The organism is Apibacter sp. B3935 (assembly GCF_009827705.1).
Taxonomy (GTDB): domain Bacteria; phylum Bacteroidota; class Bacteroidia; order Flavobacteriales; family Weeksellaceae; genus Apibacter.
Genome location: NZ_WINL01000004.1, coordinates 57,672 through 115,342, shown reverse-complemented (window position 1 = coordinate 115,342; position 57,671 = coordinate 57,672). Strand labels below are relative to the sequence as shown.

General features: G+C 29.4%; 56 protein-coding genes (2 of these 56 cut by a window edge). 28 read left to right on the top strand and 28 right to left on the bottom strand.

Annotated features, from left to right (window positions below; translation table 11 throughout):
• The 5 genes from GFV00_RS08740 to rnr all read left to right on the top strand — a co-directional run.
• Positions 1 to 939, top strand: the 3' portion of a protein-coding gene (locus tag GFV00_RS08740; protein ID WP_160557728.1) for a hypothetical protein. It extends 90 nt beyond the left edge of the window; the window shows 939 of its 1,029 coding nt (coding positions 91–1,029); its start codon lies off the left edge, out of view; it ends in the stop codon at positions 937 to 939.
• Positions 920 to 1,891: a Gfo/Idh/MocA family protein gene (locus GFV00_RS08735; protein ID WP_160557729.1), complete on the top strand. Its 972-nt coding sequence runs from the start codon at positions 920 to 922 to the stop codon at positions 1,889 to 1,891. The genes GFV00_RS08740 and GFV00_RS08735 overlap by 20 nt, the downstream gene beginning before the upstream one ends.
• Before the next feature lie 180 nt (positions 1,892 to 2,071).
• Positions 2,072 to 2,410: a CidA/LrgA family protein gene (locus GFV00_RS08730; RefSeq protein ID WP_160557730.1), complete on the top strand. Its 339-nt coding sequence runs from the start codon at positions 2,072 to 2,074 to the stop codon at positions 2,408 to 2,410.
• On the top strand, positions 2,407 to 3,120 hold the full coding sequence (locus tag GFV00_RS08725) for an LrgB family protein (protein ID WP_160542906.1): 714 nt from the start codon (positions 2,407 to 2,409) through the stop codon (positions 3,118 to 3,120). The genes GFV00_RS08730 and GFV00_RS08725 overlap by 4 nt, the downstream gene beginning before the upstream one ends.
• 112 nt (positions 3,121 to 3,232) lie before the next feature.
• Complete coding sequence (gene rnr / locus GFV00_RS08720; protein ID WP_160557731.1) at positions 3,233 to 5,386, top strand: ribonuclease R; 2,154 nt, start codon at positions 3,233 to 3,235, stop codon at positions 5,384 to 5,386.
• A 52-nt stretch (positions 5,387 to 5,438) separates the two neighbouring features.
• Here the strand turns inward: rnr and GFV00_RS09865 are convergent, their stop codons facing one another.
• From GFV00_RS09865 to GFV00_RS08665, 11 genes are all read right to left on the bottom strand, one after another.
• Positions 5,439 to 6,494, bottom strand: a complete 1,056-nt coding sequence (locus GFV00_RS09865; RefSeq protein WP_160557732.1) for a bifunctional transcriptional activator/DNA repair enzyme AdaA — start codon at positions 6,492 to 6,494, stop codon at positions 5,439 to 5,441.
• A gap of 214 nt (positions 6,495 to 6,708) precedes the next feature.
• Positions 6,709 to 7,482: a tryptophan synthase subunit alpha gene (trpA, locus tag GFV00_RS08710; RefSeq protein ID WP_160557733.1), complete on the bottom strand. Its 774-nt coding sequence runs from the start codon at positions 7,480 to 7,482 to the stop codon at positions 6,709 to 6,711.
• The gene (locus GFV00_RS08705) at positions 7,475 to 8,104 is read right to left on the bottom strand and encodes a phosphoribosylanthranilate isomerase (RefSeq protein WP_160557734.1); all 630 of its coding nucleotides are present in this window, start codon (positions 8,102 to 8,104) and stop codon (positions 7,475 to 7,477) included. The genes trpA and GFV00_RS08705 overlap by 8 nt, the downstream gene beginning before the upstream one ends.
• A gap of 16 nt (positions 8,105 to 8,120) precedes the next feature.
• Positions 8,121 to 8,945, bottom strand: a complete 825-nt coding sequence (gene trpC / locus GFV00_RS08700) for an indole-3-glycerol phosphate synthase TrpC (RefSeq protein ID WP_255448844.1) — start codon at positions 8,943 to 8,945, stop codon at positions 8,121 to 8,123.
• Complete coding sequence (locus GFV00_RS08695) at positions 8,914 to 9,345, bottom strand: hypothetical protein (protein WP_160557735.1); 432 nt, start codon at positions 9,343 to 9,345, stop codon at positions 8,914 to 8,916. Before GFV00_RS08695 ends, trpC begins: the two co-directional genes overlap by 32 nt.
• A 20-nt stretch (positions 9,346 to 9,365) precedes the next feature.
• Positions 9,366 to 10,364 carry an anthranilate phosphoribosyltransferase gene (trpD, locus tag GFV00_RS08690; protein WP_160557736.1) on the bottom strand — a complete coding sequence of 333 codons (999 nt, stop codon included), beginning with the start codon at positions 10,362 to 10,364 and terminating at the stop codon, positions 9,366 to 9,368.
• Between the two features lie 6 nt (positions 10,365 to 10,370).
• Positions 10,371 to 10,940 (bottom strand): aminodeoxychorismate/anthranilate synthase component II, encoded by a 570-nt coding sequence (locus tag GFV00_RS08685; protein ID WP_221411025.1) that lies wholly within the window; start codon positions 10,938 to 10,940, stop codon positions 10,371 to 10,373.
• A gap of 4 nt (positions 10,941 to 10,944) precedes the next feature.
• On the bottom strand, positions 10,945 to 11,496 hold the full coding sequence (locus tag GFV00_RS08680; RefSeq protein WP_160557737.1) for a cysteine hydrolase family protein: 552 nt from the start codon (positions 11,494 to 11,496) through the stop codon (positions 10,945 to 10,947).
• Between the two features lie 6 nt (positions 11,497 to 11,502).
• Positions 11,503 to 12,894: an anthranilate synthase component I family protein gene (locus GFV00_RS08675; protein WP_160557738.1), complete on the bottom strand. Its 1,392-nt coding sequence runs from the start codon at positions 12,892 to 12,894 to the stop codon at positions 11,503 to 11,505.
• Between the two features lie 3 nt (positions 12,895 to 12,897).
• The gene (gene trpB / locus GFV00_RS08670; RefSeq protein ID WP_160557739.1) at positions 12,898 to 14,094 is read right to left on the bottom strand and encodes a tryptophan synthase subunit beta; all 1,197 of its coding nucleotides are present in this window, start codon (positions 14,092 to 14,094) and stop codon (positions 12,898 to 12,900) included.
• A gap of 541 nt (positions 14,095 to 14,635) precedes the next feature.
• Complete coding sequence (locus tag GFV00_RS08665) at positions 14,636 to 15,952, bottom strand: OmpA family protein (RefSeq protein ID WP_160557740.1); 1,317 nt, start codon at positions 15,950 to 15,952, stop codon at positions 14,636 to 14,638.
• A gap of 207 nt (positions 15,953 to 16,159) precedes the next feature.
• Here GFV00_RS08665 and GFV00_RS08660 point away from each other — a divergent pair, with 207 nt between their 5' ends.
• Positions 16,160 to 16,579 (top strand): dCMP deaminase family protein, encoded by a 420-nt coding sequence (locus tag GFV00_RS08660; RefSeq protein ID WP_160557741.1) that lies wholly within the window; start codon positions 16,160 to 16,162, stop codon positions 16,577 to 16,579.
• On the opposite strand, the gene hisE is transcribed toward GFV00_RS08660, so the two are convergent.
• Positions 16,576 to 17,145, bottom strand: a complete 570-nt coding sequence (hisE, locus tag GFV00_RS08655; RefSeq protein WP_160557742.1) for a phosphoribosyl-ATP diphosphatase — start codon at positions 17,143 to 17,145, stop codon at positions 16,576 to 16,578. The two genes, GFV00_RS08660 and hisE, sit on opposite strands and share 4 nt — an antisense overlap.
• Positions 17,146 to 17,279: 134 nt before the next feature.
• Here hisE and GFV00_RS08650 point away from each other — a divergent pair, with 134 nt between their 5' ends.
• Genes GFV00_RS08650 through GFV00_RS08640 form a run of 3 tightly spaced genes read left to right on the top strand, consistent with a single transcriptional unit; the run spans position 17,280 to position 19,295 of the window.
• Positions 17,280 to 17,975, top strand: coding sequence for a MotA/TolQ/ExbB proton channel family protein (locus GFV00_RS08650; RefSeq protein ID WP_160542919.1), 696 nt, complete (start codon positions 17,280 to 17,282; stop codon positions 17,973 to 17,975).
• A 3-nt stretch (positions 17,976 to 17,978) separates the two neighbouring features.
• Positions 17,979 to 18,383: a biopolymer transporter ExbD gene (locus GFV00_RS08645; protein WP_160557743.1), complete on the top strand. Its 405-nt coding sequence runs from the start codon at positions 17,979 to 17,981 to the stop codon at positions 18,381 to 18,383.
• Between the two features lie 3 nt (positions 18,384 to 18,386).
• The gene (locus tag GFV00_RS08640; RefSeq protein WP_160557744.1) at positions 18,387 to 19,295 is read left to right on the top strand and encodes a hypothetical protein; all 909 of its coding nucleotides are present in this window, start codon (positions 18,387 to 18,389) and stop codon (positions 19,293 to 19,295) included.
• 86 nt (positions 19,296 to 19,381) lie between these two features.
• Here GFV00_RS08640 and sufB read toward each other — a convergent pair whose 3' ends face one another.
• Complete coding sequence (gene sufB, locus GFV00_RS08635; RefSeq protein WP_160557745.1) at positions 19,382 to 20,836, bottom strand: Fe-S cluster assembly protein SufB; 1,455 nt, start codon at positions 20,834 to 20,836, stop codon at positions 19,382 to 19,384.
• Positions 20,837 to 21,226: 390 nt separating this feature from the next.
• Here sufB and GFV00_RS08630 point away from each other — a divergent pair, with 390 nt between their 5' ends.
• The gene (locus tag GFV00_RS08630; protein WP_160557746.1) at positions 21,227 to 21,655 is read left to right on the top strand and encodes a hypothetical protein; all 429 of its coding nucleotides are present in this window, start codon (positions 21,227 to 21,229) and stop codon (positions 21,653 to 21,655) included.
• A gap of 73 nt (positions 21,656 to 21,728) precedes the next feature.
• Here GFV00_RS08630 and GFV00_RS08625 read toward each other — a convergent pair whose 3' ends face one another.
• Both GFV00_RS08625 and GFV00_RS08620 read right to left on the bottom strand, forming a co-directional pair.
• A complete protein-coding gene (locus GFV00_RS08625) occupies positions 21,729 to 22,058 on the bottom strand; it encodes an iron-sulfur cluster assembly accessory protein (protein ID WP_105296495.1) in 330 nt (109 codons plus the stop codon).
• Positions 22,059 to 22,154: 96 nt separating this feature from the next.
• Positions 22,155 to 22,922: an alpha/beta fold hydrolase gene (locus GFV00_RS08620; protein ID WP_160557747.1), complete on the bottom strand. Its 768-nt coding sequence runs from the start codon at positions 22,920 to 22,922 to the stop codon at positions 22,155 to 22,157.
• Between the two features lie 212 nt (positions 22,923 to 23,134).
• On the opposite strand from GFV00_RS08620, the gene GFV00_RS08615 reads away from it, so the two are divergent.
• From GFV00_RS08615 to ribH, 5 genes are all read left to right on the top strand, one after another.
• Positions 23,135 to 23,971: a flagellar motor protein MotB gene (locus tag GFV00_RS08615; RefSeq protein ID WP_160557748.1), complete on the top strand. Its 837-nt coding sequence runs from the start codon at positions 23,135 to 23,137 to the stop codon at positions 23,969 to 23,971.
• Positions 23,972 to 24,106: 135 nt separating this feature from the next.
• A complete protein-coding gene (locus GFV00_RS08610) occupies positions 24,107 to 24,496 on the top strand; it encodes a DUF3127 domain-containing protein (protein ID WP_160557749.1) in 390 nt (129 codons plus the stop codon).
• Between the two features lie 64 nt (positions 24,497 to 24,560).
• Positions 24,561 to 25,223 carry a leucyl/phenylalanyl-tRNA--protein transferase gene (gene aat, locus GFV00_RS08605; protein WP_160557750.1) on the top strand — a complete coding sequence of 221 codons (663 nt, stop codon included), beginning with the start codon at positions 24,561 to 24,563 and terminating at the stop codon, positions 25,221 to 25,223.
• A gap of 37 nt (positions 25,224 to 25,260) precedes the next feature.
• Entirely contained in the window at positions 25,261 to 25,968 is a 708-nt protein-coding gene (locus GFV00_RS08600) for a tetratricopeptide repeat protein (protein ID WP_160557751.1), read from the top strand.
• Entirely contained in the window at positions 25,968 to 26,447 is a 480-nt protein-coding gene (gene ribH / locus GFV00_RS08595; protein WP_105296489.1) for a 6,7-dimethyl-8-ribityllumazine synthase, read from the top strand. Before GFV00_RS08600 ends, ribH begins: the two co-directional genes overlap by 1 nt.
• Positions 26,448 to 26,456: 9 nt before the next feature.
• On the opposite strand, the gene hemC is transcribed toward ribH, so the two are convergent.
• Both hemC and hemA read right to left on the bottom strand, forming a co-directional pair.
• Complete coding sequence (gene hemC, locus GFV00_RS08590; protein WP_160557752.1) at positions 26,457 to 27,374, bottom strand: hydroxymethylbilane synthase; 918 nt, start codon at positions 27,372 to 27,374, stop codon at positions 26,457 to 26,459.
• Positions 27,375 to 27,381: 7 nt separating this feature from the next.
• Positions 27,382 to 28,635 carry a glutamyl-tRNA reductase gene (gene hemA, locus GFV00_RS08585; RefSeq protein WP_160557753.1) on the bottom strand — a complete coding sequence of 418 codons (1,254 nt, stop codon included), beginning with the start codon at positions 28,633 to 28,635 and terminating at the stop codon, positions 27,382 to 27,384.
• A gap of 171 nt (positions 28,636 to 28,806) precedes the next feature.
• On the opposite strand from hemA, the gene GFV00_RS08580 reads away from it, so the two are divergent.
• Positions 28,807 to 29,676 (top strand): AraC family transcriptional regulator, encoded by an 870-nt coding sequence (locus GFV00_RS08580; RefSeq protein WP_160557754.1) that lies wholly within the window; start codon positions 28,807 to 28,809, stop codon positions 29,674 to 29,676.
• A 32-nt stretch (positions 29,677 to 29,708) separates the two neighbouring features.
• Here the strand turns inward: GFV00_RS08580 and GFV00_RS08575 are convergent, their stop codons facing one another.
• On the bottom strand, positions 29,709 to 30,194 hold the full coding sequence (locus tag GFV00_RS08575) for a GyrI-like domain-containing protein (RefSeq protein ID WP_160557755.1): 486 nt from the start codon (positions 30,192 to 30,194) through the stop codon (positions 29,709 to 29,711).
• A gap of 201 nt (positions 30,195 to 30,395) precedes the next feature.
• Between GFV00_RS08575 and nth the strand changes: the two genes are divergently transcribed.
• Together nth and GFV00_RS08565 are read left to right on the top strand one after the other, a co-directional pair.
• Entirely contained in the window at positions 30,396 to 31,019 is a 624-nt protein-coding gene (nth, locus tag GFV00_RS08570) for an endonuclease III (protein ID WP_160557756.1), read from the top strand.
• Positions 31,020 to 31,031: 12 nt separating this feature from the next.
• Positions 31,032 to 31,415: a DUF423 domain-containing protein gene (locus GFV00_RS08565; protein ID WP_160557757.1), complete on the top strand. Its 384-nt coding sequence runs from the start codon at positions 31,032 to 31,034 to the stop codon at positions 31,413 to 31,415.
• On the opposite strand, the gene GFV00_RS08560 is transcribed toward GFV00_RS08565, so the two are convergent.
• From GFV00_RS08560 to truA, 4 genes are all read right to left on the bottom strand, one after another.
• Positions 31,389 to 32,471 (bottom strand): glycosyltransferase family 9 protein, encoded by a 1,083-nt coding sequence (locus GFV00_RS08560; protein ID WP_160557758.1) that lies wholly within the window; start codon positions 32,469 to 32,471, stop codon positions 31,389 to 31,391. The two genes, GFV00_RS08565 and GFV00_RS08560, sit on opposite strands and share 27 nt — an antisense overlap.
• Before the next feature lie 14 nt (positions 32,472 to 32,485).
• Entirely contained in the window at positions 32,486 to 33,304 is an 819-nt protein-coding gene (locus GFV00_RS08555; protein ID WP_160557759.1) for a 2,3,4,5-tetrahydropyridine-2,6-dicarboxylate N-succinyltransferase, read from the bottom strand.
• Between the two features lie 200 nt (positions 33,305 to 33,504).
• Positions 33,505 to 35,268 carry an ABC transporter ATP-binding protein gene (locus tag GFV00_RS08550; RefSeq protein WP_185150013.1) on the bottom strand — a complete coding sequence of 588 codons (1,764 nt, stop codon included), beginning with the start codon at positions 35,266 to 35,268 and terminating at the stop codon, positions 33,505 to 33,507.
• Positions 35,258 to 36,007 carry a tRNA pseudouridine(38-40) synthase TruA gene (gene truA / locus GFV00_RS08545; RefSeq protein ID WP_160557760.1) on the bottom strand — a complete coding sequence of 250 codons (750 nt, stop codon included), beginning with the start codon at positions 36,005 to 36,007 and terminating at the stop codon, positions 35,258 to 35,260. Before truA ends, GFV00_RS08550 begins: the two co-directional genes overlap by 11 nt.
• Before the next feature lie 27 nt (positions 36,008 to 36,034).
• Between truA and GFV00_RS08540 the strand changes: the two genes are divergently transcribed.
• Together GFV00_RS08540 and GFV00_RS08535 are read left to right on the top strand one after the other, a co-directional pair.
• Positions 36,035 to 36,529 carry a metallophosphoesterase family protein gene (locus GFV00_RS08540; RefSeq protein ID WP_160557761.1) on the top strand — a complete coding sequence of 165 codons (495 nt, stop codon included), beginning with the start codon at positions 36,035 to 36,037 and terminating at the stop codon, positions 36,527 to 36,529.
• A gap of 366 nt (positions 36,530 to 36,895) precedes the next feature.
• Positions 36,896 to 39,439: a TonB-dependent receptor domain-containing protein gene (locus GFV00_RS08535; RefSeq protein WP_160557762.1), complete on the top strand. Its 2,544-nt coding sequence runs from the start codon at positions 36,896 to 36,898 to the stop codon at positions 39,437 to 39,439.
• Between the two features lie 81 nt (positions 39,440 to 39,520).
• Here the strand turns inward: GFV00_RS08535 and GFV00_RS08530 are convergent, their stop codons facing one another.
• Positions 39,521 to 39,985, bottom strand: coding sequence for a GNAT family N-acetyltransferase (locus GFV00_RS08530; RefSeq protein WP_160557763.1), 465 nt, complete (start codon positions 39,983 to 39,985; stop codon positions 39,521 to 39,523).
• Positions 39,978 to 40,988 carry a class 1 fructose-bisphosphatase gene (fbp, locus tag GFV00_RS08525; protein ID WP_160557764.1) on the bottom strand — a complete coding sequence of 337 codons (1,011 nt, stop codon included), beginning with the start codon at positions 40,986 to 40,988 and terminating at the stop codon, positions 39,978 to 39,980. The genes GFV00_RS08530 and fbp overlap by 8 nt, the downstream gene beginning before the upstream one ends.
• A gap of 255 nt (positions 40,989 to 41,243) precedes the next feature.
• Between fbp and GFV00_RS08520 the strand changes: the two genes are divergently transcribed.
• The 3 genes from GFV00_RS08520 to pgk all read left to right on the top strand — a co-directional run bounded on the left by GFV00_RS08520 (position 41,244) and on the right by pgk (position 46,694).
• Complete coding sequence (locus tag GFV00_RS08520; protein WP_160557765.1) at positions 41,244 to 42,491, top strand: aspartate kinase; 1,248 nt, start codon at positions 41,244 to 41,246, stop codon at positions 42,489 to 42,491.
• A 4-nt stretch (positions 42,492 to 42,495) separates the two neighbouring features.
• Positions 42,496 to 44,322, top strand: coding sequence for a lysophospholipid acyltransferase family protein (locus GFV00_RS08515; protein ID WP_160557766.1), 1,827 nt, complete (start codon positions 42,496 to 42,498; stop codon positions 44,320 to 44,322).
• Between the two features lie 1,178 nt (positions 44,323 to 45,500).
• A complete protein-coding gene (gene pgk, locus GFV00_RS08510; RefSeq protein ID WP_160557767.1) occupies positions 45,501 to 46,694 on the top strand; it encodes a phosphoglycerate kinase in 1,194 nt (397 codons plus the stop codon).
• Positions 46,695 to 47,024: 330 nt separating this feature from the next.
• Here the strand turns inward: pgk and GFV00_RS08505 are convergent, their stop codons facing one another.
• From GFV00_RS08505 to GFV00_RS08490, 4 genes are all read right to left on the bottom strand, one after another.
• Positions 47,025 to 47,837, bottom strand: a complete 813-nt coding sequence (locus tag GFV00_RS08505; protein ID WP_160557768.1) for a class I SAM-dependent methyltransferase — start codon at positions 47,835 to 47,837, stop codon at positions 47,025 to 47,027.
• Between the two features lie 91 nt (positions 47,838 to 47,928).
• Positions 47,929 to 49,797 carry a tRNA uridine-5-carboxymethylaminomethyl(34) synthesis enzyme MnmG gene (mnmG, locus tag GFV00_RS08500; protein WP_160557769.1) on the bottom strand — a complete coding sequence of 623 codons (1,869 nt, stop codon included), beginning with the start codon at positions 49,795 to 49,797 and terminating at the stop codon, positions 47,929 to 47,931.
• Positions 49,798 to 49,843: 46 nt separating this feature from the next.
• Positions 49,844 to 50,260 (bottom strand): rRNA maturation RNase YbeY, encoded by a 417-nt coding sequence (gene ybeY / locus GFV00_RS08495; RefSeq protein WP_105296471.1) that lies wholly within the window; start codon positions 50,258 to 50,260, stop codon positions 49,844 to 49,846.
• 231 nt (positions 50,261 to 50,491) lie between these two features.
• Entirely contained in the window at positions 50,492 to 52,729 is a 2,238-nt protein-coding gene (locus GFV00_RS08490) for a patatin-like phospholipase family protein (protein WP_160557770.1), read from the bottom strand.
• A gap of 256 nt (positions 52,730 to 52,985) precedes the next feature.
• Between GFV00_RS08490 and GFV00_RS08485 the strand changes: the two genes are divergently transcribed.
• The 5 genes from GFV00_RS08485 to GFV00_RS08465 all read left to right on the top strand — a co-directional run.
• Positions 52,986 to 54,152 carry a glycosyltransferase gene (locus GFV00_RS08485; RefSeq protein ID WP_160557771.1) on the top strand — a complete coding sequence of 389 codons (1,167 nt, stop codon included), beginning with the start codon at positions 52,986 to 52,988 and terminating at the stop codon, positions 54,150 to 54,152.
• A gap of 12 nt (positions 54,153 to 54,164) precedes the next feature.
• Positions 54,165 to 55,100, top strand: coding sequence for a glycosyltransferase family A protein (locus tag GFV00_RS08480; protein ID WP_160557772.1), 936 nt, complete (start codon positions 54,165 to 54,167; stop codon positions 55,098 to 55,100).
• A gap of 2 nt (positions 55,101 to 55,102) precedes the next feature.
• Complete coding sequence (locus GFV00_RS08475; protein ID WP_160557773.1) at positions 55,103 to 56,236, top strand: glycosyltransferase; 1,134 nt, start codon at positions 55,103 to 55,105, stop codon at positions 56,234 to 56,236.
• A complete protein-coding gene (locus GFV00_RS08470; RefSeq protein WP_160557774.1) occupies positions 56,212 to 57,384 on the top strand; it encodes a glycosyltransferase in 1,173 nt (390 codons plus the stop codon). The genes GFV00_RS08475 and GFV00_RS08470 overlap by 25 nt, the downstream gene beginning before the upstream one ends.
• Before the next feature lie 148 nt (positions 57,385 to 57,532).
• Positions 57,533 to 57,671 carry the beginning of a glycosyltransferase gene (locus tag GFV00_RS08465; RefSeq protein WP_160557775.1) on the top strand. The gene runs 932 nt beyond the window's last position, so the window shows 139 of its 1,071 coding nt (coding positions 1–139); the start codon lies at positions 57,533 to 57,535; its stop codon lies beyond the right edge, outside the window.

The window sequence follows — 57,671 nt, the reverse complement described above, 5'->3', positions numbered from 1 at the left end:
TTTACGGGTGAAATATTTAAATATATTTTTAATACTATTTTAAGTTTTTTTGTCCTATTAAAAAGAAACATTATATTCATCGTCGTAACAGTTATTATTTTTGGAACAGTAGGATATTTTGATAAAGAAATATTACCAGCTTCTTATGATTATGAAATGATTGTAGAACCTAATTATAATAGTACGAATTCATTATATCAATTAATTAACTCATATAATGAACAAGCAGAAAGTAATGATGCTACTTTTTTTAAAGGTATTAAAAAAATTAATATATATCCTATAAAAACGTTTACTAATGATTTAGCTGTTTTTTATAGTACAGTAAAAAAATTAAGCAATAATTCTGAAAATGTTAATATAATTGATACTATTTTTACTAAAGAGTTAATTGAAAATTTTAGGAAGAATATTAATAATACAGATTATCCTTATCAAAAAATATATATAAATTCTTCAGTTGAGCTTTCATCTAAGGAACTTAAAGATAAAATTTTAGTTCCAATTGAGAATGATCCATATTTCAAACAATGTAGAAATGCTAAAATCACATCTATAGATTATAAAATTGAACAATCTAAGAAAGAATTAAAACTAATTGATACCCTATTATTATCTATAGCTAAAAGAAATATTTCAAATATTCCTACCTCTTCTTCATTATCTTTTAGTGCGGAAAATAAAAATAATGTTGAAACAGATCTCTTAAATAAATCAACGGATTTTATAAAAAAATTAGCCGATTTAGAACTAGAACGAGTGAAGTTATCTCAAGTAATTACATTAATTTCTGAGCCACAAAAAGTAATAAATAAAACATTAATTACAGAAGGAAGAATCTCTTCTTATTCTTTATATGGATTATTATTTGCTATATCAATTCTATTATTTATTCAGTTTGTAAAATATTTAAACAAATTTGAAAAAAGAAATTCTTAATACTGTAATAATTGGTCTTGGTAATATAGGAAAAATACACTTTGAAAATATATCACATAATGAAAATTTAAATGTAGTTGCTTTGATAGATACGGATAATTTTGTTTTGGAAAATAAAAATATCCCTATTTTTCAAAGTATATCAGAATGCCATAGTATTTTCCCTGATGTTGATTTGTATATAATTGCAACACCCAACGGTTATCATTATAAACAAACGAAAGAAATCCTGGAATTATCTAAAAATGTGTTGGTGGAAAAACCCATTACATTTCATAAATTCCAAATTGAAGAATTAATTACTATTGCAAAGAATAATAATGTTCGATTATTTACCTCTTTGCAACTACGTTTTTCACCTATAATAAATCATGTCAAAAATTTAATTGAAAATGATTATTTAGGTGAAATTTTTCTTCTAAATATTGAATGTTTTTGGAACAGAAATGATCGCTATTATAAAAAAGATTCATGGCGCGGAACAAAACAGTTAGATGGAGGAATACTGTTTACGCAATTTTCCCATTTCATAGACATAATACATTATTTATTGGGAAAAATTGAATTAATAAACAATTTAACTACCAATTATACGCATCAAAATGTAATTGAATTCCCCGATAGTGGAATTTTACAATTTAAATCGGGAAAGACCCTGGGAAGTATGTGTTACACCATCTCTACCTACGAAAAAAACTTTGAATCATCAATTACTATTATTGCAGAAAAAGGAACAATAAAAATTGGTGGCCAATATTTGGATCAACTAATACATTATAATGTAAAAGAGAGCTTGCTTGAAGGTATTAATTTGCCTCTGGAACCACTTCATAAATTGTTATATAAAGAAATAGTACACTCGCTAAAAAATTCAACCTCATCTCGTTTAGATGCTGAAAATTCAATTGAAACCATTGATTTTATTGATAAAGCGTCTAACTATTTAGCTTAAACAAATAGGCTTATTTATAAATTAGTGATGGAAGAATTATTTCCAATATATAAAATATTTAATTGTAATTTTATCAAAATACAAATCAAAATCTAAATTTTTACTTATAAATTATTTTTTTCATTAAATATCTTATGAAAAATAATATTTGATTTGTATTTAATATAGTAATTTTGCTATATGAAATTAATTTCACAATTAGGAATTATATTACTGTTGTATTTTATTGGTGAATTACTAGTTTTCATCCTGCAAATTAAGATACCGGGAAGCATAATAGGCATGCTGTTATTACTTGTGTCTTTACAATTGAATATCATAAAAGTGGAAGATATAAAAGAAGTAGCTACTTTCTTTTTAAATAATATGCTGATTTTATTTATACCTTTAGGGGTTGGATTAGCTTCCCAATGGGACTTAATCTCTAAGGAATGGTTAGCAATTTTAATATCCATTATACTTAGTACCTTTATCGTGTTATTAACTGTAAGTTTACTTATTAGAAAGAAAAAAGAATGAAGGAATTTTTAGATACTCCTCTTTTTCATATAACGTTAACCTTACTGGTTTTTTGGTTATGTAATTTGTTGTTTACTAAATTTAAATATAAAATACTTCATCCGGGTATAACCTCTATAATCTTATTGATTGTCTATTTAAAAGTGACACATACTTCGTATGAAGATTATAACAATAATACCTCTTTAATTTCTTTTTGGCTGGGACCATCCGTGGTAACTTTGGGTCTACCGCTTTATTTGTATATAAAACATTTAAAAGGCAGTTATATACGAGTTTTTATCGCTATGATAGCGGGAAGTCTTGCGGGAATTATTTCCGTGGTTGTTATAGCAAAAATTCTAGGCGCTTCAGACATTATAGCTTATTCTTTATCTCCAAAATCTGTAACAACGCCTATTGCAATGGAGGTATCTAAAGGACTGGGAGGTATTCCGTCTCTTACTATTGCGATAGTTTTTATTACCGGATTTGTCGGTGCCCTTTTCGGATGGGGATTCCTAACTAAATTAGGAATTAAAGATCACAAAGCAATCGGAATAGCTGTGGGTTCTGCTTCTCATGCTATAGGTACGGCGGAAATTGTTAAAAATGGCGAAAAATTTGGCGCTTACGGAGCACTTGGAATGGCTTTAAATGGTGTATTAACTGCTATATTTGCTCCTATACTAACTCCGTATTTAATCCAACTATTAAATTCGATTGGATAAATATTCGTTGTGGTTAACTTTTTGTAACAATAAATAATTACTTATTACTATAAATTTATCTGATAAGTTTTTATGAAATAGGCGAATATTTAAATAAATTTTAAAATATATTATGACTAAAAAAAAGAGAATAATTTCTACTAAACATAAAGAGAAACTACGAAATTTAAAAAGAAATATACTTAACATCTTTATAAAAAACCCGAATAAACAATATAATTATAAACAAATATCCACAATATTGGATTACAAAAATCCCAGACAAAGAGAATTTGTAATACAAGGACTTTTAAGTTTGGTTTCTGAAAAACAACTAACAGAAATAAAAACCGGAAAATATCAAATCAATTCCATAAAAGAATCCGTTACCGGAAAAATTGATTTCAGTCAGAATGGTAATGCCTATTTAATTGTTGACGGCCTTGAAAAAGATATTTTTATACCGAAAGGAAAAACAGGAAAAGCTTTACAAAATGACATTGTAAAAGCTATAGTCCATCAATTTAAAAACAGAAAACCGGAAGGAGAAGTTGTTGAAATCCTGGAACGTTACAAAACAAAATTTGTTGCAAAATTTGAATATTCTCCGAACAAAAACTTTGGATTTGCAGTAGTTAATAAACCTTCCGTTCACACTGATTTTTTTATACCAAAAGATAAATTCAACGGTGCAAAAAACGGTCAACTGGTAGTGGTTCAACTCCTCGATTGGCAAGATAAAGAAGACAGTCCTACGGGATCTATTGTTGAAGTATTAGGATATCCGGGAGAAAATGAAACCGAAATTCATGCTATTTTAAGTGAATATGGATTACCTTATGCATTTCCTTATGAAGTTGAAAAAGAAGCGGAAAAACTTGATATACGCATATCAGAGGATGAAATATCTAAAAGAAGAGATATGCGTACTGTCACTACATTTACCATTGACCCTGTTGATGCTAAAGATTTTGATGATGCACTCTCTATCGAAAAGTTAGACAACGGCAACTGGGAAATCGGAATTCATATCGCAGATGTTTCCCATTATGTAAAACCGGGAACCCTATTAGATAAAGAAGCCTATTTAAGAGGAACTTCCGTGTATTTAGTCGATAGGGTCGTTCCAATGCTTCCTGAAGTTTTAAGCAATAATGTTTGTTCCTTACGTCCTAAAGAAGATAAATATACTTTTTCCGCCGTATTTGAATTGGATGAGAAAGCACAAGTAAAAAAACAGTGGTTTGGACGAACGGTTATCCATTCAGACAGAAGATTCACTTATGAAGAAGCCCAAGAGATTATCGAGGGAAAAAAGGGCGATTTTGAAGAAGAAATACACACCCTAAATAATTTGGCAAAACTACTAAGAGAAGATCGAATGAACAAAGGAGCAATCTCTTTTGACAAAATAGAGGTAAAATTTAATTTAGATGAAAATAAAAATCCCGTAGGTGTATATTTTAAAATTGGAAAAGACAGCAATCATTTAATTGAAGAATTTATGCTCCTGGCCAATAAAAGAGTATCCGAATATGTTAGTACCAATAAAAAAGGAAATCCAACCGATCGAACTTTTATTTATAGAATTCATGACGACCCGGATCCGATAAAATTACTCTCTCTTAAACAATTTGTGAATACTTTGGGATATGATATAAATATAACCAATAAAAATAAAACCTATCAATCCATCAATAAATTACTTGCCGACGTAAAAGGGAAAGGCGAAGAAAATATGATTGAAACGCTAACCATCCGTACTATGTCAAAAGCAAAATATTCAACCGAAAATGTCGGTCACTATGGTTTAGCTTTCGATTATTACAGTCATTTTACCTCTCCCATACGCCGATATCCAGATGTAATTGCCCATCGTCTCTTACAAGATTTTCTAGACAAAAAACCGTCTGCAAACAAAGAAATCATCGAGAATATGGCAAAACATTGCAGCAATATGGAAAAATTAGCCGCCGATGCTGAAAGAGACAGTATTAAATATATGCAGGTTAAATTTATGGAAAAACACTTAGGTGAATCTTTTGAGGGAGTAATTACCGGAGTAACCGAATATGGTATTTATGTAGAAATTAAAGAATTCGGAACCGAAGGAATGATTAAAACAAGAGATATACGGGATGATGATTATCGCTATGATGAAAAGACCTATTCTATTATAGGACAAAGAACCGGCAATCAATATCAGTTGGGAGATACTGTATTTATTAAAGTTATAAAAGCTAATCTTGAAAAGAAACAATTAGATTTTGAGCTTATTGAGAATTGATAAAAATAAATTAGTAACTAATTGTACAATATAGTCAGTTATATTGCTAATATCAAAACAACTTTAATTGTAACGAACCTTTTGCTTCTAACTCTAATAATTTTTTCTTTCTCCACAGTCCTCCTCCATAACCTGTTAAAGATCCATCCGAACCAATGACCCTATGACAAGGAACCAATATAGAAATCATATTCATACCATTAGCATTTGCAACCGCTCGAACAGAAGAGGGCTTACCGATACGTTTTGCTTGAATGGCATAAGTTGAAGTCTTGCCGTAAGGTATTTGAAGAAGGACCTTCCATACCGATTTTTGAAAATCAGAACCAACCCAGTCTAATGGAACTGTAAATTCTTTTAAAGTACCTTCAAAGTATGAGTCTAATTGTTGCCTTAATTGTTTAAATAAACTATTTTCACTTGGCACAATAGAAGTATTAAAACGCTTTGATATTAATTGTAGTTCTCTTTCTAACATTTTACGATCCGAAAATTCCAATAAACATATGCCTTTCTCTGAGGCACAAGCAATCATAGTACCTAAAGGGGTTGCCAAGCGGGTAAGATTAATTAATTGTTTTTCTTTACTCATTCTAGGTGTAATTCCTGTTATTTTTTTAAAAGTTTCATTAAATCCGCTCAACGATTCAAATCCTGAGTCATAGGCAATATGTGTAATATTATTACCTTCTTTACTTTTTTTAAATGCCTCATTTATTCTATACATTCTTTGATACATATGAAAAGTAATTCCATGATTTTTAAGAAACCACCTTCTAACTTTTATTGGCTCAATTCCCATATTTCTTATATCAAAGTCTTTTAATTTAATATTGGGGTTGTCTTCCAAATGTTGTAATAATTTATGAATATATTCCGGCGTTTCACCATTCCTTTCCATAGGATGACATATTTTACATGCTCTATATCCTTTACTTAAAGCTTCTTTAGTTGAAGAAAAAAATTCAACATTCTCAAATTTAGGTTTTCGTGCTGAACAAGTAGGACGGCAAAATATACCGGTAGTTTTAACACCAACAATAAAAGTTCCTTCAAATGAACTATCCCTTTCTAATAAGGCTTTGTAAAATATTTTTTTTTGATCCATGGAAAAAGTATTTTTTAATCTACCCTCTTTCTCTGCAAATCCCTTTATTATAAGGATAAACAGAAATACACTGAATAGTTAAAAATATATTTTAAAATAATTTTTCGTTAAAATTAGTTCAGGCGAAGATGTACTGCAACCGAAAAATGAACATATATTTTTTCCATGAAAAGATAAAGGGTATTAATCAAACATTTAAAAACTAAAAAACCCATCAAGTTTTTAAAGTGTTTTTCAATTCTTGAACCGCTTTTTCTATTGTTTTATTATCTTTTAACAAGGTAATGAACTTACTTCCAATGATAGCGCCGTTAGCATAAGATTGTGCGACTTCTAAAGTAGCTTTATTAGAAATACCAAACCCTATTAAACGAGGATTACGCAATTTCATCGAATTAATTTTTTGAAAATATTCTACTTTTTTATCATCAAAACTTTTTTGCGCTCCCGTTGTTGAGGCAGATGAAACCATATATATAAATCCATCCGTATTTTCATCAATCAAGCGAATTCTTTCTTCTGATGTTTCGGGAGTTATAAGCATTATAACTTTTATATCATAAGTTTCAAAAATCGATTTATATTTTGTACTATAATCATTAAAAAGCAAATCAGGTATAATTGCTCCATCTACACCGACTTCTTTACATTTTTTACAAAAATTTTCAATTCCGTATTGCATAATAGGATTTAGATATCCCATTAATAGTAACGGCAATTCAACTTCTTTTCTCACTTCTTTAATTTGTTCGAAAAGCAATTTTAAATTCATTCCATTCTTCAAGGCCAACGTGCCGCTTTCCTGAATGGTCGGCCCATCTGCCATAGGGTCTGAAAAGGGTATACCCACTTCTATTAAATCTATGCCGTTTTTTTCAAGCTCTTTTATGATCTTACCTGTATCAGTAAGATTCGGATATCCGGCCGTAAAATAAATGGAAAGAATGTCTTTCTGTTTTTTATTAAATAATTGCTTTATTCTATTCATAGTTTATTTCTTCTATAAAATCTTTTATTAATTCAATATTTTTTCTTCCCGGTTCTAGTTCAAACTTACTGTTTAAGTCTAAACCATATAATTTCGGATGCTTTATTTCTTTAATTTTTCCTACATCTTCCATTGAAATACCTCCACTTAAAAAAAAAGGAAGTTCACCTGCATAAAAATCCATCAATGACCAATCGAACTTTTTCCCTGAGCCTCCATATTGCGTGCTTTTAGTATCAAACAGAAAGAAGTCACAAACTGAGTTATATTCTTTTGTACTATGCAAATCATTAGGGGATGATACATTAAAAGCCTTAATTATTTTTATATTAGGAAAACTTTTTATGAGATCTGAACAATATTTTGGATGTTCCAATCCATGAAGTTGGATAACATCCAACTTATATTTTTCAATCCTATGGAAAATCAATTCTATTTTTTCATTAACAAAGACCCCAACCTTCAAAATATCTTTAGTTTGTGAAAGAATGGTTTTGGGGAGTATCTTATCTATATAACGTAAGGATTTCGGGTAAAATATAAATCCCATATAATCTATAGGTACTAGAGAAAGATGCTCAATATTATCAGGATATTTCATCCCACAAACTTTAATTTTCATCTATTAATTGGTATGATTATGTAAGTTCTTCAATAAAATCTTGTAAAGCTTTACCGGGATTATTCGTTTTCATAAAATTTTCACCCATTAAAAATCCTTTATATCCGGCTAGCATTAAGTCTTTTACAGTTTGAGAAGAAGATATTCCACTTTCAGAAATTTTCAAAAACTCAGGGGGTATTTTATTAACCATGTCAAATGAAACTTGTACATCCGTAACGAAGGTTTTTAAATTACGATTATTAATTCCTACTACATCTACCCATTCGTTAATATAATCTAATTCCTTTTCATGATGCAATTCCAACAACACATCCAATCCAATATTTTTAGCTTGTTTTGCCAATTCTTTAGTTTTTTCAACAGTTAAAGCTGCGGCTATCAACAATATTGCACTTGCACCGTAAGCCTTAGCTTCAAAAAGTTGATATTCATCAATCATAAAATCTTTACGAAGAAGGGGAGTTTGTGTAATGGCTTCTGCATTAACCAAATCCTGCAAATTACCTCCAAAAAAATCAGTATCGGTGAGAATGGATATAGCACTTGCTCCGTTTTCAGAATAAAAAGGTATAATTTGTTCTATTTTTGCATTTTTAAATATCCAATCTTTCGAGGGAGATCGACGTTTAAATTCTGCAATTATACCGGTTGAAGATCTTTGTATGGATTCTTTAAACGATTGTCTTTTCTTTACATTTTGTATTTTATTTTCCATATCTTTAATTGAAAATTTCCTTTTTGATTTTTCAATTTCAATCCTTTTACAATCAATAATTTTATCTAAAATAGTAGGCATTTTTTTTCTTTTATGGTTCAATGAATGAGTGATTATCCTCATCAACTACTTTTTTTTCTACAAATTCATCATCTAAATCAACAGAATCTCCGTTTATTTGTCTTCTTCTAAACTGAACTTGTTGTTGATCAGGAAGATAATAAAAATAGGTATCAATTGTTTTACTAGTAAAATGAAGTTCATAATAATTACCTTTTTCCGTCCACCATTCCCCTTTATCTACAATTGCTCTTTCTTCAGTTCCTCCCAACAATTGAATTTTCAACAAAAGAAAAGTTCCGTCAATATTCCGTTGCTTAATCCAATAGTTACGTATTCCTCCTTCTCGAGTTCCTTTTTCTGTACCTTGCCAAAATCCAATTAAGTTTTGATCTCTTTCTTTTATTTGAGAATAGGATACTAGATTCCACAAGATAAATGTTATAAGTATTAATTTTTTCATCTTTTTTATTTTTATTAAACCTAATTATTCAGGCTTAAAAACTTTTGAAAGGTTTGTTTCGCTTTTCCGCTTTCCAACGATTCTCTCGCTTGATTGATGCATTCTTCAATAGTTAATTTGGGATTTATATTGTGTATGGCAAATGCTGAATTAGCTATCACAGCATTTTTTTGGGCTTTGGTTGCTTGATTATTTAATACATTATCAAAAATTTTTGAAGCTTCTTCAGGTGTTTTTCCTCCGTCCAACTCCGTTTGCGTACATCTTTCCAAACCGATATCTTCGGGAGAATAGATATGTTCCCCTAAATGGGTAACCACTTTAAAATTATCGGTTAAGGATATTTCATCATACCCGTCTAAACTATGTACGACCGTATAATTACAATCGGTATTTTGATAGATATAATAATATAAACGAGACATTTTAAGGTTAAAGACTCCTAATACATTCCTTTTAGGCTTTATTGGATTTACTACAGGTCCCAGCATATTAAAGAATGTACGAACTCCTAATGCTTTTCTTATGGGTGTTACCACCTTCATGGCATCATTGAATAAAGGAGCATGTAAAAAGGCAAGGTTGGATTGATCTAATGATCGTTCAAGTTTACTGATATCTGCAGTAAATTTAACTCCGTGTTGTTCCATCACATTGGAAGCTCCGCTAACAGAAGTTGCACCATAATTTCCATGCTTTGCAACTTTATATCCGGCACCGGCTACCACAAAACAAGAAAGAGTAGAAATATTAAACGTATTTTTATTATCCCCTCCCGTACCTACGATATCTATAGGATCATATGCGGCTAATGATGAAACATCCGTACATAAATCCATAAGGGCATCCCTAAAACCGAAAAATTCATCGATGCTAATATTTCTCATAAGAAAAACGCTTATAAAAGCGGCAATCTGAGATTCATTATATTCTTTCGCGGCCATTTTAGTCAATACTTCTTTCGCTTCTTCTCGGTTTAAATATTGATGCTCAAAGAGTCTGTTTAATAGTTGTTTCATATCAACTTAATTTTCTAAAAAATTTTTTAAAATGTTTTTGCCTTTCGGAGTAAGTATGGATTCAGGATGAAACTGAACTCCGTGGACATCATAATGCTTATGTTTTATAGCCATAATTTGATTATCATGATCGACGGCCGTAATTTGAAGTTCATCCGGAAAATTTTGATTATCTACAATCCACGAATGGTATCTCCCAACTTCCATTTCTTCAGAAATACCTTTGAATATATAGTCTTCATCTATTATTCTTATTTTCGTTGCTACTCCATGATACACATCTTCCAAATTGGTCAATTTAGCACCAAAAGCTTCTCCTATAGCTTGTTCTCCTAGGCACACCCCTAGAATCGAATGAGTTGGAGCATATCGTTTGATTAATGAGAGCAATATTCCTGATTCGGAAGGTATTCCCGGTCCCGGTGATAATATTATTTTATCATAGTCTGCTACTTCTGATACCATGATTTGATCGTTCCTAAATACATTTACTTCGGTATAATTCAATTCTTTGATTAAGTGAACCAAATTATAGGTAAATGAATCATAATTATCTAAAACCAATAGTTTCATCATATATTTACTTAGAACATGAATTTAAGAATTGGTTAGCCGTTTGTACATAGGCATAGTAATAACTTAAGGCTGCTAAAAATGAATTTTGAACTTCTTTAGCTTGTATTTTTTCTCCCTTAATTTCAAGATCTCGGGTTGCACAAGCATCGCCTATTAAAGTACATGTATAGCCTAAGTCTTTTGCTGCTCTAGTAGTTGCATCCACACACATATGGGTCATCATTCCGCAAATTACAAGTTCATCAACTTTAAGTTTCTTTAAAGTATCTTGAAGATCTGTATTTATAAAGCTATTTGGAAAATTCTTGATGATGACGGTTTCTTCGTCTTTCGGCTTGACATGGGAATGTATTTCTACCCCTTGAGTATGAGGAAGGAAAAAAGTAGCATCCGACCGTGAAGATACATGTTGTATATGGACTACCGGCCATTGTTCTTTTCTAAACTTTTCTAAAATGTTTTTTGCTTGTTCACAAGCTTGTATAGAATTATTTAGAGGATTTTTTCCTCCTTCAAAATAGTCATTTTGAATATCGATAATAAGTAAAGCTTTCATATATAATTAATTTTTTAAAATTTCTGCCAGATCAATTGCTTTTTTAAGCGCTCCTAACTTGTTATTTACTTCTTTTAACTCTTCTTCGGGATTTGACTTGGATACAACGCCCGCTCCTGCTTGATAATACAATACATTATTTTTGCTTAAAAATGACCGGATGGTAATTGCTTGATTTAAATTTCCGTCTAAACCAATATAACCGATACATCCTCCATATATTCCCCGCATATGTTTTTCTATATCGTGCAGCAATTGCATGGCTCTAACTTTGGGTGCTCCGGATAAGGTTCCTGCAGGAAATGTATCTGCAAATACAGAAATACTGTTTTTATTTTCATCCACAATTCCACTCACACGGGAAACTAAATGTATCACATGTGAAAAATACTGTACTCGTTTAAAAAACTCTAATTGGACCTCATGACAATTTCGGCTCAGATCATTTCTTGCTAAATCTACCAACATAACATGTTCTGCATTTTCTTTTTCATCTTGTAAGAGTTTTTCTGAAAGTTTTCTGTCTTTTTCATCATCTCCGGTTCTTTTATAAGTTCCGGCTATAGGATCAATATAAGCTCGTCCTTTATTTATTTTACAATGCGTTTCGGGGGATGATCCGAATATTCGAAAAGAACCAAAATCGAAATAAAAAAGATAGGGAGACGGATTAATGGATCGTAACGCTCGATATACTTTAAAATCATCGCCGGTAAATGCTTGTGAATAACACCGTGAAGGAACAATCTGAAAGACATCTCCTCTTTTACAATGTGCAATCCCTTTTTTTACAGACTCTATATATTCTTCATCGGAAATAAAACTTTTTTCATCTCCTTTGATCTTAAAATTATAGGAAGCAAAATTATTATTTTGCAATAAGGCTTCTAGTTGATGAATATCTGATTTTCCCCCTTCGGGAATATTTTCAACTATGGTTAATTCATTCTTTAAATGATTAATAACTAATATAAATCGGTAAAAAATGTAAAATAATTCAGGAATATCCGCATTTTCATATTTTTTATTTTTAGGATCAACCGATTCAAAATATTGAATACTATCATAGGAAGTATATCCAAAAAAACCATTAATTTTAGCAGGATTCTCTCCTTGTAATTGAAAGCTTTTAATAAAATCATCCAATTCGTTAACTAAAGGTTGTTCTAAATTTTTGATTTTTGTTTGCCCGTTTATTTCCGTTGTAATTTCATAGTCTTTAACTTTAAATTTAGCTAAAGGATCCATCGCAATAAAAGACGAGCTGTCTTCTCCACCATGAAAATCAGAACTTTCGAGTAAGGCAGATTCAGGAAAAGCATCCCTTATTTTTAAATATATTCCCACCGGAGTTTGTAAGTCTGCTAATAATTTCTTAGTTTTTACCTGTATTTTCATATTTTATTCGTTTCGATTTTCCTGAACTTTTATGTATGTTTCCATATCTTTATCTCCTCTTCCCGATAGACAGATCACAATAATATCTTCTTTTTTAAATTTCTTTTTCTTCAATACTCCTAAGGCATGTGCCGACTCAATGGCGGGAATTATACCTTCTAATCTTGTTAATTCAAAGGCTGCATCTAGAGCTTCCTCATCTGTGATTGCCAGAACTTCCGAACGTTTGGTTTTAGACAAATGGGCATGAAGGGGACCTACTCCCGGATAATCCAATCCGGCCGATATAGAATACGGTTCTTCTATTTGTCCATCTTCTGATTGCATGAGTAATGTTTTGCTTCCGTGAATGATTCCTAATCTTCCTAAATGGATCGTCGCAGCAGATTCTCCGGAGTTTAATCCTTTTCCTGCTGCTTCAGCTAAGACAATCTTTACCGAAGGTTCATTTAAAAAATGATAGATGGTTCCGGCAGCATTGCTTCCTCCTCCTACACATGCTATCAAATAGTCGGGGGTTTCTCTTTGTTCTTTTTCTAACAGTTGTTTGCGAATTTCTTCACTGATGACTGATTGTAAACGAGCTACCATATCCGGATAAGGATGAGGTCCTACGGTGGAACCTATAATATAATACGTGTCTTTCGGATTTGAACACCAATCGCGAATTGCTTCATTAGTAGCATCTTTTAAGGTCATATTTCCACTCGTCACGGGTAGTACTTCTGCTCCTAACATTTGCATTTTTTCAACATTCAACTTTTGTCTTTCCACATCCACTTTTCCCATGTAAATTACGCATTTCATATTCATTAGAGCACAAACTGTAGCCGTGGCAACTCCATGTTGACCCGCTCCGGTTTCAGCTATGATTCGGGTCTTACCCATTCTTTGCGCCAATAATATTTGACCTATTGTATTGTTGATTTTGTGCGCTCCGGTATGATTTAAATCTTCTCTTTTTAAGTAGATTTTACATCCGTATTTGTGAGACAGTCTTTTTGCCAAATATAAAGGTGAAGGTCTTCCTACATAATCTCTTAGTAAATCGTGGTAATCTTTTTGAAATTTTGGGTCATTTAATACTTTTAAATAATTGTTTTTTAGAATTTCCACATTTTCATAAAGGATTTCAGGAATATAAGCTCCTCCAAATTCTCCATAGTAACCTTCTTGGTTTACACTATATGTATGCTTCATTTTTTTTCATTTTATGTAATTAATCATTTCAAAAAACAAAAAAACCTACCGTGAACACGGTAGGTTTTTCTTATTCTTTTACTATTTTATTTAAAATAATATACCTTACTGCCCACGGCTATTGAAGCTGAGAGCACCACCACCAAGATATATTATTTAAAAATATTGCTTTCACTTTACTTAATTATTTTAACAAAAATACTAATTATCTTTTTATAATACAAAATATTTCAGCCGATTTTATGTTTTTCTTTAATTTATATTTAGATTATTATTTAATTATGAGCGTGATTTAATAGTGTACTTTACTTTATATATTTTGTTCTTGCTATGCATATAAATTGACTATTTAGCTATGTGCTGAATTTAAAAATACTAGATATTATTCTTAAATTAAAAGAAAAAACCCATTCATTTATATAAAATAAAGAATGGGTTACGAATAGAATTCTTAAGGTTTTACTCTTATTTATTAGATTCTTACATATTTATCCTATTGCTACAGTTATATAATAGTTTTTTTAAATTAATTGTCTAAATTTTATTTTTCAAAACGTAAAGAAATTCTTCTGTCTTTAGCTCTTTCTTCATCGGAAGCGTTTGCATCAACTGTAGCAAATTTGGAACCATATCCTTCAGCACCGTCAACTCGGTCTCCAAATCCATTTTTAATAAAAATTTCCTTTACAGTATTTGCTCTTTCTTGTGACAATTTTAAATTATCTTGGTCATTTCCTTTTTTATCGGTATAAGCTCCAATTTTAACTTTTGCATCAGGAAATTCTTTAAGTATAATTCCAATATTTTTTGCTTGTGTTTCAGATTCAGGCGTTAATTTTGTTCCGCTTCCAAATTCAAAATTGATGGCATCAAAATCAAACCATTTATTTTTTAAATCGTCGTTGGTGGCATTTTTATATTCATCGGATTGCAAAAAATTGACCATCTTGTCTTCAATTCCTCCGGGAAAAGCATTGATAACTGTTCCGCTTGGCAACGTAATCGGAAGTAATTCTTTTATTTTATGATCTGTTGAATTAGTACTATTAGCTGAAACTGTGTCTCTGTTATTTGCATTAGGCTCTACTTTTTGGATGGAATCATTTACCGGAGCTGTTGTACCTTTCCCTTTAGAACATCCATTTTTAGAAAATAACCAAATGATTAGAATACCCACAATTAACAACATTATTAACCATTTTAACCATCCTAAATTTGAATGATTATCCATTTTATCTTTATATTCATGATAAGTGTCTTCAACCTTATCTTTTATATTTTCCGCAGTTTCTTTAGTTTGAGATGAAACTTTATTGAAAAAAGAATCCCCTAATCCTGAAATTGAAGAAACTCCTAAAATTCCGGCTAAACCTGAAGGTATTGATGATAAAAAACCATTTTTTTCTGAATTTATCTGTCCTAATAAGCCTTTGAAATTTCCTCCTGCTAATAACTTTTGCCCTAAAAATCCTGCTACTAATGGTGATATAACTCCCATTAGTTTGGTGGTACTTTCACTTTTTAAGCCGGATGAAGAAGATATTAGAGAAGAAAAATTTCCTAATTTATCCCCAAAAAGATTATTTAAAAAGCCTGAACTTAATTTTTGTGTTTCAGCATCTGCTTGTCCGGAAAACAATCCTTTTACATTAGAAATGGAAGGAATATTTCCCGCTTGTTTCAATATATTTTCTAACTTATTATCATTACCTTTTTCTAGAACTGCACCGAATAAACTGGAAACGGCTGTTTTTATTGCTGATGTAACTTTTCCTGTATCTTCTCCCAATTCTGAAGATATATTAGAAACAGCTTCGGGTGTAATAATTTTCTTTAATGAATCTAATAGATTTTCCATAACAAAATTTTTCCGTGTTAAATGTATTATTATTTAATTATAACATATTTTATCTTTTGTTTATGACAATAATTATTCCAAATAATTTAAATTATTAATAAATACTTTTTTTATATACCTGTATTTCCCTTTTTAATAACTGTTAAAAAAATAAAAAAGTATCAATAAATTAGTTAAGTCTTTTAGTAAAAAATGTATTTTTAGCTTATGAAAACAAAATACGATATTGCTTATTTACGCATGGCTCAAGAATGGGGTAAATTATCTTATTGTGAAAGAAAGAAGGTGGGAGCTTTAATTGTTAAAAACCGTATGATTATTTCTGACGGATATAATGGTACTCCTACAGGTTTTGAAAATATATGCGAAGACGAAACGGGAACTACTAAATGGTATGTTTTGCATGCTGAAGCTAATGCCATCCTTAAAGTCGCTGCATCTACACAATCCTGCATAGGAGCTACTCTTTATGTTACACTTTCTCCTTGTCGCGAATGCAGCAAATTGATTCATCAGGCAGGTATTAAGCGTCTGGTATATATCAATGAATATTCTGATACGAGTGGCATTGATTTTTTAAAGGAGGCAGGAATCGAAATTGAACAGATTAAGGAGGAAGAACTTTAAATTTTTCTTCGTTGTAGCTTTAATTGCTTTAATATATCTTCTAGTAAAAATCCTCTTTCCTGCAGCAATATCAGATAATAATAAAAAACATCTGCGGCTTCATCTTTAAATAATTTATCGTTTTCCTTAGCTGCTTCAATTACCAACTCTACTGCTTCTTCTCCAAATTTTTGCGCAATTTTGGATTTACCTTTCTTTAAAACAGTAGTAATATGTGTATTTTGCTTTTCTCCTTTAATGCTTTTTCCAATTTTTTTTTCTAAAATACTTAAATAGGAATAGGAATTTCTATTTTCTTCCAAGAAATCCGTTGTTAGTAAATATTTATCTGAATCTTTGTTGGTTTTAACTTTGATTAATATCACAGTCTTATCTTTGTTCCATAAAAATTCTTCTGCTGTGTATAAATCATCAAAAGAATCACCAACTAAATAAATTTTTTTTTCTGCCTGAGTTTTTTTTAGCAAGGCATAGGTGCTTAAACCGGATGTTAAAACCTTGCCTGTTTTATTATCCTGAATGACAGCTATAAATTCTTTTCCTTTACTAGTATTAGTATCTCTCATTCATTTTAAGAATTAACAACGCGAAGATACCATTTTACTTCTAATCTTATATGATTATATTTAAGAAAAGACTAACAATAATTCCTACCTTTGCACAAATAATTTAAAAAACTTTTATACAAAAAAGGATTTATATGAATGATTCTTTAAAGACCGCAGAAAAAATACTTGCACAAAGTGGAGAAATTAATGAAAAACAATTTTCCCTTTTAGAAATGTTTACACATGGAGGGCCTATAGGTATATTTGTAATGATCTGCCTTTTCTTACTTTTCATGCTTTCTCTTTATATTTTCTTTGAACGTTTTCTAACCTTAAAAAAGTTTTCCAATAAAAATTCTTCCATTCTTAATGATATTAAAGATCTTATTCATCAAGGGAATATCAACGCAGCCTTAGATTTATGCAAAAGAACTCATACCCCTGAAGGAAGAATGCTTTATAAAGGATTAATGAGAATTGGTAAACCTACTCGGGATATTAGTGATGCTATAGAGAACACAGCTCAGTTGGAAATCTTTGAATTGGAAAAAAATGTAGGTGTTTTAGGTACTATTTCAGGAGCCGCTCCCATGTTAGGTTTTTTGGGTACGGTAATCGGAATGATCATTGCTTTCTTTGCTACCAGCGCACAAGATCAAGCCAGCGCACAAATGTTAGCCGGTGGTATTTATTCTGCCATGGCAAATACTGCTGCGGGATTAATTGTTGGTTTATTGGCGTATTTATTCTATAACATTTTGGTTATTCGTATTGATAGAAGTGTACATGCTTTACAGCTTACCGCTATTGATTTTCTGGATATATTAAACAAACCTGTTACTCATTAATTTATGAAATTACGAAGTAGAAATAGAGTTACTCCTGAATTCAGCATGGCATCCATAACAGATGTAATATTTTTATTACTTACATTTTTTATGCTTACTGCATCTGCAAATCAGTCTGCTTTAAATATAAAATTGCCAACTGCCAAAGGTCAGGAAATGCCTGCTGAAAGAGTTTATATAGGGGTTTCTATGGATGGAAAATATTTTTTAAATAAAAAATTAATAGCTAAAAACGAAATCGAGCCCACCTTAAAAACGATATTTAACGCCAATCCATCTCCTACTTTTGTTATTGCAGCTGATGAAGAGGCTTTACACAAAGATGTTGTTTTTTTAATGGATATTGCCAATAGAAATAAATACAAAGTTTTAATTGCTACTAATCCGCATGCCCAAGAGGAAAAATAAGCTATGAGTGATAGTTATAAAATTAAGTATTATGATAATAAAAAGGAGAAGCTAATTAGCGGTATTATTACTCTAGTAATTTCAGCCGCCATATTATCATTTATTTTAACTTATAAAACCGTTTTTTTAACTATGACTCCTCCTGCTTATATTGATATAAACTTTGATATGGATGATATGGGTGCTAATTTTGGTACTGATGAAGTGGGTTTAGGGGATGAAGAGCCTATTGATCAAGATGTTTTATCGGGTGAAGGTGGAGAAGTACAATCAGCAACAAATCTTGAAGATAAATCTTCCCAAGATTCAAAACAAGAAGAAGAAAACAAACCTATTTTAGCCAATCAGAACGAGATCAAAGATATTGTTCCCGAACCTGCTAAAAAAACAGTAACTAAGAAAAAGGATAAAACCAAACCTGTAACTAAAATTAACTCAAAAACTATCCCAAATAAAACTAAATCCAAAACAGTAGCAGGTGTAGGAAATAAGAGTTCTACAGGAGGTAATCCCAAAGGAAATGCCGCTCTAGGAAATTTAATAAAAGGTAAAGGAACAGGAACATTTTCCACCGGTGAAGGGACCGGAGGAAGACCGGGTCAAAACCAAGGAGTAGAAACAGGAGGCAACGGAATCGGTGGCGAGGGTATTGGAAACGGAAGAAAATTAGTCAGCTTCATTCCGGGTACTATGGGAAGAGGCGGAAAAGTTCCCGAACATAATTGCAATGGTTCCGGAACTATTATTTTTTCCTATACTCTTGATAAAAATGGAAACGTTATTTCAGTTAGTCGAAAGTCAGGGATAAATAATACTTGTTTATTGAATACAGGCATTAAATGGATTAAACAATACGTAAAAGGTAATGCAGGTACTCGATCGGTAACCGGCACGTATAAAATCAATTTTTAAAAATAGTTGAAAAAATAACCAAATAAAAAAAACTTTCTATGGTATAGAAAGTTTTTTTTACTGAACAATATATTTATCCAACGCTTTTATCCAACACTACCTTCTAACGAAATTTCCAGTAATTTTTTTGCTTCTACTGCAAATTCCATAGGAAGCTTATCAAGTACTTCTCTACTAAATCCATTAACAATTAAAGCTATTGCAGTTTCCGTATCAATACCTCGCTGGTTGCAATAAAAAATCTGATCTTCACCTATTTTGGAGGTTGTGGCTTCATGTTCCATTTGGGCAGATTTATTTTTTATTTCAATATAGGGAAAGGTATGAGCTCCACAATTATTACCCATCAGCAAAGAATCACATTGAGAGAAATTTCTTGCATTATCTGCTTGAGGTAAAACTTTAACTAATCCTCGATAGCTGTTTTGTGATTTACCTGCAGAAATTCCTTTTGATATAATTGTTGATCGTGTATTTTTTCCAATATGGATCATTTTTGTTCCTGTATCTGCCTGTTGAAAATTATTAGTTACTGCTATTGAATAAAATTCTCCAATTGAATTATCTCCTTTTAAAATACAGGATGGATATTTCCATGTAACAGCAGAACCCGTTTCAACTTGCGTCCAAGAAATTTTAGCATTTTTTTCGCAAAGAGCTCTTTTGGTTACGAAGTTATAAATACCTCCTTTACCTTCCTTATCTCCCGGATACCAATTTTGTACGGTTGAATATTTTATTTCTGCTCCGTCTAAAGCGATTAATTCAACCACGGCTGCATGTAATTGATTTTCGTCTCTTTGAGGTGCTGTACATCCTTCCAAATAGGAAACATAGCTTCCTTCATCGGCTATTAGAAGTGTTCTTTCAAATTGACCGGTTCCGGATAGATTAATTCTAAAATAGGTAGAAAGTTCCATCGGACATTTCACTCCTTTTGGTATATAGCAAAACGAACCATCTGAAAAAACTGCCGAATTTAAAGCAGAATAAAAATTATCGCTTTTAGGCACTACTTTTCCTAAATATTTTCTAACTAAATCCGGATGATTTTGAATGGCTTCGCTAATAGAACAAAAAATAATTCCTTTTTCAGCCAATGTTTCTGTGAAGGTTGTTTTAACTGAAACACTATCTATTACCGCATCTACTGCTACTCCTGTTAATCTTTTTTGTTCTTCTAACGGAATGCCTAGTTTGTCAAAAGTATTCAATAATTCCGGGTCTACTTCTTCTAAACTCGTTAATTCTTTTTTCTGTTTAGGTGCCGCATAATATTTTATACTATTGAAATCAGGCTCTTTAAAAGTAACATTAGCCCAATGAGGAGCTTTCATTTCTTTCCATAATTTAAAAGAGTCTAATCTCCATTCCAACATCCATTCCGGTTCATTCTTTCTTTTGGAAATTTCACGAACTATATCTTCATTTAATCCGGTAGGGAAATCTTCATATTCCAAATCCGTGGTCCAACCATACTCATAATCTTTTTGTTCAAGGTCTAACCGTAATTCTTCTTCTGTATATTTTGCTTTGCTCATTTTATCAATTGATTTGATTCGAAGACAGCTCAGCCATCTTTATTAAACTTAGATTGGTTCTATGTGCAAAAATACTGAGTTTATCAAACATTATAAATACACATTGATAGATTTTTTAAATAATGGAATTTCAATTTTTGTTTTAGTAAATATTATTAATTGAATAAAGTTTAGTGTTATCTTTCTTTCATGAATTAAAATAATTATTATATATAGTTATATAGATAATTTATTTTAAAATTATAAATTAGCTAAATTCTATATTAAATTAGATATTACAATATAAATATTTTTATTAAATACAACAACAAAACATAAAAAACTTATAAAATATCTTCATATAATTTTTAAATCATTTTTTTTATACATTAGCTTAAAATAAATTTTTATATGAAGAAAATAGTTTTACCCTTTATTATTTTTAATTTAATTACTTTACAATCTTGTAAAAACAATCAAAAAACCTCAATTACTCAAGAAGTTACTCAGCCAAACACTCCAGCATTGAATGAAGATTTAGAAATAAAAGTCCCAGAAGATAAAGCTAGGGAAATTTTAAATCAAGATATTCCAAAATTTTCTGATGCTATTATTCAAAATTTTTTAATTGAATATAAATCTTATATAGATCAATATATTAATGCTGCTGATGTGAAAGATTTGAACAAACTCACAGAGCTTACCAAGAAAAATCAAAAATTAATTATTACTAGAAAAATTATAACTGAAGAATTGTCTTCAAACCCTAAAGAATTAAATAAATTTAATGATTATGTAAGAAAGCTTGATAGTATGGCTGCTGAAGTAATGAATAAATAAGTGTAAGTAATTAATAGTTTTATAAAAAACCCTTCTTTAAAAAAGAAGGGTTTTTTTATACTTTTTTAATCTTTTAAACAGCAAAACTTTCTCCGCACCCACAGGTTCTTTGAGCATTGGGATTGTTAAAAACAAAACCTTTTCCATTTAAACCTCCGGAATATTCTAAGGTGGTTCCTACTAAATAAAGAAAGGATTTTTTATCAACCAATATCTTAATTCCTTTATCTTCAAAGACTTTATCTTCAGGGTTTTGATTGTGATCGAAATTCAGCTTATATGACAATCCCGAACACCCCCCGCTTGCTACTCCTACTCTTACGAAATCTTTAGTACTGTCAAAACCACTTTCTTTCATTAATTCAATGATTTTCTTTTCTGCTTCTTGCGATACCTTTATCATACTATTAAACAAATATATAGGATTACACTAATACAAAATTACAAATAATAATTCTTACTCATTTTACACTACATATAAGATATTATAATAATGATATCAATTAAAATTTTGATTTAACCAGAATTCCATAATTTCTAAGCATTCTTCAGGTGCTTCTAATGCTCCCATATGTCCAGTAGAAATCTCAAATATAGAAAGATGTTCTGTACCTTCTAATTTATTTATTAGTTCGGAATTTTTAATTGCAGTATCATATTTACCTAAAATGAGTAAGATGGGTTTGTCTAAATTCCTTAAAACATCCGTTCTATCTTTACGTAATCTCATGCCTTTTAAAGCTGCTGATATCCCTGTTAAAGAAGCATGTTTAGCCCAAGAAATTGCTGTTTTTATTTCTGATTGCATAAGGGGCACATTTTCAGGAGCAAATAAATTAGGAATTGATAAACGGAAAAATTCTTTAGGATTTTTAACCACTACTTCGGCAGCTTTTAATCTTTGTTCCTTTTTTATTTCATCATCCGGTAATGTGGTAGAATAAAATAATCCCAATCCGGAAACTTTATACTTATATAAATCTGCAAAGGCTAATGCTACATATCCTCCCATCGAATGGCCTATAATTATTACATCATCTATTTTCAAATGCTCCAAAACATTGTTTACTTTTTTGGCCATATCTTCCATTCTGTTGACTTCATTTGTTTTTTTAGAAGATCTTCCATGGCCCGGTAAATCAATGGTTATAACTCTGTATTTCTTGGATAAATTATTTTGAAAAAACCTCCACATTCTTGAATTTTCTAAGAAACCGTGTAAAAAAACTATAACTTTACCTTTTCCTTTATCTCTGTAGTATAGCATACTGTTATAAGCAATTAATTAATACAAAAGTACAATTTTTTACAAAGCGACTTAAGAATCCTTTGTTTTCAATTTTTTATATCAGTTTTTATACCATTTTTAATTTTAATTTACTATTTTTACCATTAAAATTTATCTGAGTAGGATACTGACTTACTTTTAACTGATGGTTTAAACTGATTTTTAAATAAAATATATATAATATAAAAAATATGAAAATTATTAAATTAGCATTGCTATCTTCAGTTGGCTTTTTAGCAATGTCTTGTGTAAGTAGAAAAGAATTTGAACAGGCAAAAGCTAATTATGAATCTTGTCTTGAAAGAAATGTTGAAAAAGATCGTTCGATCACTTCTTTAAAAGAGAGAAACAAATCACTGGAAGAACAAATGAATTTGATACGTAAACAAAATGACGTATTACAACAAAATTTAGCCGACTGTATGGCTACTGGAAAAGCCGGAACTGTTAATATAGACAAATTAATTAGTCAAATTAATGAATCTAATGCGTATATTAAACGTTTGACAGAAGCTCGTGCAAAAAATGATTCTTTAAATCTTGCTTTATCTAATAAATTAAAACGTTCTTTAGATAATTTAAATGACAGTGATGTAGACGTTCAAGTTCAAAAAGGAGTAGTATTCATCTCATTATCAGATAAAATGCTTTATAAATCCGGTAGTTATGATGTGCTTCCAACTGCAGAAAATGTTTTGGAAAAGGTGGCTAAAATTATCAATGATTACAAAGATTATGATGTTCAAGTTCAGGGATATACTGACAATGATCAATTTAAAAATTCTGCTGCAGGTTGTATAAGAGATAACTGGGATTTGAGTGCCATGAGAGCAACCTCAGTTGTTAAAATGTTACAAACTAAATTCGGAGTGGATCCTGCCAGATTACTTGCCGGAGGTCACGGAGAATATCAACCAAAAGTTCCTAATACAAATCCTGAAAATAAAGCAGTTAACAGAAGAACTGAAATTGTAATTCTTCCTAAACTAGATCAATTTATGCAATTAATGGATCAAAAAGTAAAATAAAATACTTTTCTTTGATTTACAATATACGAGGATCCTTTTTGGGATCCTTTTCTTTTTATTAAAAACCCGGTAATATCTTTTTTTTTCGCTGAAAATTATTTTTTAATTTTGTATTCTAAACTAAAAACAGTAGATATGGAAATAGCAGGAAGAATAAAATTAATATCTGATATTCAAACATTTGATAGCGGATTCAGAAAAAGAGAAGTAGTGTTAACTACGGAAGAACAATATCCTCAGCATATTTTAATTGAGCTTTTAGGAGATCGGGTAGATATCATTAATTCTTTTAATGTAGGAGATGATGTAAGAGTATCAATTAATATCAGAGGTCGTGAATGGGTTAATCCACAAGGTGAAACTAAATATTTCAACAGCATAACCGGCTGGAGAATTGAAAAATTAATGCCTGTTTCTTCCGGAATGGGACAAGATAATCCTATGGTTCCTCCTTCCGCACATATATCTCCTGCAACGTCTGCTCCAAGTATGCAAGAAGAAGAGGATGATGATTTACCGTTTTAAATAAAATACTCATATATTTAAAAATTATTCAAGCACCGCTAAAAAAGGTGCTTTTTTTATACGTATGTACCGGTTAACACAAAAATTAGAATTTCCCGATATCTCTTTGGCTGATGAAAGCGGACTTCTTGCCATAGGTGGAGATTTAACATCGGAAAGATTACTTCTGGCATACAAATCTGGGATTTTTCCTTGGTATAATCCTAAGGAAATTATACAATGGTGGTCTCCTGATCCCAGATTTGTACTCTATCCAAAAAATTTAAAAATTTCTAAATCAACTAAGAAATTACTGAATCAAGAGTATTTTGAATTTACGGAAAACCAATGTTTTCCGGAAGTAATTAAACAATGTGCTTCCATTAAAAGAACAGGTCAAGCAGGAACTTGGATTACCGAAGAAATGTTCCATGCTTATTGTAACTTGCATGAAAGGGGATTGGCAAAAAGTGTTGAGGTTTGGAAAAACCATGTTTTGGTGGGAGGATTTTACGGTATAGATTTACATACCGTATTTTGTGGAGAAAGTATGTTTTCAAAAATCAGTAATGCTTCAAAATGCGGATTTTCCTATTTTACCCAGAAATATTCTAATCAATATAAAATTATTGATTGTCAAATTTATTCTTCTTATCTGGAACAACTTGGAGCCGTTGAAATCTCACGGGAAAAATTCAAAACCTACTTAGAATGCGAGGCCATTAAAAATTTGGATTTCAATTTATAAATGCCTATTTTAGCGCACTAAAAACATATTCAGACACATGTCAAAACATAAAGGAAAGCACAATTACGCAACTAAAGAAATTTTAGATTCTTTAAATACTTCTGCCTTAGATGGTGAAAAATTCTTACAAAAGTATGCAAAACCGATAGGTATTTTTTTTGCTATTGTAATTATCGCAGTTTTAGGATATGTTATTTATGATAATTATGTAGTAACTCCAAAAAATATTGAGGCTTCCGATTTACTGGTAGACGCTCAAAATTTATATGATGAAGGAAAAACAGATCAGGCATTAGGTGGAAAATCCAGCGGAGTTTCCGGTTTTATTGACATCGCTGAAGAATATGGATCTACAAAAACAGGAAAATTTGCGCATTTATATGCCGGAATAGCCGAATTTAAAAAAGGAAACTATCAAAATGCTTTGGACCATTTTAACCAATTTGATACTTCTGACAAAGATTTAAAAGCCGTTAAATATGGCGCTATTGCTGATACTTATGCCGAACTTAATAACACAGATGAAGCACTAAATTATATGACTAAAGCTGCTAATGAAAGTTCAAATGCAGCCACTGTTTATCAATTCAGTAAAAAAGCCGGTATATTGGCTATGTCTTTAAACCAAAACGAAAAAGCCTTAGAATTTTTTCAAAATATTAAAGATAAATTTCCGGATGTTGATGCTTCAGGTGAAGTAGACGCATATATCGAAAGACTTAAATACGCAACAGGAAAACAATAATGGCAACAACAAACTTATCTATCTATAATAAAGAAAATTTACCCAATGCCGGAGCCTATCGTTTCGGTATTGTTATTTCAGATTGGAATTCTGAAGTTACTTATAATTTACACAAAGGAGCAGTTGATACATTACTTGATTTAGGTGCTAAAGAATCTGATATTGATTCTATATTCGTACCCGGATCTGTTGAATTAGTATACGGTGCAACCAAACTATGTAACACAAAGCTTTATGATGCAGTTATTGTAATAGGATGCGTTATACGAGGCGAAACGGCTCATTTTGATTATGTATGTAAAACTGTTACGGATGGTGTTACGTATTTAAATACACACATGGATACACCGGTAGTATTTTGCGTACTTACGGATGATCATGTACAACAGTCTTTAGATCGTAGTGGTGGAAAATTAGGAAATAAAGGGGTAGAAGCCGGAGTAGTTGCAGTACGAATGGCTGAGTTAAAGAATAAGTAATTTTATTACTTATTCTCTATAGGCTTTAATTTCGTTTATTATCTCTTCAGCGCCCATTTTTTTAGATTTTAAGGCAAGTATTCTTCCTTTTTCAAATGATTCTGAAATTGGAAAACTTTCATCTAGAAGTACTTTTTTAGTCCCGTCTAAAGAAACTATTCCTGCCTTAAAATATACTTGGTTATTTTTAATTTTGGCTAAAGCTCCTATGGGCGCTGTACAGCCTCCTTCAATGCTATTTAAAAAATCCCTTTCAATATTTATACAGATTTGAGTGTCCTTATGATTTATTTTTCTTATCAAGTCTGTTAATTCTCTGTTTTTTTCTAAAGAGGTAATGCCAACTACACCTTGTGCAGGAGCCGGAATAATAAATTCCAATACTTCATAATCCAAAGGTAAACCCAGTCTCTTTATTCCTGCAAGTGAAAAAATAGTCCCATCAAAACCTTCTGAATCTAATTTTGATAATCTGGTTTGTACATTTCCGCGTATATTTCCAAATGTTACTTCTGGATATTTTGCTTTCCAAAAGGCTCTCCTTCTTAAACTGCCTGTTCCTAAATATAAATTTTCATAAGAACTTAGTTTGTCTATTTTATTCGGATTTCTAACTAAAACATCTGCTTCATAATCCCTTTCTAGAACTGCTGATAAATGTATTCCTTCCGGTAATAAGGTGGGTACATCCTTGAGACTGTGAACTGCAACATCTATCTTATCATTTAAAAGTGCAATATCCAAATCTCTTGTGAAAACACCTATAATATCCATTTGATACAAAGGTTGTGTGAGATTCTTATCACCATGTGAAGTAATGGGTACAATTACAGCTTGAAAACCTAATTCCTTAATTTTCTTTTGCACTTTTAACGCTTGCCACATTGCTAATGGGCTGTTTCGTGTTCCAATACGAATAGGGCTCATAAATATTTTATACTTTATATTCTTGCAGTTGAAACATTTCCGTAAATAAATTTATGGTGTCATCTGCTTTTTCAGGGTTAGTAATAAGATAGTTAGCTAGTCTGTTGGTAATTTTTTGTACTAAACGATTTGATAATTCTGTTTCTTCTTCAGAAACTACCATCTGATCTTTTTTTAATGTTTTCAATTGATGTTCTTTAATTCTCTCTAAATCTGATTTGAAAGCGTGAATGATCGGCGCATATTTTCTATTTTCAGACCAAATTATAAATTCATTTATCATTTCGTCTATAATCCCTTCAGCTATAGGAATTTCTTTATTTCTTAGTTCCAGTGTTTCGTTGATTTTTTGGGACAAATCATCAACATTTAGTAAAGTTATATGATTATATTCTTTTACAGATAAACAAACATTGGAAGGGATGGATAAATCAATTAAAGTTATGGGTTGATTAGAGTGTAAATCTTTTTTTGTAATTATGGGTTTCGATGCCCCGGTTGCTACAATAACAATATCTGAATTAATAACCTGTTCTTGCATTTGCTCATAGTTTGCCACCTTTAGATTGAATGTTTGGGCTACTTCTTGCGCTTTAGAAAAGGTTCTGTTAAGTACTGTTATGTTAGGATTATTGATATGTTTTATTAAATTTTCACAAGTGTTTTTACCAATTTTTCCTGTACCAATTAAGGTAATTTTTTTATCTGATAGTTGCGTGAAATGAGTTAAAATATAATGTACTGCTGCATAAGACATAGACGTAACTCCTGTACTTATTGCAGTTGTATACTTAATTTTTTTTGATGTTTGAATGCCTGTGTTTAGTAATCTTTCCAAAAAAGCATTAGTGCAATTATGTTTTTTAAATTTTTTAAACCATATTTTTATTTGAGATATGATTTCAAAATCACCTATAATTTGACTTTCTAAACCTGCTGAAACTCTTAAAAAATGTTTAATGGCTTCTTCTCTTCTATAAACGGTTATATACTTTCTAAATTCAGCAGAATCTACTTTTATTTGCTTGCAAAATATATCAATTACATAATCCGGGTTTTCTGTTTGAAAATATAATTCTGTACGGTTACATGTGGATAGTATGAAAATATGAGTATCCGACAGGGAGTTAATTTTGTTGGAAAACTCTTCCACAAATTCAGGAAAAAAACTAAATTTTCCTCTAATTTCTGTATCTGCCTTTACAAAGCTCAAACTTATTGCATAAAAGTTTTTAATATTATTAGGCTGAAGCTTTTTCATATATTTTGTTGAAGCAAATTTATGAGTCCATGTATGGAGAAAATACCTATATTTATAAAAAAATACCTCTAAAAGTAAATTTTTACAATTTTAGAACTAATCTAAATAGTTAATTAACATGATAAATATCATGATTTTGTGGTTGTAAATTGATAGATAAAGAATTTGGTAATGGATTTAAAAAATACCTTTAAAAGTAGAATTAGAGAAAACAAAATTGGATCGGATATTTATATGGCTCAGATAGATAATTATACTATTCTGACTGATACCATTTCCAAACCTGTTGGCAAACGGTTTGTGCAATTTTATCTTTGTACTAAAGGAAGAGCCACTTTTCATTTTAAAAATGAATCTTTACGTGTTATGAATGAAGGGAATTCCTTACTTCTTTTTCATCCTGAAATAGATATTCCCATTAATATCAGTTTATCGAAAAAATCAAAGCTGGTCATTTTCGTAATAGCTATTCAAAAACTGGAAGATATTTTTTCCAAACATAAAGATAAACTTCCTTTATTCATTCAAAACAATTACACTAAATTTTATCATGAAAAGCCTTTAAGCATCCAAGAAAAGTTAATTATTTCACAACTTGAAGATTTTACCTTAGATCAAGAATTTGAAAATCATTATTTGACATTGAAATTACATGAATTCTTACTTTATTATTTTTCTTCAAATTCCTCTACTTCTTCATACCATTTACCTATAAAAGATGAAAAATTCATTCGTAAGATTTATGAAATAAAAGAGGTCTTAATGGAGAATATAGCTTCTCCACCTACTTTAAAAGAACTTTCAGAAACGACTAATTTAAGTGAATATAAAATAAAAGAAGGTTTTAAAAAAATATACGGGAAATCTATTTCTCATTTTATACTGGATACAAAATTAGAAATCGGAAAAGAAAAATTAAACTTGAAAGTTAAACAGGTGCAGGAAATCGCTTATGATTTAGGATATGAAAATCCCAGTCATTTTATAGAGGCTTTTAAGAAAAAATATGGAATTACGCCCAAGCAATGGATGATGAAATAACAATATTTTCATAACTGATATACACGTTTATTTTAAATTTTTTTTCTCTTTATTGGGATATAAATATCTTCTTCCGAATCGGGATCATTATTTTTATATTTTTTTCCTAATACCTCAAAATGAGGTCGGGTATTATCAACATTATACTCTGAATGAGGAAGCCACTTTGTGAATATATATCTAAAAATAGTATCGTCTTCACTAAAACCTTTATAATGAAAAATTGCATATAGCCCTCCTGAAAGAATTAAACTTTCCATATCTTTTGGAATATTCTCAATCTGTGATACTTCAACAACAGCCCATTTTTTGAATTTAATTGTAGGATTAAAATCAAATGAAACGGGATATAGTTGCATGGAAATTAATTCATCAGTATGAATATTTTTTATTTCTTTTTTTCTTAGGATAAAATCTTTCCATAATTCATTGGTTAAATTATTAGACAAAGACATATACTGACAAATGCCTATTAATTTTTTTTCTGCTATTTCTTTAATATTCGGTATAAAATCCATATAGTAAAGATAAAATATTTTAATATAAGTACGAAAATTTAATTCTATCATAACTAATTTAATCCAAATACATAATAAATTATTAAATACTTATAAGATATATATTTCTTTGCATTTTCAAAGCAAATAGAAATTTTATTTCTCTATAACATCAACCTAATTTAAAATTTAGTATTTTTAGATTATAATTTATATGCTTTAATGAAACAAAAGGAAAAAGTAGAGTACATAATAACGGAGTTAAACAAGCTCTATCCAAACCCTATTGCTCCGTTAGTCTATCAAGATGTATTTACTTTATTAATTTCCGTATTACTTTCTGCTCAAACAACGGATAAAAAGGTTAATGAAGTTACACCTGCTCTCTACAAAGTTGCTCCCAATGCTTTTAAAATGGCTGAATTGCCTGAGTGGGAAATCAAAGAATATATAAAAGAAATAGGCTTATCGAATACTAAATCCAAAAATATCCATAAACTTTCTACTATTTTGGCAGAAAAATATAACGGTGAAGTTCCGGAAAGTTTTGAGGAATTAGAAGCCTTACCCGGCGTGGGTCATAAAACGGCTTCCGTTGTCATGAGTCAAGGTTTTGGACACCCGGCATTTCCTGTTGATACACATATTCACAGACTTATGAAATTATGGAAATTAACCAACGGAAAAAATGTTGAACAAACAGAAAAAGATGCTAAACGGTTATTTCCTAAAGAATTATGGAATATCTTACACATTCAAATTATTTTTTACGGTCGGGAATATTCTCCGGCTAGAGGCTGGAATCTAGAAAAAGATTATATAACCAAATATTTATTAGAAAATTAGTTAATTAAAATTATGAAAAATATTGTTCTTGTTGCAGGGGCTTTATATGGTTTAATTTCCATTATTTTAGGAGCATTCGGTGCTCATGCTTTTAAAAAAATACTTTCAGCTGAAAAATTAGTAAGCTTTGATACGGGTGTTAAATATCAAATGTATCATGCATTGGCTCTTTTAATTATTGGATTTTCTCTTTCGTTTAGTTCGGGTTTGGAAAAATGGGCCGGATGGGGAATGATTATAGGTACATTTCTATTTTCTTTTAGTATTTATCTATTAGCTTTTTCTGATTATTGGGATATCAATTTACGTTTTTTAGGCCCTGTAACTCCCATTGGAGGAACATTTATGATCATAGGATGGGCTTGTTTATTATTTTATTTTATTAAAAGTAATTAAATGCTCTTTTAAAAACGTTCTAACTTTTACTATTACAAATTCATACGACAACATCAAGTAAAATTTAGACGAATCATTTTTTAATTCATTTTGATAAAAGTCTTCGTATAGCCTGGGAGAAAAGTCGTGTAAATGGACACTTTGGTGTAAGTTAGTATTTTCATAACAGGCAATATCTTTTCTACTGATATAAGGAGGATAAATGGTGAAAGTAGGTTTTTGCAGAGCTTTTGCCGTAATTACAAATCTACTGCTATTTCCAATAAATAAAGTGCAATTTTGCATAAAAGCGGCATACTCACGTATCGTTTTTCCTACCGGCTGAACAAATACTTTGGTATTGGAATTTAGTAAAGATAGCAGTTCGTTTACTTGTTTATACTGCGAAGGCAAATAGGTAAATAATAAATCGGCTCTATAATTTGCCCATATAAAATCTATAAGTTTTGCCATATTACCCATCGTCCAAGTATTATGTATGTTTGAACCCAAAACACCCAACATAATAACCGGTCGTTTAAAATGTATGCCCGCATTTATCATTTTTTCTTTAGCGTCCTCAATTTCATCTTCAGCTAGATATATTTTAGCTAATGGATCGATAGGTATAGGGTTATCTTTTAGAAATTCTTGTAAGATTACTAAACGATCTTCCAATAAGGTACACGTTTGAGTAATTGGTTCTTCTACTTTAGAGACGGTTTTATCATAAAATTTATCCAATAAAGGATTGGAAAAACTGTATTTTTTCTTTGCTTTTGAAAATAAGGTTAGCAAGATACTGTTAAAATTCTGCGACATATCAATAAGTATGTCGTATTTTTCACTTCTTACTAACTGGATATATTTATATACGAAAAGTACGGAACGTATATGCTCCGTATCTATAGCTATTATACGGTCAATATTAGGATTTCTCTGTATAACTCCAATATATTTTTTATAACAAAGAAAATCTATCTTAATATCCGGATAGATTTTCTTTAGATTATTAGGAATTACACTCGAGAGTAATACTTCTCCCACATTGTTATATTGTATTAATAGCGCTTTCACTATATGATTAATATCTAAACAGATACGTTATGCTCTCTAAGAGCATCATTTAACGATGTTTTCTTGTCTGTACTTTCTTTTCTAGTTCCTATAATTAAGGCACAGTTTACGTTATATTCTCCTGCAGGGAATTTTTTAATTATAGACCCGGGAATTACTACTGAACGTGGAGGCACATATCCTCTGTATTCTTTAGGTTCGCTTCCTGAAACATCAATTATTTTAGTAGAAGAAGTTAAGGTAACGTTTGCTCCTAAAACCGCTTCATCATCAACATGTACACCCTCTACAACAATACAACGTGAACCAATAAAGCAATTATTTCCAATAATAACCGGTGCCGCTTGTAAAGGTTCTAAAACACCGCCAATACCAACACCTCCGCTTAAATGTACATTTTTACCAATCTGTGCACAACTTCCTACGGTTGCCCATGTATCTACCATGGTACCTTCATCTACATAAGCACCTATATTAACATAAGAAGGCATTAAGATCGCTCCGCTGGAAATATATGCTCCTTTTCTTGCAACTGCATGAGGTACTACACGAACTCCTTTTTCTGCATATCCTGTTTTTAAAGGAATTTTATCATGATACTCAAAAATACCTACTTCATAGGTTTCCATTTTTTGTATAGGGAAATATAATACTACCGCTTTTTTAACCCACTCATTTACTTGCCATTTTCCATCTTCCAACGGCTGTGCTACTCTTAGTTTTCCTGAGTCTAACAATTCAATTACTTCTCGAATTGCTTTTTGATATTCTTTATCCGATAATAATGCACGGTCATTCCAAACTTTTTCAATAGTTTGTTGTAAATCTTTCATATTTTTTGTTTATACAACAAATTTAACAATTTTTATAATTGTTTTTTACGTTTATTTACATGTATACACACATATTTTAGAAATATACTAAGAGTAAAATTTATTATTAGATAAATTTTTATTCATTTTTAATAAAATAAATAGTAATGTATAAATATAATTAGTCGGTAAATATTAAAAATTTATAATGGATATTGATTTTAAGTTTGGGAAAATTGGGCTTCGTAAAGTTTTCTATAGTACCCTTTTCGTTGTAACAAGGAATTATGGTTTCCCATTTCAACTATTTTTCCATGATCTAATACGATAATTTTGTCCGCATTCTGTATGGTAGCTAAACGATGAGCAATAATAATGGAAGTTCGATTTTTAGTAATCTTATCGGTAGCTTTTTGTATTAATTCCTCTGATTTAGTGTCTATAGAAGAAGTTGCTTCATCTAACACCAGAATAGAAGGGTTATATAAATAAGCCCGTAAAAAGGAAATCAATTGTCGTTGACCTAAAGAGATGGAAGCTCCCCGTTCATTTACTTCATAGCCGTAACCATTGGGAAGGCTCATTATAAAATCATCTATTTGAATTTCTTTTGCAGCTTTCCGTACTTCTTCTAAGGTTATATCTTTATTTCCAAAAGTGATATTTTCTAAAATGGTATCATTAAACAAAAATACATCTTGTAATACGACAGCGATGTGCGACCGTAAATTGTGCAATTCATATGATTTTATATCCGTTCCGTCTATATATATATGTCCTCCCGAAATTTCATAAAAACGGCTTAATAAATTTATAATAGTTGATTTTCCTGCTCCGGTAGCTCCAACAATTGCTACTTTTTCTCCACTGGAAACCGTAAATGAAAGATCTTTAAGAACACTTTCTCCTTTTACGTATGAAAATGATACATGGTCAAAAATGATATCTCCTTTAATGTTGTCTTTTTTTACAGTTCCTTTATTTGATATTTCATGATTGGAATCCAAAACGGTAAAAACTCGTTCCGCTCCAACAATACCTCTTTGAATGGTATTAAAGCGATCTGCTATTTGCCTCATGGGCCTCACCAGCATGTTCACATAGGAAGTAGTAAAAGCTATAACTACTCCCGGTGATATATTGTGTGCCGTTAATGCGTTATAACCTGCATACCATATCATGACACCAATGGCAATACCGGTAATAATATCTACAGCAGGAAAAAAAAGTGAAAAATAGAAAACTGTTTTAAGATAGGCTTTTTCTAATTTTTGATTGATTTGAAAAAACTTTTTATATTCTTTTTTCTGTTGATTAAATACTTGAACGATGGTCATTCCTGACAGCCTTTCTTGAACAAAGCTGTTTTGATTGGCTGTTTGATTTCTTTCTTCAGAAAAAGCTTTTTTTATGGCTTTTTGAAATATTCGGGTTATAATAGTCATTATCGGGAAGATGAACAATGCTATGGTTGCTAATTCCCAATTAATCCAATACATCGTTACTACCACAAAAATTATACGAAGAATATCTCCTAAAACCATTAAAATTCCATCGGTATATATAGTTGAAATAGTTTCGATATCGGATACAGAGCGAGTGACTAACACTCCTAAAGGCGTTTTATCGAAAAAAGAAGATTTAAAATAAATGAGCTTTTTGTATAACTTTATTCGTAAACTACGAATTACATTTTGAGCAACAAAGTTAGAAGCATAAACTAAAAAAAATTGTAAAACAACTTCAGTCAACATTAATAAAAAAATAAGCAAAAGGGAATGATATAAATTTGAAAAATTTTTATTTTTAATAATATCAACATCTATTGCATGACTAATTACAACCGGACGGAAAGAGGAAACATATGCTAACGCCAATGCTATAAAAATTGTAGAATAAAACCATACAGGATATTTACTTCCCAATTCCATTAATCGAGAAAGTGCTTGACCTGCTTTTACGTTTTTTTCTTTTTTATGTTTCATAATATATATCCTGAGGATAGTTAACTTTCACTAAAGTAAGACCTTTAGCAGGTGCTGAAGTGGAAGCAAATTTACGGTCTTTTTTTTCAATTATGTTTCTAAATTCCTTTTCGTCAATTTTTCCTCTGCCAACATCCATGAGAGTTCCTGCAATTGCTCTAACCATATTTCTCAAAAATCTATTAGCAGCGATGGTAAATACTAATTCATCTTCATATTGTTTCCATTCTGCTTGGTAAATATAGCAATCATTCGTTTTATTATCCGAATGTAGTTTTGAAAAACTGGTAAAGTCTTTATATTCAAATAATACTTTTGCAGCTTTGTTCATTTTATCTACATCAAACTGATAGAAAAGAAATTGTGCATGGAATTGTTGTTTAAAAGGATTTTTCAGGGTAGAAATTCTATATTTATAAATTCTTTCCATTGCATCGAAACGTGCATGTGCGGAGTCTTTAACTCGGAATATTGCTTTTATGGAAATATCCGAAGGCAATAAAGAATTTAATTTTCTAACCAATTGATCCGGCAATTCTTCTTCCCAATCAAAATGAGCATACATTTCAGCTGCATGAACTCCCGTATCGGTTCTTCCTGCACCTATTGTTTTTATCTCTTTTCTAAGTAATCGACTTAATGCCGATTCTAATTTTTCTTGTACTGATATATGTTTTGGCTGTCTCTGATACCCGTAATACTGAGTACCATCGTATGAAAATTGAATGAAATAACGCAATTTTATTGTAAATTTACTACAAAAATAGTGAGAAAAATATTATTGCTTTCCGATACCCATTCTTATATTGATGATCGTATATTGGAATATGCTTCCCAAGCAGACGAGGTTTGGCATGCAGGTGATATTGGTGATATAAAGGTTTCCGAAACTTTAAAAAAAACGGTTCCGGTATTTAAAGCGGTCTATGGAAATATTGATGGAACAGAAATTCGTAAAGAATTCCCTCTTAATCTACGTTTTTTTTGTGAAAATGTGGATGTATGGATGACCCATATTGGCGGTTATCCGGGTAAATACGCACCAATCATACGTGAAGAAATAAAATTGAATCCTCCTAAACTTTTTATTTGCGGTCATTCACATATTTTAAAAGTTATGAATGATAAAAAACTTCATTTACTTCATATGAATCCGGGTGCTATAGGAATCTATGGATTTCATAAGGTGAGGACTATGTTACGATTTGAAATAAATCAGGAAACTATACAGAATTTAGAAGTTATTGAATTTACTAGATGATTTTTTTTTTATGTTTTCCTTTAAGTACTAATTTATCGACTTAGCGTCCCTTTTAAACAGTAAAATTCAAAAAATTTTAAAATTTAATCTTTAGCAATTCTAATAATACTCACCTGAATATTTCTTCAATTTAATTTATTTTTTTCCTAAATAATTATTAAATTTATAAATATTAACTAATATTAATATTATTATTTAAATCATAATATATTAATGATACTCTATATACTGATTTAAAATAACGAATTTTGTTGTTACATTTAGGCAAATTTTTTGATTATGATTAAATATTTTACAGTATTTAACGTAACATAATTAATATCAAATGATACTAATGTTTAAAAATTATTCTGCCAAATTCAGTTTATGATAAGATCTGTTATTCGTTTATCTTTAATAATGCTCCCTTTAATAGGTGTTGCTCAATCAAAAGTTGTAGTAGCTTTTAAAGTTATAGATAAAGAAAAAAATTCCTGTGTTGATGTTAACGTAAAGAAAAATTTTACATTCCAATATGAAAATAGTTCCGGTTATAAAGACCTAAAAAGTTTAGTTTCTACAAAGTGTTTTAATAGTTATGCAATAACTAAAATTTCTGGTAATTTTCGAATTTATATTTCAGTACCTGAATATGAATCACAATATCTTGATTTCACTATTACCAAACAAAGTAAAGATACCCTATATTTAGGTGAGGTTTATCTAACACGTACGTATCCCGAAATTAGTGAAGAAATTCAGAAACCTTCCAAATCTGCTGAAAAAGAAATTGAGGGGGTAACAGTGACCGGAGCACGTAAGAAATTTATTAAATTAGAAGCTAACAAGACTACTTATACGATAAAGGATAATGATTTACTTTCCGGCGGAAGTGCACAAGAAACTTTAACAAAACTTCCGGGAGTAATCAAGGGATATGGTGGAAATCTTACCGTAAATGGTAAGTCCATGACTATTTATATTGATGATATCCCGACAGGTCTTTCGGGTGGAGACTTAGAAAATTTATTACAAAGTTTACCATCAAATGCTATTGAAAAAATTGAAATTATATCTAACCCGGGAGCTTCTTACGATGCTAAAACAGGGGGTGGTATAATAAATATTATTACTAATGGTCGTGCATTGCGAGGAATAAACGGGTCTGCTTCTTTAAATTACCAATTTAACAAGAACAACCGCGTATCTCCTTCTATTAGTTTAAATAGTCGTTTAAAAAGTGTATCCTTACAATTAAATAGTGGTTATAATTATAGGGAAAACGATAAAACTACCTATTATAAAAGGGAATTTACTTCTTTCACTCCTTCCATTATTTTTGATCAAAAGAATATTGAAAATAAATATAATCGTTTTTATTATTTCAGACCTTCTTCAAATATTCGCCTTAACAAAAACAGTAATTTATTGATCAATTATAACTTAAGTTATACTGATAACAGTAATCATTATACAGGTGAATCTTTAAGCTCTAATGATATTGAACCAATTAATCTTTTAAATAATTCAAAATATTCGGAAGATAACACCAATCATGAATTAACCACAAAATATAAGGTTAAATTAGATACGTTAGGAAACTTGTTTGATATAACGGCATCTTATAAACACTTTAACAAAAATTCAACAAATAACAGTATTCAAAATAATGAGGGTGTTTATAAATATTCTGTAAATGATATTGATTATAAATCCGATTATTTTCAAGTGAATCCTAATTTTGAATTTTCTTTTAATAAGGTAGGAATAAAAATGAATACCGGTGGAAAGTATTCTCATACTAAATATACTAGTAACGGAAAATATAATCTTTTAAATACCTCTTCTTCTATACTGGAAAATCCGGATTATAATTCATTCAGGGATTTTATATACGATGAAAATCAATATGCTTTATATGGAGAATTAAGCAAAAAATTTGAAAAGTTGGATTTGACTGCAGGAGTTCGTTATGAAAATTTAGAATTTAAAAATAAAGTAAAAACTACGGATCAAAGTATTAAATATACGTTTGAAAAGTTTTTCCCATCTTTTAGTTTACTATATAAATTTAATCCTACGCTGGATTTTAATGCTACCTACAGAAAGAGTATGATGCCTCCTTCCTATTCTAATATGGATCCGAATTTAACCAACTATTTTGACGAATTCAATACTTCGGAAGGAAACTTACATCTTAAACCGGATTATTACGATAACTATGAAGTTTCTTTAAGTGCATGGAGATATTTGAAAATCTCTTTCAACTATACGTATTCTAAAAATATAAATATGCTGTATTACGAGACTGAAGACAATTCATTAACCGTAAATCAAACTACTCGTACATTTCACGGCATGAAAAACTATAACGTATGGGTTGGTATTCCTATTCCATTTAAATTGGTTACCATGGGTAAAAAATTCTTTGACGAGCCTATGAATATGGATAAAATGAATTTCATTTACCTTTACGGGATGTATAATTACTACAAAGTAAACGATTATCCATATTTAGATAAAGTAAAACCTATGTGGTTTTATGTAATATATGCTCAATTAATCCTTCCAAAAGATTTTAAATTAACCACTTTCTTTTTATCTAGTACAGATAAGGGATATTTTGAAATTTACAAATCCTATAAACCTTTCCGTTATTCTAATATAGAACTTTCAAGATCCTTTAGTAACAAAACTATTAAGGCTTCTTTAGGTATTCAAAATATATTGGGTCCTACTAAGTTTAATTCTGATATTAATAACTTTAATTTAAGAACCAATTATTACAGTAGAGACAGCGATCAATTGTTCTATATTAAACTATCTTACAGTTTTGATAAAAACCGTAATATTAAAAAGGAAAATACAATTATTGAAGAGGATACTAATTCAAATTCTAACAAATTGTTACCTTCCGGTCCGTTAAAATAAATACTCAATTTTATATAAATCAATAAAGGCTGATAATTTAAATATTATCAGCCTTTAATTTTTACTTTTTTTATATGAATATTAGTCTTCTTTCTTTACCATCTCAATATGCTCAATATGATCTTCAAAATAAATTTCTCCTTCAGTTTCAAAACCAAATTTTTTATAAAATGGAACTGCATAATATTGAGCACCGATTCTTATCGGTTGTTTACCATGAAGTGTAAATAAAGACTCTATGGATTTTTCCATTAAAATTTTTCCTAAACCGGTAGAACGATATTCCTTACAAACTATAATTCTTCCAATGGAAGCTTCATTAAAGGAAACTTTTTCAGGAAAAATCCTGGAATAAGCAACTAATTGTTCCCCTTTATACAGTAATAAATGATGCGCTTTATAATCTTTATAGTCCAAATCCTGGTATGAACATTTTTGCTCGACTATAAATACTTCATTTCTTAATCGTAATAAGTTATACAATTCGTCTAAAGTAAGTTGATCAAATTTTTTTAAAACATAATCATAGGGATGAGTGCTACTCATGGGCATCTTTCATAAATTTTTCTACTTTTTCAACCATTTTTTTTGATCCACAAACAAATGGTGTTCTTTCATGCAATTCAACAGGATTTAAATCCAATATTCGTGTAAAACCATCACTGGCACTTCCTCCTGCTTGTTCCGCAAGGAATGCCATAGGATTACATTCATATAACAATCGTAATTTGCCTTTAGGGGCTTGTGAATAGGAAGGATATAGGTAAATGCCTCCTTTCAACATATTTCTATGAAAATCGGAAACTAATGATCCGATATAACGGGAAGTATACGGTCTATTTTCTTTTTCTTCTTGACAATATTTTATATAATTCTTAATTCCTTGAGGAAATTTAAGATAATTTCCTTCATTTACGGAATATATTTTCCCATCTTCAGGTATTTTAATATTAGGATGTGAAAGATAAAACACTCCCAAAGCCGGATCTAAAGTAAAACCATTTACACCGTTACCTGTTGTATATACTAACATTGTTGATGAACCGTACACTATATATCCGGCTGCTACCTGTTTATTTCCGGGTTGTAAAAAATCTTCCAATGTTACCGGTCCATCTTCCGATATTCTTCTATAAATAGAAAAAATAGTTCCTACATTAACATTTACATCGATATTGGAAGATCCGTCTAAAGGATCAATTAATACCACATATTTACTGTTATGTGAATTATCTTTAGAATTTATACTGATGAAGTCTTCATTTTCTTCGGAAGCAATTCCACAAACGACCTCTCTATTTTTTAAGGCACCAATAAATACATCATTGGCAAACACATCTAATTTTTGTTGCTCTTCACCTTGTATATTCTGATTTCCAATTGCTCCAATAATATCAACGAGCCCAGCTTTATTAACTTGCTGATTAACAACTTTACTGGCTAATCTTATTGCTCCTAAAAGGCGTGACAACTCTCCTGAAGAATATTTAAAATCTGCCTGTTTATCAATTATAAATTCGCCTAAAGTCTGTGAGCTCTTCGATTTCATATTTTATATATTTAGTTTTTTGAATGTTCCAAATATATTGATTTTTGGTTGTACTTTATAAGTAATATGCAGATTTGTCATATATTTGCTGAAGGTCTTTTAATATTTAAAATACTTATTGTACTGTTTATCATTATAATATAAATTTTAAGTCTATTAATACGTGAATTCCCGCTGTGTAAAAATTCTTTTTTCACAAGATTTATTTATGGGAAAATGTGTTTTTTATATATTGAAAATATATAACTATCATTTATGAAAGTTTATAAATTTGGAGGTGTTTCAGTACAAAATGAAAAAAATGTACGTGCTATTTTAAAAGTTTTAAACCAAACCGGATACAAATCAACCATTATTGTTGTCTCGGCCATGGGTAAAACGACTAACGCATTAGAAGATGTTATTCAAGCATACTTTCAAAACAATGATACTTATAAAATATTAATAGACAGAATAGAGGAGGAGCATTTAGAAATAGTTAAAAAATTATTTTCTAATTATACGGAAGTTTATAACGATATTAAGAATATTTTTAAAAATTTGCGATCTTTACTAACTAACAATACATCTGATAATTTTAATTTCTTATACGATCAAACGGTAAGTTTTGGTGAAATTATTTCATCTAGAATTTTAAGCTCTTTTTTAAATTATTCAGGAATTACCAATACTTGGATTGATAGTAGAAATTATTTAAAAACTGATGATAATTATAGAGAAGGGACTATAGATTGGGAACGTACGCAAAAACAATTTGAAAATTTTGATACTTCTCAAACATATGTTACTCAAGGTTTTATAGCTTCGAATTCCGGCAATTTTACTGTAACTCTGGGAAGGGAAGGTTCAGATTATTCTGCTGCCATAATTGCCTATTGTTTACATGCTGAAGGTGTTACCATTTGGAAAGATGTTCCGGGAATTATGACCGGAGATCCTGACTACTATGAAAATGCTCAATTATTAAAAACTCTTTCCTATGAAAAGGCTATGGATATGTCATTTTTTGGAGCATCCATCCTTCATCCGAAAACCATTTTTCCTTTGTATAAAGGTGAGATTCCATTGAACATTCGTTCTTTTTTAGAACTTGAAAATCATGGCACTTATATTACGAAAGGAGTTAAGGGAGATCCCAGCGTCTCTTGTTTCATACGAAAATTAAATGTACATTTGCTTACTATTTCTTCTATTTATTTTACTTATAATCTGGAAGATACTCTTTGTATACTCTTCAAACGACTTACTGAACTGAATATTAAAACTAACATGATCAAGGTTTCTGCTTGTTCAGTTTCACTGGTTATTGAAGACAAATTTAATTCAATTAACATTTTACTGAATATACTCGCAGATTCTTTTAATGTAACATTAGAAGAAAATGTGCGTCTATTTACGATAACGAATAGTTCACAAAAAATACGAAATAATTTTAAAAAAGGAAAAACAGTTTTATTAGAACAATTGGTAAAACAAACTTACCAAGCAATTGTAAAAGAATAACAATATGAGTTTAGTCACCTTAGAGGATATACAAAATACTTTAAACCTAAAGAAATTTGGTTTTATTGGAAAGGGTATAGCATGGACCCTTATGAATGTTTCAAAACTTGGTCATATAAATAAATTCTGTACTGAAAATAAAGATTTACCTACCAATGAATTTCTTACTGCAGTTTTAGAACATTTAAAAATTAACTACGAAATTCATGAAGAAGATTTAAAAAGAATTCCTGAAAAAGGACCTTTTATAATCGTTTCCAATCACCCTCTAGGAGGATTAGATGGCATAATTTTAATGAAAATTGTTTCAGAAATTCGTCCGGATTTTAAAATAATGACTAATTTTTTATTGCAAAAAATTGAACCTTTAAAAAAAGTTATTATTCCTGTTAATCCTTTTGAAACCAGAAAAGATACTTTTGACAGTAAAAAAGGTTTTATTGAAACCTTGCGTATCTTGAAAGATAATCATTGTGTTATCATTTTCCCGGCCGGTGAAGTTTCTCATTATTACCCGGATACCAAAGAATATCAAGACAGAGAATGGGTAGAAAGTGCCTTAAAACTTTTGAAAAAAGCTAAAGTACCCGTAATTCCTGTATATTTTCATGCGAGAAACAGTAAGTTGTTTTACAAAATGTCTAATATTCATCCGGATTTACAGACTGCGATGCTGCCTAGAGAATTGGTTAGAAAAAGAAAAGCGCCTATTAAAATACGAATCGGTAAACCTATTTCAGTTAAACAGCAAGATGAATATACAGATATTAAGTCTTACGGTAATTTTTTAAGGAATAAGGTATATATGCTTAAATCATTCTATACTACGGTTAAGAATCCATTTAAAAATATAAAGTTCCTTTCAGTATCAGCAATGACTAAGTCTGCTAATTCCAATGAAGTTAAGCCTATTATTAAAGAGACACCTCATGAATTAATCTTAAAAGAAGTTGAGCTTTTAAAAGAAATTGATTGTGAACTATTTTCCAATTCTCAATATGAAGTCTATTTAGCTAAACCTGAAAAAATACCTAATATCTTACGTGAAATTGGCCGATTAAGAGAAATTTGTTTTCGCGAAGTGGGAGAGGGAACCAATGAACCTTTTGATCTGGATGAATTTGACCAAATTTATCATCACTTATTTTTATGGGATAAAGAAAATAAACTTATCGCGGGTGCTTATCGAATGGGAATGGGAAAAGAGATTTATGAAAAATACGGAATAAAAGGTTTTTATACTGCTTCTCTTTTCGAATATGATTCGGAAGTACATCCTTTCTTTAAAAAAATCATTGAAATGGGTAGGGCATTTATTTCCAGTGAATATCAAAAAAAACCTATGCCCTTATTACTTTTATGGAGAGGGATTGTACATGTTTGCTTAAGAAATCCCCATTATAAATACCTGGTGGGAGGTGTAAGTATAAGCAATCAATTTTCCAACTTTTCAAAATCGATAATGGTTGAATTTATGCGTTCTCATTATTTTGATTCTTATGTTGCTCAATATGTACATTCAAAAAATGAATTTAAAGTTCATCTGAAATCCAATGAAAAAGATTTATTCTTTGATGCTGCGGATAATGATCTTAATAAATTTGACAAGTTAATCGATGAACTTGAACCCGATTTAAGACTTCCCGTATTGATCAAAAAATATTTAAAACAAAACGCACGTGTTATTGCTTTTAACGTCGATCCTAAGTTTAATGATGCCATTGACGGATTGATGTATATTAGAATAAGTGATATTCCGGATAGTACTATTAATCCGGTATTAGAGGAGTTAGATTCTATGGACAAAAAAAACCAAAAGGAAGAAAAATAAACAATTGTTAACAAGTTTATAACTATTCAATTGAAACAAGATTACTAATTGCTTTTATTAAAGTACTCTATACTTAGATTTTCAACACCTTACTAATGTTGAACTTTTTATAAAAATTTAATCTACTATTTTAAAAAGGTAAATAACTATTATTTACCTTTTTTTATTTCTATACTTGGATTATTTCACATTCTTCAATCCTTTACTAATATTGAGCCTATCTACAAGCTTATTTAAAGGCTTTTTCTATGTTTTCTTTTTTAATAATTATCCCAATAGATAACTGTTCATAAATTAAAAAATACCATAAATTAAAATTAAAATAATTATATCTTATTATCATAAAATAAAAATTAATTATATGCATAATTATGCATTAGTAATGTAAAAATTTATATTTTGATTTTATTTAAATAAATAAATATAATTAATGTTATAGATAGTTATAGTTTATAATTTTAAAATATGTTTTTGTAAGTACAGAAATCTTTTAAACTTCTAAACTATACTTATAAATTTTAACCTAATATAATATATTAACTATCAATAGTTTACAAAATAATACATATATAAGTAATTAATTAATAAATATGTTAATAACTTAATTTATTTCAAAAATTCCTTCAATTATATAATTGTCTGTAAATCAATAAAATTATATAATTATTATTAAAAATTATTTTTATTAACTCATAAATTTTCAATAAGTTAAAACAATATTAACAATTTAAATAAATTATTGTTAACATTTTTAAACAAAAAATTTTGCTTCAAGAGTTACAATTTCCATTTATAAAGATTTAAGATTTTTCCAAATATTTATACAAATTTTTAAAAATAAATTTTACCTTCCTTTTGATAAGTTTAGTAACAGTTACTTTTTAAACAGTCACTTTATTAATAACTTCTAAAAATTGTTGATAAGTGATTTAGTTTATTGATTTATACTTATTTATTTTCAATAAATTTTGTTAATATCATATTTAGAAATATTAATAACTCACTATTTCAAAGTTATTAACATATTAACAGGTCTATTATTACTATTACTTTAAATTTTATTTAATTAATTAAAAAAAGATATATAAATAATAATTAATTGTGGAAAAAATTCAGGTTTCAAAATTTCTCTTTTCGTTTTTATGAAGGTATATTTGTAAGAAAAATAAGTAAAAATTATGAAAACAGTTAATGATTTCAATTTCAATGGAAAAAAAGCATTAATTAGAGTTGATTTTAATGTTCCTCAAGATGAAAATCTTAAGGTTACTGATAATACAAGAATTGTTTCTGCTAAGCCAACTATAGATAAAATATTGAAAGATGGAGGTTCTGTAATATTAATGACGCATTTAGGCAGACCTAAAGGTCAGGTTACAGATAAATATTCTTTAAAACACATTGTTGATGAGGTATCCAAAGTTTTAGGTGTTCCTGTTAAGTTCGTTGATGAATGTGTAGGGCCTAAAGCCGAAAAAGCTGCAGCAGATTTAAAACCCGGTGAAGTTTTATTGTTAGAAAATTTACGTTTTCACAATGAAGAGGAGAAAGGAGATGAAGGATTTGCTAAAGAATTAGCCAAGTTAGGTGATATTTATGTAAACGATGCATTCGGAACTGCACATCGCGCTCATGCATCTACTGCTATTATTGCTAAATTCTTCCCTTCTAACAAATGTTTTGGTCTTTTGATGGCCAAAGAGCTTGATGCTATTCAAAAAGTCCTTAAAACCGGCGAAAAACCTGTAACAGCTATATTAGGAGGTTCTAAAGTTTCATCAAAAATTACTATTATAGAAAACATCCTTCCGGTGGTTGATAACTTAATAATCGGAGGAGGAATGACCTATACTTTTATTAAAGCTCAAGGAGGTAAGATCGGAAACTCTATCTGTGAAGATGATAAACAAGAATTGGCATTAGATATACTTAAAAAAGCAAAAGAAAAAGGTGTAAAAGTATATCTTCCGGAAGATTCTGTTATAGGTGATGACTTTTCAAATGATGCAAATAGAAAGGTAGTCGATACTAATAATATTCCTGACGGATGGGAAGGTTTGGATGTTGGACCTAAAACTATTAAAACATTTTCTGATGTTATTTTAGCTTCAAAAACTATATTATGGAATGGACCTTTAGGAGTATTTGAAATGCCAAATTTTGCCGTTGGTACCAAAGCTATTGGAGATGCTATTGGTGAAGCCACTAAGAATGGAGCTTTCTCTTTAGTTGGAGGAGGTGACAGTGTAGCATTTGTTAAACAAAATAATTATACTGACAAAGTTAGTTACGTTTCTACCGGGGGAGGAGCAATGCTTGAATCATTAGAAGGTAGAGAATTACCCGGAGTAGCAGCTATTTTAAACGATTAGTATTAAAATCTAGCATTATACATACATATTAAGAAGCTTGATATTTCAAGCTTCTTTTTTTATATGTTCGTAACTATTTAAAGTAACTTTAATTTTATTATTTCTCTAATAAATTTTAATATATAATATCTTTTTTTAATATATCTTTTGTATAAATAATTATATATTTTTATTAATATAAAATTTAATATATAGTTATTTATATCAAAAATATTATTTTTATAGATTTATTTAATAAATATTTAAACTTTTAAATATCTACTATTACAAATTATCCTCTTTTAAACTTAACTTACTTGTTAATTTAATAATAAAAATTTTGTGAAAATTTTATTTTTTCAAGATATAAATAACAGATGAATAATTACCGTCATTCATTCCTTTTAAGTTTGATAAGGCAGCAATGAATGGAAATCTAAAAATTCCAAAAGGATTATTCATATAATTTTCACTGATTAAAGAAATATAGAAACTATCAAAGGGTAGGGGATAGGTATGAATTACTTTAAACTTATGATTATTAAAAAAATCGATAGCTCCTTTTTTAGAATAATGAAATATATGTCGAGGTACATCCCAGGCAGCCCAAAATTCTCTATAAAATTTGGCATCAAAAGATTTGTAATTTGGAACTGCTATTATTATATATCCATCATTTTTTAATTTTAATCTTAATTTTGACAGGATTTCTTCCGGTTTAGAGATGTGTTCTAATACATGCCAAAGTGTAATGATATCTAAAGAATTATTTTCAACAGAATCTAAAGAAGTAGTTATATGATTTTCACCAATTTTAGATTTAGCTGTTTCAACTGCTTTTATATTTGGTTCAAAACCTAGAATTGAAAAATTTTTATCTTTTATGAATTTTAAGAACGTTCCATCTCCACAACCATAGTCTAATAATGTTCCGGACGTTTTGTATTTATTAATAATCTTTAATTTATATTTTTCATTCAATTTTTGAATTAATAAATATATTTTTGATTTTAAAGACTGATCTTTCGAATGGGATAAATATTTTTCACTTTCATAATATTTTGAAAGATCTTCAGGTATTTGGGTAGTTTTTAAAATATCGGTATATTCAGATTTTTGAATTTCAAAAATTTCATTAGATAAGAAGTGATCTTTAATTTTCATTTTCAATTTTGTATATATATAATATCATATAGTAAAATATTTAGGTTTATAAATAAATGTTCCACGTGGAACATTTATTTATAACTTTATATTATCTACCCATGTAAATTAATAAAACATTTATATCGGATGGAGATACGCCACTTATTCTACTGGCTTGACCTATAGTCTCAGGTTTGAATTTCATTAATTTTTGTTTCGCTTCAGTAGAAATACTATTTAATTTTGAATAGTCAAAATTTGAAGGAATTTTTATATTTTCTAATCTATTTAATTTTTCAACATTTTCAAGTTCTTTGTCAATATATCCCTTATATTTAATTTTAATTTCTACTTGTTCAAGTACCTCATCCGAAAAATGATTTGATTTGATATAATCATTTATAGAGGATATGTTTTCCAAGTCTTTTAAGTATATATTAGGTCTAACCAATATACTATCAGCTTTTACAGTTTGAGAAATAGGTGTTGAATTTTTTTGTAGTAAAATTGGATTAGTTTCTTCTTTGGTTATGGATGTTGATTTTATAAATTCTATACAATTATTCGTTTGCTTGATTTTCTTATCTAAATTTTGCATTCTTTCAGATGATGCTAATCCAAGTGTATAACTTAATGGCGTTAATCGTTCATCGGCATTATCCTGTCTTAAACTCATTCTATATTCTGCACGTGAGGTAAACATTCGATAAGGTTCTTCGGTTCCTTTGGTAATAAGATCATCAATTAATACCCCAATATACGCTTCATTCCTCTTAAGTACCAACGGCTCTTTATTTTGAATTTTAAGTGATGCATTAATACCGGCCATCAATCCTTGAGCTGCTGCCTCTTCATAACCCGTTGTACCATTAATTTGTCCCGCAAAATATAAATGATTAATATTTTTTGTTTCTAATGTATTTTTTAATTGAGTAGGAGGGAAGTAGTCATATTCAATAGCGTAACCCGGTCTGAAAAATTTAGCTTTTTCAAATCCGGGGATTAGTTGTAAAGCTTTAATTTGAATATCATCCGGTAAAGATGTACTAAATCCGTTGATGTAAAATTCAACAGTTTGCCAACCTTCCGGTTCAGCAAATATTTGATGTCTTTCTCTATCTGCAAATCTGTTAATTTTGTCTTCAATTGAAGGACAATATCTTGGACCTGTACTTTTAATTGTTCCATTGAATAAAGGAGATCTTTCAAATCCTTCACGTAAAACTTCATGAACTTTTACATTAGTATAGGTAATATAACAACTTCTTTGTTTGTCGAGTTTAGGTGTATTAGTATAGGAAAATTTTTGTGGATTAGTATCTCCTTTTTGTTCTTCCATTTTTGAGAAATCTATGCTTCTACCATCTACCCTGGGAGGTGTTCCTGTTTTCATTCTACCGGCCTCAAATCCTAATTTAACTAGATTTTCAGTGATTCCAAATGCTGCTTTTTCACCCATTCTACCTCCGCCGAACTGTTTGTTTCCAATATGGATTAAACCATTTAGAAAAGTTCCATTAGTTAATATTAGAGCTTTTGAATAAATAACAGCTCCCATATAGGTTTTAACACCAATAATTTGATCATTTTCTGTTAATAACTCAACAACCATGTCTTGAAAGAAATCAAGATTTGGGATGCTTTCTAATTGTAATCGCCATTCTTCCGAAAATCTCATTCGATCGGATTGTGCTCTTGGACTCCACATGGCAGGACCTTTAGATAAATTAAGCATTTTAAATTGAATCATAGTTTTATCAGTAACGATACCTGATAATCCGCCCAAAGCATCGATTTCTCTAACTATTTGTCCTTTTGCAATACCTCCCATAGCCGGATTGCAAGACATTTGACCAATAGTTTGAAGATTCATGGTAATTAGTAGTGTTTTTGAACCTAAATTGGCAGCAGCAGCGGCAGCTTCTGAACCTGCATGTCCACCACCTACAACAATAACATCGTATTTTTCTAATATCATTTTAACAGATGTTTCACGTGAAACAAAATTTTTTTATAATTAATTTTTAATAATTTTTATATAAGTCTATATAAGTATTTTCCTTTTTTCTCATAAGTTCAATATCCTTTTCCAATTTATCTTTGTACCCGATGATATGCAGAACTCCATGAACTAAAACACGGTTTAATTCATGATCAAAATCTTCATTATTAATTACTGCATTTTCTTTAACTCTGTCTGTGGAAATGAATATATCACCCGAAATTAATTGGTTTTCTTTATAATCAAACGTAATTATATCCGTGTAATAATCATGATTTAAATATTGAATATTAATCTCTAATAATTGTTCATCAGAGCAAAAAATATAATTTATATCTCCTACACGGCAGGCTTCTTGTTCTATAACTTCTTTTAACCACTTTTTTCTTTTTAATTTATTTTTTAAAATAAAATCATTATTTGAAAAATAATTTATCATTTTTTGTTAATTTGTACTTAGCTAAATTAATATTTAAATTCTGAAATTTTAATATAATAAAATTCTTCATACTATTTACTAATACTATTAAATTTTATAATAACTTTTACATTTAATACCAAGTATACTTTCTGTATAAATTAAGAGAAAATGTTTATAATGAATAAAAATTTTTTAAATAAAGTAATTTTACATAAATAGGATTGAAAAAAATGGTAGTTAACTATTTTGTTAAAACCAATATCCTAAACCAACACTAAATACACCTTTGTTTTGATTGGTAGAAAATGTGTATAATAAGTTAATAGGTCCAAAAGGACTGTCATATCCATATCCCACTCCATAACTAAAATATTTGTATTTAAAATATCTTAAATCGTTAAATTCATCTTCAACATTAGCCATGTCTGCATAAATTTTCACATAATGATTTTTTAAGATTTTATAGTTTAAAGAAGAATATAATGAGAATAGTTGATCCCCGGATTTATAGGCAAATGGTAATCCTAAAAATTTACTGAAATTTAAGAAATCTTGTTCAAAATAACCACCGTTAAAATATTTGTATTGTAAAGAAGGCGTATTAAAAGATACTCCTAAAAAATGTTGATTTTCTAAAGCCAATCGATTACCGAAAGGGATTGAATAACTTAATTGAGTTTTAATTGTGGAAAATTTTTCAAAATTAGGAGCATTAGAATAAAATATATATTTAGCAGAGGCATCAAGTTTAAAACCTTTAAAAGGAAAGTTGGAGTTATCTCTCGTATCGGCCTTTATATAAAAATAAGGATTATAAAAAAAACTCTCGTTCTTATTAAAATTTTTGTGATCTACTTCATTAATTCGATCGTAGGAAAAGGGTGAGATGCGCATATAACTATATTCTATACCGGTACCAACGGCATATTTTTCATTTAAGGTAGACTGTAGATAAAGTTGTTGATTAAAGTATCGAATACGATTAAATGAATATTCACTTCTTTTTATATCGGAATAATTAAAATTAAAAGAATTAAAAGTTGTATTAGATCCAATACTTGGTAATATTCCATTATCAATATAATAATTTATATTAGTTCTGAAATTATTCCCAAAAATTACATCAATGGATAAATTGGAATTATTTAATATGAGTTTGTTTAAAGTAACATTAGCTAAAAGAGAAGTTTTATATACATCATCGTAATGAATTCCAAATTTTATGGAATTATTATCTTTTTTATCCAGATATAAGTTAACTTGTTGATTTTCATCAAAGTTTTCAGAAGTTAGCTCATAAAAAACCCGATTATAATTTCCCGTAGAATATAAGGCAGAAATTCCTTTATCTAATTTAGTAATAGAGGTATTTTGAGGTAATTTCAAACCTAATTTTCTTTTTATATAAACAGAATCTTTAGAAGAATTACCAATAATTGAAAGTTTAGTAATAAATAAATTTTTTTCGGAAGGTAGTTCCTGTATTCTCGGTCTATTGATAGTATCAAACCCTTGTAATTTTGCAATTTTTAATAGTTCAGGAAACGCCTTTTCTCCGGCTAGTTTTCCTTTATACAAAATGGAATCCTTTTTATCAAAATCGGTTACCTCATAATCCTTTACATCAGGTCGAATTAATAAATCTACATAACTTCGTTCGAAATCCGTTTTAATATTGATACGATAGCTAATAATTTGACTGATAATATTTAATATTGATTTGATTTCATTCGCTTTTTGTAAGCCATTACCTAAGTCAACTCCAATTATGATATCCATTCCTTTATCTCGTAATGCTCGGGAAGGAAAATTATTTACAATTCCACCATCAATTAAGGTTTTATCATCAATTTTAACCGGTTCGATAAGAGAAGGATAAGCACCACTTGCCAAAACACTGAGAGGAAGAAAACCTTTTTCCATTTGCTCTTCGTCACCGGTTTCTAAATTAGTTGCTATGCATAAGAAAGGTATCGGTAGTTTAGAATAATCATGAATATCATGAACATTGTACAATAAATTAGTTAAAAGCATTAAAGGTCCTTGTCCCTTACTTAAAGCTGATGGGAAAACTATTTTAAAATTGGAAATAGGTAAAGTTAAAATATATTTTTCTCTGTAAGATTTATCAAAAAAAGGAATAAAATTTCGATTTCTGTCCTGTAAAAAAAGTTCGTTAAAATCAATGCTTTTAATGATATTTCTCATTTCTTTAGGAGAATATCCTGCAGCATATAACGAACCCACTATGGCACCCATACTGGTTCCGCTTATATAATCAATTTTAATTCCTGCTTTTTCAATAGCCTCGATAACTTCCACATGAGCGAACCCTTTGGCACCTCCGCCACTAAGAACTAAGCCTACTTTGGGTCTACGATTTAAAGAATCCTGAATTGATATAAAAGTTGAATCTCTATTTATACCGTAAAATAAATTTCCTATTAGTAAAATAAAAAATAGTAAGTATTTTTTACAAAATTTCATAATAGCAAATATATTAAAAACATGTAATTTATATAAGTAATAATAAAATAGAAAGAATTGGTAAGTTTTTTTTAGATTTACTTAAAAATATACTTAGTATTACATTTATTTTTAAAATCTATTTTAAAAGGAAAGATGGTACTATTCATAAAAATGAATTTAAAATTTATAACTATTAATTGAGATATAGCGATTAAAATAAATAATTAAAAAATATTAAAAATAGATTTAACTATATTATATGTTACTTATATAAATGGAAGAAGTAAAGAAAATTAAAATTCTTTTTAGAATCCGATCCATGGAAACCGGAGGTGTTCAAAAAGTCTTACTAAATATTTTAAATCATTTAGATAAGAATATTTTTGATATTACTTTATTGTTGAATCTATATCAAGGAGAACTAATTAAAGAAATACCTGAATCCATTAAAGTTCAATATATAGGAAAAGGAAGAGAATTTATGAATTCAAATTCTTTTATAAAAAAATTCCAATTAATCACTAGGGCTGCAAAATTAAAATTGTATTCAAAATTTCCTCGATTATTATATAAAAATTTAAAACTCTATGATCAAGATGTTGAAGTAGCTTTTTTCCATTATAATTACGATGATGTTTTAAACAGTCCAAATCTAAAATCCAAAAAAATAGGTTGGATGCATGGTGATATAAAAAATATTACCATAAATGGAAATAAAGAGAAATTTGTAGCGAAATTTTTGAGATTTAATACCATGGTTTATGTTTCACAACAAACTATGAAAAGTGCAAAAAGTTTTAATGATCAGATAGCTGCAAATGCTAAGATTATTTATAATCCAATAGAGGTTGATGATATCATAGCTAAATCCAAGCTGAAATCAAATATAAAAATCAGTTCACTTAAAAATGATTCAATACAATCATTTATCTCAGTTGGAAGAATAAAACCGGGTAAAGGCTATCAACTTTTAATTGAAGCTCATAAAAAGCTAATTGATGATGGATTATATCATAAAATATATATCGTTGGAGAGGGAGAATATAAAGAAGAATTACTAAAAAAAGTAAAAGAATATCGTATAGAAGAAACATTTATATTTTTGGGAGAACATAGTAATCCCTACCCGTTGATTAAAGAAGCAGATTATTTTATCCTTCCTTCCTTTTCAGAAGCGTATCCTTTAGTTATTGCGGAAAGCCTTATATTGGAAAAGCCGATTATAACTACCGATGTTGGAGGAATTAGAGAAATGATGGTCGACCAAGAAAACGGTATATTCATTCCAAGTAAGAATGAACAAGCCCTATATGAAGCAATAAAAACCTTGTTGTCTGACCCAAAAAAAGTGCAATTCTTTATCGAAAATAATAAAAAATGTAAAGAAATTTTTTCACCAGTTACTATATATAAAGAAATAGAAAAGCTGTTAACAAAGTAAAAAAATCAATGAATGGAAAAAAATTCCGTAATAACAGTAATAACACCCACTTATAATAGGGCTCATACGCTTGATAGAGTCTATGAATCACTAAAAAAACAATCATTTAAACAATTTGTGTGGATAATTATGGATGATGGTTCTACGGATTCGACCAGTAAGTTGGTACAAAAATATATAGATGAAAATAGTATTCCTATTGAATATTGTAAAGGAAAAAATCGTCATAAATTTATTACCGTATTTGAAGGAATTAAGAAGGTAAAAACGCCTTATTTTGTAATTATTGATTCAGATGATAGTTGGCCTGAAAATTCATTTGAAATATTGTATGAAGAAGTTTGCAGTATTGAAAACCAAGATCAATATATTGGAGTAATTGGACATTCAGCAGATACGGAAGGAAATTTAGTAGGAAGTTTTTTCCCCGAAAACGGATTTATAGGTTCTATTTTAGAAATGCGGTATAAATACAAAGTAAAGGGAGATAAAAATGGTATTTTTATAACAAAGAGTTATCAAAGAGAATTGGATAAATTTGATTATTTAATTTATGAAAATAAAGGCTATATTCCTCAAAGTGTTTTCTTTACCATTTACGATGCAAAAGGGTTAAAAACAAAATTTATAAATAAGATAATTCGTACTTATCATAAAGACGATAGCGATTCAGAATCGGTTTCCAATACCCGTTGGAAGGGTAAAAATATTTTCGGATTAAGAGAGGGATATAAAGCCATGTTAAACAATTATAGCTATCAGTTACTTTCATATCCTAAAACTTTGCTTAGAAATTTAATCGGATTTCAATTTTATTCCTTTTTAAATAAAAGATCAGTAACTTCAAATCTGTCAACTTTAAAAAATCCATTAATTAAATCAATTAGTATATTTACACTACCAATTAGTTATATTTATTACTTAATAAAAAAAGCGGATAAAAGTTAATTATGAAAAGATTATTATTTATAACATATTCGCTAGGTAAAAAGGGAGGCGTTCAATCTGTTTTAACTAATTTAATGAATGAATTGTGTAGTAGATTTGATATAACTGTCTTATGTCTTGACGGTAATGAAAAATTTATTTTTCATTTAGATCCAAAGATTAAATCAGTAGTTTTAAATTCTTTCGGAAATATTAAATCGTTTCGAGCAATGGTATTTATGGATAAATACTTTTCTTGGCTACCAAAAAAAGAAAACTTTAAAAATTACATTTATCAATATGGCGTTTACTGTTTACTTAAAAAATGGTTGAAAAACAATCAACAGAATTATGATACTATAATAACATGCAGATATACCCTTTCGAGCATGCTGTCAACCATAAAAGGTATAAATAATAAAACTTTAGCTTGGGAACATATAAATTATAAAATAGGCGGTTTTTTTTGGTTTACAATCATGCGTCCTTATTATAAAAATTTAAAAGGCATAGTTTATATAAATAAGGAATCAAAAGAACATTATAAAAAAATAAATCCTAATAGTATATTGATAACTAATATTATAGGAGAACCCTATGAAAGTATGCCTTATGTTAGTTTAGAGAAAAAAGACAATTCAATTTTATTTGTAGGCAGATTACATCCTGAAAAAAATATAAAGCAAATAGTTGAAATATATTCAAATTTATCTCATTCAGGTTCATGGAAATTAGTAATAGTAGGAGAGGGAGTTGAAAAAAAATTTTTAGAAAATTATATAAAAGACCATCCCAATTGTAATATAGAGATAACAGGAAACAAAACAAAAGATGAAGTTTGCGAGTATATGAAAAATAGTAAAATACAAATATTAGCATCGGAGACTGAGGCCTTTGGTTTAGTATTAGTTGAATCTATGTTTTGTAGTAATGCTTTAATATCATATGACTGCGAATTTGGTCCGGCCTCCATAATTAATGAAAATAATGGATTTTTAATTAAACCACATGATAAAAAAGATTTTACGGAGAAGTTGCAATTATTAATAGATAATGAAAATTTATTAAAAAAATTAAATATTTCTTCGTATCAAGAATCTCAAAAATGGAAAAAAGATAATATTTTAAACTTATGGGAAAAATTGTTAAACAAGTAAATAAAAAAAAGAAAATACTCATAAGAATAGGTTCATTAAGACATGGTGGAGCTGAAAAAGTTTTAGTAACCTTTTTAAAAAATTTACCCAAAGATAAATATGATATAGATCTGCTTTTAAATCTTAAATCAGGAAAATATTTAAAAGATGTCCCTTCATGGATTCCCATATACCATCTACATAAAGGAGAAATGATAATTACTAATAAGCCTTGGGAAATACCCATAAAAGCTTATAGAAGATCTTATGAAGAAATATTAAAGTTATTTCCAAAACTTCTGTATAAATTCATTTTAAAAAAACAAGATTATGATATTGAATTAATAGCCAATCATAGACTTTTAGAAGAAGTTCTAAAAAGTCCTATTAAATCTTCTAAAAAAGTTGTCTGGGTCCATAATGATTTATTTAGTATATCTGATTATACTCCGAAACGATTAAAAAACTTTTTCAAAGCAAATGAAATTTGGGTAATATCAGATAAAATAAAGTCTGGATTTGAAAAATTAGCTTCAACAAAGGAAGATATTGATAAAATAAATAAAATTTATAATCCCATAGACGCAGAAGAAATTATAAATAAATCAAAAGAACAAATTAACTATAATTTCAAAAAAGAAGAAGGTGAAAAAATATTTGTTGCCGTAGGAACGGTAACTCCACAAAAAGGCTTTGACAGGCTTATTAAAGTGCATAAAAAAATTCTTAATGAAGGTTTTAAACATAAAATTTATATAGTTGGAGATGGATACTTTAAAGATTTACTAAGTCTCATTAAATCTTTGAAAGTTGAAGAAACTGTAACTTTAGTCGGTTATCAAGAAAACCCGTATCCTTTTTTTAAAAATTCAGATTATTTTATCTTATCATCCCGTTATGAGGGATATCCAACCGTTTTATTTGAAGCGTTAACCTTAAAAAAGCCTATAATAGCTACCGATGTTTCCGGTGTTAATGAAATATTAGAAAATGGAAAATTAGGTAAAATCGTTGAAAATTCTGAAGAAGGTATTTACAAAGGAATGAAAGAATTCTTAACAAATACAAATATTCCCTGTAAATATATCGAAGAAATGAACAATAATGATTTGCCCTTTATGCTTAAAAATGCTGTTAATCATTTAAGCAATAGTTTAGATAATTTATAAATAAGACAATATTATTTAAATTAATTATAAAGGAATAAATTATCAATAAAACATTTCACCTAAAATTATTTAAAATTTCATAGTAAAGTATTATTAAAATCCTTAAAAAGAAATATATATAAGATAATTATATTCGATTAAATCATAAATGAAAACCATACTATTTATACTTCCGGATTTAAATATGGGCGGGGCCGAAAGAATAATTACTTTGCTTATAAATAATTTGGATAAAAATAAATTTACTCCAAAGCTCCTTTTAATGAGAAAAGAAGGATATTATCTTG

Excerpts from the sequence above, each read along its gene's own strand:
- GFV00_RS09865 (WP_160557732.1), bottom strand. The coding sequence starts at position 6,494 with ATGGATCAAAAAAAAATATTTTACAAAGCCTTATTAGAAAGGGATAGT.
- trpB (WP_160557739.1), bottom strand. The coding sequence starts at position 14,094 with ATGAAGCATACATATAGTGTAAACCAAGAAGGTTACTATGGAGAATTT.
- GFV00_RS08535 (WP_160557762.1), top strand. The coding sequence starts at position 36,896 with ATGATAAGATCTGTTATTCGTTTATCTTTAATAATGCTCCCTTTAATA.
- GFV00_RS08695 (WP_160557735.1), bottom strand. The coding sequence starts at position 9,345 with ATGAAAAAATTAATACTTATAACATTTATCTTGTGGAATCTAGTATCC.
- mnmG (WP_160557769.1), bottom strand. The coding sequence starts at position 49,797 with ATGATATTAGAAAAATACGATGTTATTGTTGTAGGTGGTGGACATGCA.
- GFV00_RS08610 (WP_160557749.1), top strand. The coding sequence starts at position 24,107 with ATGGAAATAGCAGGAAGAATAAAATTAATATCTGATATTCAAACATTT.
- GFV00_RS08630 (WP_160557746.1), top strand. The coding sequence starts at position 21,227 with ATGAAGAAAATAGTTTTACCCTTTATTATTTTTAATTTAATTACTTTA.
- GFV00_RS08685 (WP_221411025.1), bottom strand. The coding sequence starts at position 10,940 with ATGATGAAACTATTGGTTTTAGATAATTATGATTCATTTACCTATAAT.
- trpD (WP_160557736.1), bottom strand. The coding sequence starts at position 10,364 with ATGAAACAACTATTAAACAGACTCTTTGAGCATCAATATTTAAACCGA.
- GFV00_RS08675 (WP_160557738.1), bottom strand. The coding sequence starts at position 12,894 with ATGAAAATACAGGTAAAAACTAAGAAATTATTAGCAGACTTACAAACT.
- GFV00_RS08470 (WP_160557774.1), top strand. The coding sequence starts at position 56,212 with ATGGGAAAAATTGTTAAACAAGTAAATAAAAAAAAGAAAATACTCATA.
- fbp (WP_160557764.1), bottom strand. The coding sequence starts at position 40,988 with ATGAAATCGAAGAGCTCACAGACTTTAGGCGAATTTATAATTGATAAA.
- hisE (WP_160557742.1), bottom strand. The coding sequence starts at position 17,145 with ATGAGAGATACTAATACTAGTAAAGGAAAAGAATTTATAGCTGTCATT.
- ribH (WP_105296489.1), top strand. The coding sequence starts at position 25,968 with ATGGCAACAACAAACTTATCTATCTATAATAAAGAAAATTTACCCAAT.
- trpA (WP_160557733.1), bottom strand. The coding sequence starts at position 7,482 with ATGAATAGAATAAAGCAATTATTTAATAAAAAACAGAAAGACATTCTT.
- pgk (WP_160557767.1), top strand. The coding sequence starts at position 45,501 with ATGAAAACAGTTAATGATTTCAATTTCAATGGAAAAAAAGCATTAATT.
- GFV00_RS08575 (WP_160557755.1), bottom strand. The coding sequence starts at position 30,194 with ATGGATTTTATACCGAATATTAAAGAAATAGCAGAAAAAAAATTAATA.
- GFV00_RS08480 (WP_160557772.1), top strand. The coding sequence starts at position 54,165 with ATGGAAAAAAATTCCGTAATAACAGTAATAACACCCACTTATAATAGG.
- GFV00_RS08680 (WP_160557737.1), bottom strand. The coding sequence starts at position 11,496 with ATGAAAGCTTTACTTATTATCGATATTCAAAATGACTATTTTGAAGGA.
- aat (WP_160557750.1), top strand. The coding sequence starts at position 24,561 with ATGTACCGGTTAACACAAAAATTAGAATTTCCCGATATCTCTTTGGCT.
- ybeY (WP_105296471.1), bottom strand. The coding sequence starts at position 50,260 with ATGATAAATTATTTTTCAAATAATGATTTTATTTTAAAAAATAAATTA.
- GFV00_RS08550 (WP_185150013.1), bottom strand. The coding sequence starts at position 35,268 with ATGAAACATAAAAAAGAAAAAAACGTAAAAGCAGGTCAAGCACTTTCT.
- GFV00_RS08530 (WP_160557763.1), bottom strand. The coding sequence starts at position 39,985 with ATGAGTAGCACTCATCCCTATGATTATGTTTTAAAAAAATTTGATCAA.
- GFV00_RS08665 (WP_160557740.1), bottom strand. The coding sequence starts at position 15,952 with ATGGAAAATCTATTAGATTCATTAAAGAAAATTATTACACCCGAAGCT.
- GFV00_RS08620 (WP_160557747.1), bottom strand. The coding sequence starts at position 22,922 with ATGCTATACTACAGAGATAAAGGAAAAGGTAAAGTTATAGTTTTTTTA.
- GFV00_RS08515 (WP_160557766.1), top strand. The coding sequence starts at position 42,496 with ATGAGTTTAGTCACCTTAGAGGATATACAAAATACTTTAAACCTAAAG.
- GFV00_RS08660 (WP_160557741.1), top strand. The coding sequence starts at position 16,160 with ATGAAAACAAAATACGATATTGCTTATTTACGCATGGCTCAAGAATGG.
- GFV00_RS08600 (WP_160557751.1), top strand. The coding sequence starts at position 25,261 with ATGTCAAAACATAAAGGAAAGCACAATTACGCAACTAAAGAAATTTTA.
- GFV00_RS08505 (WP_160557768.1), bottom strand. The coding sequence starts at position 47,837 with ATGAAAATTAAAGATCACTTCTTATCTAATGAAATTTTTGAAATTCAA.
- hemA (WP_160557753.1), bottom strand. The coding sequence starts at position 28,635 with ATGAAAAAGCTTCAGCCTAATAATATTAAAAACTTTTATGCAATAAGT.
- GFV00_RS08485 (WP_160557771.1), top strand. The coding sequence starts at position 52,986 with ATGGAAGAAGTAAAGAAAATTAAAATTCTTTTTAGAATCCGATCCATG.
- GFV00_RS08580 (WP_160557754.1), top strand. The coding sequence starts at position 28,807 with ATGGATTTAAAAAATACCTTTAAAAGTAGAATTAGAGAAAACAAAATT.
- GFV00_RS08625 (WP_105296495.1), bottom strand. The coding sequence starts at position 22,058 with ATGATAAAGGTATCGCAAGAAGCAGAAAAGAAAATCATTGAATTAATG.
- GFV00_RS08565 (WP_160557757.1), top strand. The coding sequence starts at position 31,032 with ATGAAAAATATTGTTCTTGTTGCAGGGGCTTTATATGGTTTAATTTCC.
- GFV00_RS08645 (WP_160557743.1), top strand. The coding sequence starts at position 17,979 with ATGAAATTACGAAGTAGAAATAGAGTTACTCCTGAATTCAGCATGGCA.
- hemC (WP_160557752.1), bottom strand. The coding sequence starts at position 27,374 with ATGAGCCCTATTCGTATTGGAACACGAAACAGCCCATTAGCAATGTGG.
- sufB (WP_160557745.1), bottom strand. The coding sequence starts at position 20,836 with ATGAGCAAAGCAAAATATACAGAAGAAGAATTACGGTTAGACCTTGAA.
- nth (WP_160557756.1), top strand. The coding sequence starts at position 30,396 with ATGAAACAAAAGGAAAAAGTAGAGTACATAATAACGGAGTTAAACAAG.
- GFV00_RS08730 (WP_160557730.1), top strand. The coding sequence starts at position 2,072 with ATGAAATTAATTTCACAATTAGGAATTATATTACTGTTGTATTTTATT.
- GFV00_RS08555 (WP_160557759.1), bottom strand. The coding sequence starts at position 33,304 with ATGAAAGATTTACAACAAACTATTGAAAAAGTTTGGAATGACCGTGCA.
- GFV00_RS08490 (WP_160557770.1), bottom strand. The coding sequence starts at position 52,729 with ATGAAATTTTGTAAAAAATACTTACTATTTTTTATTTTACTAATAGGA.
- GFV00_RS08520 (WP_160557765.1), top strand. The coding sequence starts at position 41,244 with ATGAAAGTTTATAAATTTGGAGGTGTTTCAGTACAAAATGAAAAAAAT.
- GFV00_RS08725 (WP_160542906.1), top strand. The coding sequence starts at position 2,407 with ATGAAGGAATTTTTAGATACTCCTCTTTTTCATATAACGTTAACCTTA.
- trpC (WP_255448844.1), bottom strand. The coding sequence starts at position 8,945 with ATGAGGATAATCACTCATTCATTGAACCATAAAAGAAAAAAAATGCCT.
- GFV00_RS08650 (WP_160542919.1), top strand. The coding sequence starts at position 17,280 with ATGAATGATTCTTTAAAGACCGCAGAAAAAATACTTGCACAAAGTGGA.
- GFV00_RS08640 (WP_160557744.1), top strand. The coding sequence starts at position 18,387 with ATGAGTGATAGTTATAAAATTAAGTATTATGATAATAAAAAGGAGAAG.
- GFV00_RS08705 (WP_160557734.1), bottom strand. The coding sequence starts at position 8,104 with ATGAAAATTAAAGTTTGTGGGATGAAATATCCTGATAATATTGAGCAT.
- GFV00_RS08615 (WP_160557748.1), top strand. The coding sequence starts at position 23,135 with ATGAAAATTATTAAATTAGCATTGCTATCTTCAGTTGGCTTTTTAGCA.
- GFV00_RS08475 (WP_160557773.1), top strand. The coding sequence starts at position 55,103 with ATGAAAAGATTATTATTTATAACATATTCGCTAGGTAAAAAGGGAGGC.
- rnr (WP_160557731.1), top strand. The coding sequence starts at position 3,233 with ATGACTAAAAAAAAGAGAATAATTTCTACTAAACATAAAGAGAAACTA.